Consider the following 54,696-nt stretch of genomic DNA (forward strand, 5'->3'; position numbering starts at 1 on the left):
ACGCCCAGCTTGGCCGCCAGCGCGGCCGTGGTGATCCTTTCCCCGCGCGGATGCTCCAGCATGCCGGCCAGCGTTTGCAGAATCTGGACCCGGCGCTCGCCGGGGCGTGGCCGCTTGCGCGCCGGCGCGGCTGTCTCGCCGCTGTCCTGGGCGCCGCCGGCGCCGGTGGCCGGCGCGCGGCCGTTACTGTGCATCATGACCCATTCCCCGCATATATCGTTGTAGTTGATGCATGGATTGTACTTTTACGTCCACATAGCCGGGACGGTTGACGATGCGCGCGCGCACGCGCGGCGCGCCCTCCGGCATCGCCTGGGGCGCGGGCGGGCGGTGCCCCTCCTGCGCCGCTGCCGCGGCAGGCGGCACCTGCGTCTCGGCGGCGACCAGGATCACGGCGCGCTCCTGCGCCGCGTGCGGGGCATGCCGATCGTCCTCGGCCGCCAGCGTGGTGCGCAGCACGGCATCGCCGGTGGCGCCGGGCACCGCGGCATCGGCGGCGGCGGGCAGCGCCTGCGGGCGCGATGGCGCCAGCGTGCGCAGATAGCCCGTGACCCAGGCGGTGCGGATGCCGGTGCCGGCATAGCGCTTCAGGTGGGACAGCGTGTCCTCCACCAGCACCGCGCGATGGGGCGCGATGCGGGACTGGGCCAGCAGGCGGCGCAGCATGCGGCGGTCGGGCTTGGGACGCAGGTGCCCGTGCACCCACATCTGCTCGATCGCCACCACGCGCTCGAAATACTGGGCGATGCCGGCGATGCGCAGCACCGCATGGGCATAGTCCTGCGGCGCGTTGGTGACCAGGATCTTGCGCCCGGGCAGGCGCCGCAGGTGGGCGGCCAGGCCGCGCCTGACCTTGACCATGTCCGCCAGCTCCGGGAAATCGTGCGCGGCGCGCAGGAAATCGGCGGCATCCACGCCGTGATGGCGGATCATGCCGAGCAGCGTGGCGCCATAGCGTTGCCAATAGGCGACTCTCACCTCGCTCGCGCGGGCCTCGTCGCAGCCGAGCACGCGTGCGACATAGGCCGTCATCAAGCGGTTGATGGCCGGGAAGATGGCGTGCGAGGCGTCGTGCAGCGTGTTGTCGAGATCGAACAGCCAGACGGTGGACCCGGCCGTGTTGCCGGCAGCGCGGCGCAGATGGCCGCGGCACGGTGCGCGCAATCGCGGTGTGTGTGTGTAGGGCAAGCCGTGCAGAGGAATTGGCGGCGGCGCGGACGCGCCGCCGCGTTGCGCCCGCTCAGTGCGAGCGGATCATGGTGCCGAACGCCTGTTCGGTCAGGATTTCCAGCAGCAGCGAATGCTCGATGCGGCCGTCGATGATGTGCACCGAGTTGACGCCGCTCTTGGCGGCATCCAGCGCCGACGAGATCTTGGGCAGCATGCCGCCGGAGATGGTGCCATCGGCAAACAGCTCCTCGATCTCGCGCGCGGACAGGTCGGTCAGCAGATTGCCCTTCTTGTCCATCACGCCCGGGATGTTGGTCATCATCACCAGCTTCTCGGCCTTCAGGATCTCGGCCATCTTGCCGGCGACCACGTCGGCGTTGATGTTGTAGGCCTGGCCGTCATCGGAGAAGCCGATCGGGGAGATCACCGGGATGAAGGCGTCGTCCTGCAGCGCGCGCACCACGGCCGGGTTGATCGCCTCGATGTCGCCGACGAAACCGATGTCGATGAAGGCGCCCGGGTTCTCGCGGTCCGGCATCTGCAGGCGCTTGGCACGGATCAGGCCGCCGTCCTTGCCGGTCAGGCCGACGGCCTGGCCGCCGTACTGGTTGATCAGCATCACGATGTCCTGCTGCACCTCGCCGCCGAGCACCCACTCGACCACTTCCATGGTCTCTTCGTCGGTGACGCGCATGCCCTGGATGAAGGTGCCGACCTTGCCGACCTTCTTCAGCGCCTCGTCGATCTGCGGCCCGCCGCCATGCACCACCACCGGGTTCATGCCGACCAGCTTGAGCAGGATCACGTCACGCGCGAAGCCGTGCTTGAGCTTTTCTTCCGTCATGGCGTTGCCACCGTACTTGACCACGATGGTCTTGCCGTGGAACTTGCGGATATAAGGCAGCGCCTCGGCGAGGATCTCGGCCTTCAGGGCGGGGGCGATGGCGGCTACCGTGGTGGCGGCAGGCCCAGGTGCGTCGGCGTTCATGGCAAGGGACATCCGAGTGGTTCAACAGGTATCATGATCATGTCAGAATCGCGGCGCGGCGGGTTCGCCACCCTCCGTGGAAGGCGTGGCGTCGGGCGCCGGGCGCGGCAGGCGCCGATTTTACAAGAAACCGCGCGCCGCGCACGCCCCCCGGTCGTACGGCTGCCGCCGGCCCCCTTGCAGGCGCCGCCCGCGGCGCCGGGCCGTTCGATCCGCGCAACAGCTCCATGCCCACGCCCTGACAACCCGAAACGCCCTTGCAAGGCTAGCGCCGATGAGCCTCGACCCCGATGAACTGCAGGCCCTGCGCCCCCACCTGCTGCGCTTCGCGCGGCTGCAGCTGCGCGACGAGGCGCTGGCGGAGGACACCGTCTCGGAGACCCTGCTGGCCGCGCTGGAGCACCCGGAACGCTTCGCCGGCCAATCGGCGCTGAAAACCTACCTGATCGGCATCCTCAAGCACAAGATCATCGACACGCTGCGCAGCGGCCGGCGCGAAGTGACGCTTGCGCTGAACGCCGGCGAAGATGGCGAGGCCCAGTCCGACCTCGAAGCCTTCGACGCCCTGTTCGCCCGCAACGGGCACTACCAGACGCCCCCGTCCGACTGGGGCGACCCCGACCGCACCTTCGAACGGCGCGAATTCTTCGAGATACTGCAACTCTGCGTGGACCGGCTGCCCGCCAAGATCGGACGCGTCTTCATGATGCGCGAGTGGCTGGAACTGGATTCGGAAGAAATCTGTCAGGATTTGCAGATTACCGCGACCAATCTGTGGGTCATGCTGTACCGTGCCCGCATGCGCCTGCGCGAATGCCTGGAACTGAACTGGTTCGGCCAGCGGGCCGGACAAACGAGATAAACGAGATAAATGAGATAGACGGGATAAGCGGGATAGACCGGGCTCAGCGGACAAGCCCGCCAACAAGGAAACCATGCCAGACACGCCACCGCGCCGCCGCCTGCTGCCGACCTGCCACGAGGTGCACCAGCTCACCATGCAGGGGCTGGACCGCGAACTCGGCTGGGTCCAGCGCCTGCGCGTGCGCAGCCACCTGATGATCTGCGACGCCTGCACCCAGTTCGCCGGGCAGATGCGCCTGATGCGTGCGGCGATGCGCCGGCTCGGCCGCGACGACGGGCCGCCGCGCCGGGATCACTGAAGCCGCCACCATGAGCGACCATCCGGTCCCGCCTCCCGCCCCCGCCTGTGCCGTGCTGACCGGCCAGTTGCGGCCGGTCGAGCACTGCAGCCGCTGCGGCAAGGGTTTCGTCTGCGGCCACGTGGCCGGCCTGCCCGCCTGCTGGTGTGCCAGCGAGCCGCTGCTGCCGGCGCGCACCATCGTGCCGGGCCGGTCCTGCCTCTGTCCCGACTGCCTGCGGCTGCGCCGCGCCGGGCAGGACTGAGCGGGGCGGCTCAGGCGCCGGCCGCGGCCCGCGCGCCGGCCGTGCCGCCCCACTGCATCACCGCCACGCCCAGCACCACCAGCAAGGCGCCGCCCAGGCGTGCGCCGGTCAGCTCGCGTACGGCAAACCCGGCCAGGCCGAACTGGTCGGCCGCGAGCGCCGCCAGCATCTGGCCGGCCACCACCGCGGCGATGAAGCTGCCCGCGCCCAGCCGCGGCGCCAGCACCAGTGCGGCGGTGATATAGAAGGCGCCGAGCAGGCCGCCGCTCCACATCCAGCCGCGTACGCCGTCGGCCGCCCCGGCTGCCGGCAGCGGCACGCGCAGCGCCGCCAGCACCAGCACCACCGCCACCAGGCTGACCAGCAGCGAGACGAGGGTAGCCCACAAGGGATGGCCGAGCGCGCGGCCCAGCCCGCCGTTGGCGCCGGCCTGCAAGGGAATGACTGCGCCGGCGGCGATGGCCATCAGCAGCGACGGCAGCAGGGTGGAGGGTGCAGTGAGAAGCGAAGACATGGCGCGATCCGAGGCGTATCCGAGAGCGTCCAGTGTCAAATATTCCCTATAAAAATTCCAATTCCGACTTCAAAGATTTAATATTCGCAGCATGAATAATCTACGTGCAATCGACCTGAACCTGCTGGTAGTGCTGGAAGCCCTGCTGGCGGAACGCCACATCTCGCGCGCGGCGCTGCGCCTGCATCTCAGCCAGCCCGCCGTCAGCCATGCGCTGGGCCGCCTGCGCCAGTTGCTCGACGATCCTCTGCTGGTGCGCGGACAGGGCGGCCTGGTGCTGACCGCGCGCGCCCACGAATTGTCAGGCCCGCTGGCCGAGGCGCTGGCGCAGGTGCGCATCCTGCTGGGTCCGTCCGGTTTCCAGCCGTCGACCGCGCGCCGCACCTTCCGCCTGGCCATGTCCGACTACGGCGCCATGGTGGTGCTGCCGCGCCTGCTGCGCGCCGTGCGCAAGGCCGCGCCAGGCATCGACCTGGCGGTGACGCAGGCCAGCCGCGAGGCCATGATCGCCATGGTGGCGGACGGCGAGATCGACGCCGCCCTGGGCGTGTTCGCCAATCCGCCGGAAGGCGTGCGGGCCCAGACCCTGTTCGAGGATAACTACGCCTGCGCAGTCGACGCCGCCACCGTGCGCGACAGCGGCCGGCTCGACCAGGTCGCCTACCTGGCGCGCTCCCACGTACTGGTGGCCACGCACAGCGAGCGCGTCGATGCCATCGACTCTGCCGTGGCCAAGCTCGGCGGCCGCCGCAAGATCGCCTGCGTGCTGCCGCACTGGAGCGTGGCACCCGCGCTGATCGCCGGGACCAACCTGGTGCTGACCACGGCGCGGCGCAGCCTGGCCGCCTTGGTGGAAGACCCGCGCTTCGCGGTGTTCGACCCGCCCTTCGCGCTGCCGGGACTGAGCTTCAGCATGATCTGGCACGAGCGCGCCGAGGCCGATCCGGGCCATATGTGGTTGCGCGAGCGCGTGGTGGCCGCCTCGGCGGGTCAGGAATCGGGGGAATCGATCAGCCTGCGCGGCTGATCTGGCGGCGGGGTTGCCGGCAAGGCCGACGGCTGGAGCATCGCATGTGCCGCGGCGGCGGCCACGGTTTGTGCCCCAGCAGTTGCCGCCGTCCGTGCCTGCCTTTGTGGGGGCATTTGTGCGAGCGTCTGTGCCGTCCCGTCCGGCCCTGCCGCGCCGGGAACCGGCTTGCGGCGCCCGCCGGGCGGCGGCGCGCCAGGCTCGGGCCGCCTGCCCTGTGCCGGTGGCGCGGGTGGCCTGCCCCCGCCGCGCACCGGCTGGGCGCCGGTGCCGCTGCGGTGGACCAGCTTCTGCCGGGTACCTAGCTGCTTGTTGGCCATGGCCGCAGGGTTGCAGGACGCGCCGTGCCGCCGGCACGGCGCACCGGAATCAGTGCATATGGCTGCCGTGCGATTGGCCGCCCTGGCCGCCCTGGCCGGATGCCGAGAGGTCGCGCACCTCGGCGTCCACGCGCTGCTCGGTCACCTTGCCGCCTTGCTCGATCTTCAGCGTCAGCGGCACCTTGTCACCCTTCTTGAGCTGCCCCTTCAGGCCCATCAGCATCACGTGGTAGCCGCCCGGCTTCAGTTCGACCGGCTGCATCTTGGGGAGGTCGATCGACGTCACCGGACGCATGCGCATCACGTTGCCGTCCATCTTCATCTCATGCAGCTCGGCGCTGGCCGCGGCCGGCGACGACACGCCCACCAGCTTGGCCGCCTCATGGGCATGCAGTGTCATGAAGACCCCCGAGGCGGTCTGCGCCGGGACGGTGCCGCGCGCCCATGCGTCGCTCACATCGACCTGGGCAAAGGCGGCGCCCGAAGCCAGCGCAGCAAACAGGGCGGTGCAGGAAGCGGCTACGCGGACCGCGCGGAACTTGGCTTGCATCTTGGTATTCTCCTGAGGATACTTTGTTCGATTCGACTTCTCTGATCCGACATTAGACCATGCCGCGCACCCGCGCGCGGCTGGACACGCCAGGTAACCGGCTAGTCTGTCAGCGCGGCGGCGGCGCTCCAATGCGGCAAGGTGTCGCACGCGCCGGAGCCCGGCGCGCGGCATTGTTACACTGCCGCCATGCCACCCGCACTCTTCCTGTACGACCCCCTTGCCCACGCGATCGACGGCCAGGCACGCCACAACCTGGTCAGCCTGCGCCGGCTGTTCTGGCTGCGCTGGGCACTGCTCACCGCACAGGCGACCATGCTGCTGACCTGCGAGGCGCTGGCCGGCGTGATCCTGCCGTATCAGCCGCTGCTGGTCATCTTCGCACTGCAGGCGCTGTTCAACCTGATGACCGGGCTGCGCCTGCGCCTGCACTCCGCCGACGATCCCTCACCGAGCGACGCCGAGCTGATGGGCCAGCTGATGGTCGACCTGACCGCGCTCTCGGCCATCCTGTTCTTCACGGGCGGCGCCACCAATCCCTTCGTCTCTTTCTACCTGCCGGGACTGGCGATCGCCGCGGCCATCCTGCCGTGGCGCATGGTGGTCGCGCTGGCGCTGTTCGCGCTGGCCTGCTACTCGGTGCTGCTGCTGGAGTACATCCCGCTGAACCTGACCAATCCCGAAAACGCGGTCAACTACCACCTGGCCGGTATGTGGCTGAATTTCGTCGCCAGCGCCGTGATGATCGCGGTGTTCGTCGCGCGCCTGTCCGGCGTGCTGCGCGAGCGCGATGCCCAGCTCAGCCTGGCGCAGGAACAGCTGCTGCGCGAAGCGCGGGTCGAGGCGCTGAACGCGCAGGCGGCGTCGGTGGCCCACGAGATCGGCACGCCGCTGTCCACGCTGGCGGTGATTGCCGGCGAACTACGCGCCGACGCCGAGCACCGCCAGCATGGCAGCACGCCGGTGGCCCGCTACCTTGACGACCTGCTGACGATGGAGCAGCAGATCGAGTTGTGCAAGTCGATCCTGGCCAGGCTGCGCGACGACCATGCCACGCTGGCGCCGCAGCGCATCGGGGCCTGGCTGCCCGCCTTCGTCGAGCGCTGGCAATTGCGCCATCCGCAAGCACGCCTGCAGGCGGCCGCGACGCCCGAGGCCGCGGCGCAGGAGATCGAGCCGGCCCGCGTCGGCCAGATCCTGACCATCCTGCTGGACAATGCGGCGCGCAGCCAGGATGGCGCCGGGCCACCGCTGCAACTATCGATCACGCGCGAGCCTGGCGCCCAGCAGGCCACGCTGTGGTTCCGCGTCTCCGATCATGGCGGCGGCATCGCCCCGTCGCTGCGCCTGCAGCTGGGCGAGGCGCCCGTGGCCAGCGCGCACGGCGGCCAGGGCATCGGCGCCTATCTCGCGCAGAGCGCCGCCCTGCAGATGGGCGGCCGCCTCAGCTGGCACGACCATATGGGCGGCGGCACCATCGCCGAACTGCGGCTGCCCCTGCCTTCCTCCTTTGCCGTCCAATCCTGAATCCGCAATGACCGACGTTCCCTCCTCCGCCACTGACGCCCCCGATGCATCCGGCAACCAGGCCGATGGCGTGCCCTTCCTGGTGATCGACGACGACGAGGTCTTTGCCAGCACGCTGGCACGCGCCCTGTCCCGCCGCGGCTACGCCGTGCAGGTCGCGCACACGCGCCAGGAAGCGCTGGCGCTGGCCGAGCGCACCCAGTTCGCCTATGTCACGCTGGACCTGCACCTGAGCGCGCCGGCCGAGGCCGGCGGCACCGCCACGGCGGAATCCGGCCTGCATCTGGTCGGCCCGCTGCGCACGGCGCTGCCGCATGCGCGCATCCTGGTGCTGACCGGCTATGCCAGCATCGCCACCGCAGTGGCGGCGGTCAAGCACGGCGCGGACGAATACCTGGCCAAGCCGGCCAATGTCGACTCGATCCTGACGGCGCTGATGGCGGGGGTGTCGGAAGATGCGGCGGAAGCCGCGCTGGAAGAGCCGGTGCCGCTATCGGTCGCGCGGCTCGAGTGGGAGCACATTCAACGCGTGCTCAACGAACATGGTGGCAATATCTCGGCGACGGCACGCGCGCTGAACATGCATCGGCGCACGCTGCAGCGCAAGCTGGGCAAGCGGCCGGTTTCGCGCTGAAGGAAGCCGAAGCACGCGGGCGTATCCGCGCGGTCAGGCGGCCAGGCGGCGGGCCGGCGGCATCAGAGACGCAGCTGTACAAAGTCCCATTCGAGCCCGTCGTCCGCGCCAGCGCGATCAACCAGCCGCTGCGCGTCCACCGCGTGCCGGTCGGCGCGCCATACCAGGTCGGCGGCCTGCATCGCCTGCGCCACAGGCGAGGCCAGGGAAGAAGCGTCGCGCGCTGCGGCAAGGGCGTGCGCCGGTGCAGCGGCCGCCTGCCCGGTTCGCGCCATGGGCAGCGCAACCGCATGCTCCGCGCGCGCGCACAGGAACAGCGTGGCGGCGGCCAGGCCGCACAACACGCCAGTGGAAATCATCAGCTCGCGTTTCAATTCGCTCTCCTCTGCGATGTCCGGCCGCGCTTTCCGCGCCGCATGCCTGTCGTCGCAGGCACCTGCCGGTTCCGGGAATGCCGCGCCACGCGGGCAGCGGCCGCGGCGCCTCCCTGAAAACAGGAACCGCTGCGGTCGCACAGCTTCGCACTGCACACGGCAGGCATGCCAGCGCACTTACCAATGCTTACCGACCTTACTAGCGCGTGTCACGCTCCTGGACCTTGCCGGCGGGCCGGGTACGTGGGATGCAAGGTGAGACGCAATGAAAAGGGGCGCACCGCGGTGCGCCCCTTTTCATTTGCGTCGCGCGGCTTCCGCCGCTCCGACACTCCAGCGTGTACTACAGACGTATTACAGCACGTACTTACAGCACATAGCGCGACAGGTCTTCGTTGCCGGCCAGGTCGCCCAGGCGCTCGTCCACGTAGGACGCATTGATGGTGACCGTTTCGCCCGAGGACTTGGTCGCGTGGAAGGACAGGTCTTCCAGCAGGCGCTCCATCACGGTGTAGAGCCGGCGCGCACCGATGTTCTCGACCTTCTCGTTGACCGAGTAGGCGATCTCGGCCAGGCGGCGGATACCGTCCGGCGCGAACACCAGTTCGACCTGCTCGGTCGACAGCAGCGCCTGGTACTGCTTGGTCAGGCTGGCGTCGGTCTGCGTCAGGATGGCCTCGAAGTCGGACACCGACAGCGATTCCAGTTCGACGCGGATCGGGAAGCGGCCCTGCAGCTCGGGGATCAGGTCGCTCGGCTTGGACAGGTGGAAGGCGCCCGAGGCAATGAACAGGATATGGTCGGTCCGGATCATGCCGTACTTGGTGCTGACAGTGGTGCCCTCGACCAGCGGCAGCAGGTCGCGCTGCACGCCCTGGCGCGACACCTCGCCGCCGCCGACCTCGCTGCGGCTGGCGATCTTGTCGATCTCGTCCAGGAACACGATGCCGTTCTGCTCCACATTGGCCACGGCCTTGTGCTTGAGCTCCTCGTCGTTGACGAGCTTGGCGGCCTCTTCCTCGATCAGCAGCTTGAAGGCTTCCTTGACCTTCATCTTGCGGCGCGCCTTCTTGCCCTGGCCCATGCCGGCGAACATCGAGCGGATCTGCTCGGTCATCTCTTCCATGCCCGGCGGGCCCATGATGTCCATGCTGGGCATGCCGGCCGACAGCTCGAGCTCGATCTCCTTGTCGTCGAGCTGGCCCTCGCGCAGCTTCTTGCGGAAGGTCTGGCGCGTGTTGGAGTCCTTCTCTTCGGGCTGGGCGAAGCCGATGTCGCGCGGCGGGGGCAGCAGCACGTCGAGCAGGCGGTCCTCGGCCGCATCCTCGGCCTTGACGCGCACCTTCTTCATTTCCGATTCGCGCGTCTGCTTGACCGCCATCTCGGCCAGGTCGCGCACGATGGTGTCGACGTCGCGGCCCACATAGCCCACCTCGGTGAACTTGGTGGCCTCGATCTTGATGAAGGGCGCGTCGGCCAGCTTGGCCAGGCGGCGCGCGATCTCGGTCTTGCCGACGCCGGTCGGCCCGATCATCAGGATGTTCTTGGGCGTGATTTCCTGGCGCAGCGGCTCGGCCACCTGCTGGCGGCGCCAGCGGTTGCGCAGGGCAACGGCCACGGCCTTCTTGGCCTTGTCCTGGCCGATGATGTGCTTGTCGAGTTCGGAAACGATTTCCGACGGGGTCATGGTTTGCGACATGGTATCCGTTCAGTGATGGCGGCCGGGGCGGGCCGCGCTCATTCCAGCGTCTCGATGACGAAATTGGTGTTGGTGTAGATGCAGAGTTCGCCGGCGATGGTCAGCGACTTCTCCACGATGTCCTTGGGCGCGAGCTCGGTGTTCTCGATCAGGGCCTTGGCCGCGGACTGGGCGTAGGAGCCGCCCGAGCCGATCGCGGCCACGCCGCCTTCGGGGTCGAGCACGTCGCCGTTGCCGGTCAGCACCAGCGTGGTGTCGCGGTCGGCGACGATCAGCATGGCCTCCAGGCGGCGCAGTGCGCGGTCGGAGCGCCAGTCCTTGGCGAGGTCGACGGCGGCGCGAGTCAGGTGGCCCTGGTGCTTCTCCAGCTTGGCCTCGAAGCGATCGAGCAGCGAGAAGGCATCGGCCGTGCTGCCGGCGAAACCGACCAGCACCTTGCCGTTGTAGATACGGCGCACCTTACGCGCCGTGCCCTTCATGACGACATTGCCGAGCGTGACTTGTCCGTCGCCGCCGAGCGCAACCTGATTGCCGCGCCGAACGCTGACGATGGTGGTGCCGTGATACTGTTCCATGATGGCTTCTGAGGTGGGATCTGCACAGCAGGTGGCGGCGACCCGCGCGAATTCAAGGGCCACAGCCAGGGGCCGCAGCGCGCGGCCCCGCGGAGTCGGTTTCACCACTATAGACGGCGCCACCGGCCCCCGCCGCGGCAGCAAGCGTGGCGCCAGGGGCGGCGCCGGCGCCACAAAGAAAAAGGCCACGCCGCCAGGCATGGCCTTTTTGTCGCTTGCAGCACCCCGCTGCCGCCGGCAACGGGGCAGTCGCACTGGAGATCAGTCGGCGTACACGCCGGCCTTGCGGATCACCGGGGTCCACTTGTTGATCTCGCCGGCAAGGAAGGTGCGCAGCGAGTCAGGCGTGGCGCGTTGCGCCGGCACCGCCTCGGCACCCAGCTCGGCCATCTTGGCGCGGAAGTTCGGGTCGGTCACCGCCTTCTGCAGCGCCGCCGACAGCTTGTCGATCACAGGCTTGGGCGTGCCCTTGGGCGCGTACATGGCATGCCAGATCTTGACTTCCACGCCCGGCAGGCCCTGCTCGGCCGCGGTCGGGATGTCCTTGAAGGCCTCCACGCGGCGCGCCTGCATGGCGGCATAGGGCTTGAGCGAGCCCGCCTTGAGCTGGCCGGCGATATTGGTGGTCTGGTCGCACATCAGGTTGACCTGCCCGCCCAGGATGTCGGTCAGCGCCGGCGCCGTGCCCTTGTAGGGGACGGTGGTCAGTTCGGTCTGCATGGCGCTCTGGAACAGCAGGCCGCACAGGTGCGAGGCCGAGCCGATGCCGGCGTTGGCCAGCGACAGCTTGTTGGCGTTGGCCTTGATGTAGGGCAGCAGGTCCTTGAAATTGTTCGGCGGCAGGCTCTTGTTGCCGACCATCACCATCGGCACGTCGGCGATCTCGCCGACCATCTCGAAGTCCTTCAGCGGGTCGAAGCCGAGGTTGCGGTACAGCGCCGGCGCGGTCGACATGCCGATGTGGTGGATCAGGATCGTGTAGCCATCGTTGCGGGCCTGTGCGACCTTCTTGGCACCGATGGTGCCGCCGGCGCCACCCAGGTTCTCGATCACGATCTGGGTACCCAGGTGCTTGGACATGATCATGGTCAGCTCGCGCGCGACCTTGTCGGTCGGTCCGCCCGCGGAGAACGGCACCACAGCCGAAACCGGCTTGCTGCCCGGATATTCGTCGGCATGGGCGCTCGGCAGCATCCCGACCAGTCCGACCGCCAGCGCGGCCGCCACCCTCAGTGCAACTCGTTTCATCTCTTCTTCTCCTGAATACCCTTTTAATACCCGTCCAAGGTGAGGCGCCCGGCACGATCCGCCGGACGCGAATCCGCCGCCTTTCGCGGCAGACTGGCCCTCTCGCGGGGCGCGGCACATGCGATGTCCGCCCGGCGTCAGCCGCCGGCAATGCCCCGGATCCGGGGCGGCCCGGAGCGCAATGCTATCAATTGCAGACATCCAGAGGCATTGGTGCTAACCCGGCCGCAGGACGCGTGCCAGGGAGCCGCTCATGGGCGGCGTAGGCCGGCGCCCGCAAGGGTGGGAAGATGGGCGAGAAGATCAGCGGAAGAAGGCCAGCATGTCCTCGAGCAGTGCTTCAGGTGCTTCCTCTGGCACATAGTGGCCACAGGGCAGCCCCTTGCCGCTGGCCTGCTCCGCCAGTTCCTGCCATAGATCGAGCGGCTCGAAGCAGCGCGCCACCACGCCGTGCTCCCCCCACAGGACGCGCAGCGGCATGGCCAGCCTGCGCCCGGCCTCCCGGTCGGCCCGGTCATGCTCCAGGTCGACCGTGGCCGATGCCCGGTAGTCCTCACACATCGCGTGCACGCGCGCGGGCTCGCGCATGGCGGCTGCATAGGCGGCCATCGCGTCGGGCGCGAATGGCGACGGGCCGGCCTGGCGCAGGCTCAGCAGGCGCGACAGGAAGAAGTCGGGTTCCCCATTGATCAGGGTTTCGGGGAAGGGCTCGGCCTGGATCAGGAAGAACCAGTGCCAGTAGGCCACGGCAAAGGCCATGCTGGTGCGTTCGTACATGGCCAGCGTGGGCGCGATATCCAGCAGCATCAGCCGGCTGACGCTGGCGGAGTGGTCCATGCAGAGCCGGTGCGCCACGCGCGCGCCGCGGTCGTGGGCGCACAGCGCGAACTGCTCGTAGCCGAGCGCGGCCATCAGACCGACCTGGTCCTGCGCCATCGCGCGCTTGCTGTAGAGCGCGTGACCCGGCCCGCCCGGCGGCGCCGAACTGCTGCCGTAGCCACGCAGGTCGGTGGCGATCACGGTGAAATGATCGGCCAGCGCCGGCGCCACCTTGTGCCAGATCAGGTGGCTTTGCGGATAGCCGTGCAGCAGCAGCAGCGGCGGGCCCGAGCCGCCGCGCACGCCGGCAATCTCCACGCCGCCAACCTTCAGGCGCAAGGATTCGAAGTTGGGATACAGCAGCGCGCTGGTATCGTTCTGCATCTCGGGTCTCCTGCGGGCCGGGTCTTGCGGCGCGGGCTCCGCGCCGGGCGTCTCCTGTGCCGATGATAGGCGCAATCGCCGCATCGGCGGGCGGCGGCGTGGCCCCCAGGAATTGCAACTAAATTGCAACACCCATGGGCCTATGGTTAAATCGGGTCATGACCCAACCCACCCAGACACGGGCGGCCGGCGCGCCGGCCCCGGCCACACTGGAAGCTGCCCGCGAACGGCTGCGCCGGCTGGGCGCGCGCGTGACGCAGCCGCGGCTGGCCATCCTGGCCTGCCTGATCGGCAGCGACGAGGCGCTGACCCACCAGGCGGTGCTCGACCTGATTCCCGCCAGCGGCGAGGCGATCGACAGAGTCACCGTCTATCGCGTGCTCGACTGGCTGGTCGAGCAGGGCCTGGCGCAGAAGCGGGCCGGCAACGACCGCGTGTTCCGCTTCAGCCTGCTCGAGCATGAGGCGGCGCGCGCCCAGGTGCATCGGCAGCACAGCCACTTCCACTGCACCCGCTGCGACCGCACCTTCTGCCTCGACGATGGCGGCGCACCGGCACACCTGGACGCCCCCCGGGTGCCGAGCGGCTTTGCGATCGAACATATCGAGCTGACCGTCAATGGCGTGTGCGCCGAATGCGGCGCACAGCCGGCGCTCCCGCAGCAGCCCGCCTCGAGATGAGCCGAGGTGGCGCCGGCTGGCGCAAGCGCCATAGCGCATTCCCCTTCCACGGAGAACAACAATGTCCAAACTGATCCCGGTCACCATCCTGACGGGCTTCCTCGGCAGCGGCAAGACGACGCTGCTCAAGCGCATCCTCGGCGAGAACCACGGCATGAAGATCGCCGTGATCGAAAATGAGTTCGGCGAGGAGAACATCGACAACGAGATCCTGGTGCAGGACGGCCGCGAGCAGATCGTGCAGATGAGCAATGGCTGCATCTGCTGCACCATCCGCGGCGACCTGGTGGCCGCGCTGTCGCAGCTGATCAGCCGCCGCGACGCCGGGGAGATCGACTTCGACCGCGTGGTGATCGAAACCACCGGCGTGGCCAATCCGGGCCCGGTCGCGCAGACCTTCTTCATGGACGAGGAAATCGCCCAGCGCTATCTGCTCGATGCCGTGGTCACGCTGGTCGACGCCAAGCACGCCAACCTGCAGCTCGACAAGCAGGAAGAAGCGCAGCGCCAGGTCGGTTTCGCCGACGCCATCTTCATCACCAAGGCGGACCTGGTGGACGAGGAAGCGGTAGCGGACCTGCGCCACCGCCTGCTGCACATGAACCCGCGCGCGCCGATCCGCAGCGCACATTTCGGCGAAGCCCCGCTCGACACCATTTTCGACCTGCGCGGCTTCAACCTGAACGCCAAGCTGGAGATCGACCCCGAATTCCTGCGCGCCGGCGAGGAACACGACCACGCGCACGACCATGAGCACGGCGAGCATTGCGGCGCCGACTGCGGGCACGACCACCACGACCATCACGATCACGGCCATCACGGCCATCACGGTCACGCGCACAACCACCACCATCACCACCACCACGCCGACCACATCGCCTCTTTCGTCTTCCGCAGCGACCAGCCGTTCCACTACGGCAAGCTGGAAGAATTCCTCTCGGGCATCCTCTCCGTCTATGGCGAGAAACTGCTGCGCTACAAGGGCGTGCTGTATATGCAGAATGTCGACCGCAAGGTGGTGTTCCAGGGCGTGCACCAGCTGATGGGAAGCGACGTGGGGGCAAAATGGGGCGACGAGACGCCCGGCACCAAGATGGTATTCATCGGCGTCGACCTGCCCAAGGATGCCATCCTGAAAGGCCTGGCCAACTGCCTGGCCTGAGGCCCGACCCGGCAGGCGCCAGCCGCAATGCCCTACTTTCGGGTGGGTTTTCGGCTGCGCCGCAGAAAAGCCCGCCAAAATCGACCGGTTTTTCCCCGTATCTCGGAAAAATTTGTTCAAGTACAATAGATCGGATTTAGTGCGGGCGGCGTAGTTATATTTTCGCCACCCGAGTTTGGCAGGGCGGCGGCCGTCGTCAGCATGAGGCAGTCCGCCTGGCGCGGTCGCAGTGCTTCGTGCGGAGGCCGCCTATTCCGCCTGGGGCACCCGGCAAGCGCCGTCTCAGACCGACGCTAGAGAGAGGTGTCCCCATGGCAGCCGCAACGAAAACGAAGGAAAGCCGCAGCAGGACAACTAGTGCCGCGGCCGAGACGCTAGAGGCGCCGCCCGTCAAGGCGGCATCGAGCCCCCGCGGCAGCACGGCGCGCGCCGCCGCAAGCGGGGCCAAGGGAGGCACGCGAAGCAGCAAGACTGCAGCCAGCCAGAGTGAACCGTCCATGCCGCGCAAGCAGCCGGACACTGCACCCGAGCGGAGCCCTGCCCCGCCGGTCGCATCAACAAGAGAATCAGCAGCAACCATGAGCAGCAATAAACTTCTGACTGAAGCTGAAATCCTGAAGATGGGCGACAAGGATTACATGAATGAGGCGCAGCTTGCCTTCTTCAAGAATCGCCTCGAGCAGCTGCGTGACGATATCCTCAAGAACGCCGACCAGACCACGGAGCACTTGCGCGAAACGGTCATCGTGCCGGACCCGGCTGACCGTGCCACCATCGAGGAAGAACATGCCCTCGAGCTGCGCACCCGTGACCGCGAGCGCAAGCTGCTGAAGAAGGTCGAGCAGGCGCTCACCCGCATCGAGTCCGGCGAATACGGCTGGTGCGAGGAAACCGGCGAGCCGATCGGCGTGCCGCGCCTGCTGGCCCGCCCGACCGCCACGCTGTCGCTGGAAGCCCAGCAGCGCCGCGAACTGCGCCAGAAGCTGTTCGGCGACTGAGTCCCGGCGGGCTGCGCGCCCCCGCCAGACAACGGCCCGGCTTGCCGGGCCGTTTTGTTTTTTTTGCTGCAGCGCGACACCGACCGGGCAGACAAGCTGACTTTGTGGTGTCATCGACACCGCCTAAGATGAAGGATTGGGGCCCGGCTGTGCGCCGGGCCTGCTTTCTGCTACAGTCGCAACTTTGTTGCAATAACTGGCGCCGCGAGGCGCCCCGCTTGTCATGGCCGATCGCCTGCCTGTCACCGTGCTGTCCGGATTCCTCGGCGCCGGCAAGACCACCCTGCTCAACCACGTGCTTGCAAACCGCGAGGGCAAGCGGGTGGCAGTGATCGTCAACGATCTGGCCGACGTCAATATCGATGCCCGCCTGCTGGGCGACGGGCGGGTGGCCCACGCCGGCGAACGGCTGATCGAGCTGTCCAACGGCTGCATCTGCTGCACGCTGCGCGAAGACCTGCTGACCGAAATCGGCAAGCTGGCGCGCGAAGGCCGCTTCGACTACCTGCTGGTGGAATCCACCGGCGTGGCCGAGCCGCTGCCCATCGCCGAGACCTTCACCTTCGAGGACGAGCACGGCACCGCGCTGGATGCGGTGGCCCGCCTCGACACCATGGTCACCGTGGTGGACGCGGCCCACTTCCTGCGCGACTTCAGCGAAGCCGACTACCTGCGCGACCGTGGCCAGGCGCGCGACGAGGACGACGACCGCACCGTGGTCGACCTGCTGATCGAGCAGGTTGAATTCTGCGACGTGATCGTGCTCAACAAGATTGACCTGGTCAGCGAGGCCGATCGCGAGCGGCTGGCCGGCATCCTGCACACGCTCAATCCGCGCGCCGACATCGTGCCCGCCTCCTTCGGCGAGGTGCCGCTGGCGCGCCTGCTCGATACCGGCCGCTTCGACTTCGAGGCCGCGGCCGCGGCGCCCGGCTGGCTGGCCGAGTTGCGCGGCGAACACGTACCCGAGACCGCGGCCTATGGCATCGGCAGCTTCGTCTACCGGCGCCGCCGCCCCTTCCACCCGCAGCGCTTCGGCGCGCTGATCCACAGCGACTGGCTGCGCGAGCACGGCAACGTGCTGCGTTCCAAGGGCTTCTTCTGGCTGGCTGGCCGCATGGACGTGGCGGGCAGCTGGAGCCAGGCCGGCGGCGTGTGCCGCCACGGCGGCGCCGGCGCCTGGTGGGCCGCCCTGGATCCGGCCGAATGGCCGGCCGAGGACGAGGCGCGCGCCGCCGTCGAGGCCGACATGCTGGACGAGGACGGCCAGCCCGCCCGCTTCGGCGACCGCCGCCAGGAACTGGTGTTCATCGGCCAGGACATGGACCGCGCCGCGCTCGAGGCCCTGCTGGACGCCTGCCTGCTGGACGATGCCGAGATGGCCGCCGGCCCGGCGGCATGGGCGGCGTGGGAAGACCCCTTCCCGGCCTGGGACGACGCCTTCGACGATGACGACGACTGTGGCCACGACCCGGGTGACTGCGACTGCGGGCATGCGCACTGATCGATCGGCACCGCGGCGGCTGAGCCTGGCGCAAGCGCTGTGGCTGGCCCTGTGCCTGCTGCTCGCGCAGCACGCAGGCCTGAACCACCGCGTCCTGCACGGCGGCCTGCAGAACCGGCCGCTGCTGGCGGCCGAGGTCGATCCGCTGGCGGATCCGCTGGCCGAGGCCACGCTCGAGGAAGGTCCGCGCGACCCGCTCTCCCTCAAGGGCGGCGGCCATTCCTGCGTGCTGTTCGACGCGTCGGCGCTGGCCGACAGCCATTGCAGCCTGGCGCAGCCTGTCGCGCTGGCGCACGTCCATGCCTTGGCGCCCGCCGGCGCCGTTCCCACGTGGCCTGACCTGGCCGCGCCCACCCCCTTCCATCCGCGCGCCCCACCGGCTGCGCTCGCTCTCGCCTGACCCCCGGGGCCCGCGCGGCCCCACCCTGACCTGACCGCCCGCGGACACTTCGCCCGCAGGCGCGCGCACGCGCGCGGCCTGCGGCACATGCACGCGCGCCCGGTCGCGTCGGGGCATGCCAGACAAACCAAAAGCCACAGGCCACACAGGCCACACAAGCTATTGCGAGCATTGCGAGCCATGCCAACCCTGCATTCCAACAAGAAGACCAAGACGACCCCGCGACGCCCGTCGCTGACCGCCCTCTCCACGCTGACCGCGCTGATCGCCACCGGCGGTGCCTACGCACAGACCGCGCCCGCCAGGGTGGCCGAGACGGCCGAGGCCGCGGAGAGCGCCGATCGCGCCACCCTGAAAACCGTCGTGGTCACCGCCAACCCGCTCGGCAGCGAGCTCAACGAGATGGTCGCGCCGGCCAGCGCGCTGCAGGGCGATGCCCTGACGCTGCGCCAGAGCAGCACCCTGGGCCAGACCCTGGACGGCCTGCCCGGCGTGGCCTCGACCAACTTCGGCCCGAACGCCAGCCGCCCGGTGATCCGCGGCCTGGACGCGGACCGCATCCGGATCCTGCAGAACGGCGGCAGCACCATCGACGCGTCCTCGCTTTCCTATGACCACGCCGTGCCCATCGACCCCCTGGTCGCCGAGCGTATCGAAGTGGTGCGCGGACCCGCGGCGCTGATGTACGGCGGCAACGCGATCGGCGGCGTGGTCAATGTGATCGACAACCGCATTCCCAAGGCGCCGATCGAAGGCGTCAGTGGCGCGCTGGATGCCAGCGCCACCGCCGGCGGCGACGTCGCGCGCGGCGCCAGCGGCCTGATCGAGGCCGGCAATGGCAGCTTCGCCATCCACGCCGATGCCTTCGCCCGCAAGACCAGCGACCTGCACATCCCAGGCTTCGCGCGCAGCGCCGCGCTGCGTGCCAGCCAGCCGCTGCCGGAAGGCGAAAGCGAAGCCAACGGCCGCCTGCCCAACACCAGCGCCCAGCAGGATGGCGGCTCGCTGGGCGGCTCCTATACCTGGGCGAACGGCTTCGTCGGCGCCAACTACAGCGCCTACCGCAATGAGTACGGCACCCCGGCCGAGACCGATGTGCGCCTGAAGATGCGGCAGGACCGCTTCGCGCTGGCCGGCGAGGCACGCGAGCTGGCCGGCGCCACCGGCGGATGGATCGAATCCGTCAAGGCCAATTTCAGCCATACCGACTACGAACACAAGGAAATCGCCAGCGGCGAGACCGGCACCATCTTCCGCAACCGCGGCTGGGACGCACGCGTGGAAGCGCAGCACGCCAGCATCGGCCAGATGCGCGGCATGGTCGGCGCGCAGTTCAGCCAGAGCCGCTTCTCTGCGCTGGGCGAGGAAGCCTTCGTGCCGAGCACCGACACCGACAACGCGGCGCTGTTCGTCTTCGAGGAACTGCCCCTGACCTCCGGCGGCGACCTGAAGCTGGACCTGGGCGGGCGGCTGGACCACAGCCGCGTCAAGTCCAGCGCCAACGGCAATGAACGCTTCTCCGACGCCAGCCGCAGCTTCAATGCCATCAGCACCTCCGCCGGCCTGCTCTACAAGCTGGCGCCAGCGTGGTCGCTCTCCAGCAGCCTCGCCTATACCGAGCGCGCGCCCACCTTCTACGAGCTCTATGCCAACGGCCCGCACGTGGCCACCGGTACCTTTGAAGTCGGCGACCCGAATGCCGCCAAGGAGCGCGCCACCTCGCTGGACCTGGGCGTGCGCTTCAAGAACGGCCCGCACAGCGCCGGCGTGTCCGGCTACTACAACCGCTTCGCCAACTATCTGGCGCTGCAGGCCACCGGCAACACGCGCGATGCGGAAGGCGATTTCGTCGCGCCCGGCACGCCCGGCGGGCTGCCGGAATTCCGCTATGGCGGCGTACCCGCAACGCTGTATGGCTTCGAGGCCGAGGGGCGTACCCGGCTGGCGCAACGCCTGGCCACCGCGGGCGATACGCTGGACCTGGAAGGCCGCGTCGACTATGTGCGCGGCAAGAACCGCGATACCGGCGAGCCGCTGCCGCGCCTGGCGCCGCTGCGCCTGGCCGGCGCGCTGATCTACGGCGCGGGACCTTGGGGCGCGCGCGTGGACGTCACCTACGCGGCACGCCAGACCCGTGTGCCGACCAACGACACGCCGACCGATGCCTATACGCTGCTCGGCATCGCGCTGACCTACAAGTTCAAGGCGGCGGGCACCCAGACCGTGCTCTACCTGCGCGGCGACAACCTGACCAACCAGGACGCGCGCAACGCCACCTCGATCTTGCGCGACATCGCGCCGCTGGCGGGCCGCAGTGTCAAGGTCGGGCTGCGCACGACGTTCTGAAGCTGAGGCAGCGTGCCGGCGCCGCGGGGGCGCCGGCACGCTGTCAACGGACGGTACCGCGCGTGCCGCGCGGGCAAGCGGCCGTCACCTGTCACCCGCAAGGCTGGCCGGGCCGAATGACTCCGGCACCAGCGAATACACCGCAGCGGCACACGGCAGCCCGTGCATGATCAGCCGGTTGCGCGCAATGCATTCGAACTGGGCGCCGAGCTTCTCCGCCACGCCCCGGCTGGGAAGGTTGTGCTCGGCCGCCACGATCTCCAGCCGCGTCAGCCGCAAGCGATGGAAGGCGTAGCAGGCCATCATCGCCGCCGCGTGCGAGGCCAGGCCCTGCCGCTGCCGGCTGGCGCGGATCCAATAGCCGAGATTGCCCATGTTGTAGGCACTGTGGATGTCACTGACGGCAACGCCGCCATACAGTTCGCGGCCGTCCGGCGAATACACGCCCAGGTCGTAGCTGGTGCCGGCCGCAAGATTCTCGGCGCAGATGGCGAACCAGGTCTGCGCGTCGAGGGCGTCATAGCCTTCGTGCGCCCATGGCATCCAGACACCGACCGTGGCCGTCGACTCGCGCACCGCGGCCACGAACTGCTGCACATCGGCATGCCGGAACGGCCGCAACATGAACCCCTGTCCATGCAGCGTCTGCATCATGCGATTTCGAGCCTCCTGCTCATGCGATGCGGCCGCTCAGCTTCACTCGGCCGCGCTCAGCCGCGATCGACCACCAGGCCGTCTTCCAGCGCCAGCGCACCGATGCCCGCCAGCGATCGGACCACTTCGTCGAGGATAGCACCGAGCGACTGCTCCGGCATGAAGCGCGCGCAGATGCGCTGCATCAGTGGTGCCGCCTCCATCCAGGCATGCAGCGCGTCGAGCGGCATGCTGCCCTGCTCCAGCAGCTTGAACTTGACCAGCACCTTGAACGCGTGCGCGGCGTTGCGCCGCGGATCGGCGCCCAGGTAGGCAAGACGGCCGTTCGCACGAGCGAGCGCGCCGTCCACATCGGTGAACATGCTGCCGTGACCGGGAATCACCAGCCGCGGCGCCAGCGCGGCGATGCACTCCAGCACCGCTGCCTGCTCGGCGAAGCCGCTTTCGCCGTCCAGCTCGGGGAAGATCACGCCGAAGCCGTTCTCCCACAGCGCATCGCCGGATATCAAGATGCGCTCGCCTGGCGCGAACAGCATCACCGCATGCGGATCGTGTCCGGGCGCCGCGACCACGCGCCAGGCGATGCCGCCCAGCACCAGTTCGTCACCGTCGTGCAGCAGCGCGTCGAAGGCGAAGGGATCGCACTGCTGGCCGGTGTCGCAGTAGCTGAGCGCTTCGCGATCCCAGCGGCGCACCGCCTCGGCTTCGGCCGCGGGAATTGCGGTGTGCGGCTGCCAGCGCGCCTGCAGCAAAGCATTGCCGCCGCAGTGGTCCGAGTGCAGGTGGGTGTTGATCAGCCGCCGCAGCGGCCGGCCGCCCAGGCCGGCCTCGACCAGCGCCAGCGTCTGCGTGGCATGCGTGACATAGCCGGAATCGACCAGGGCAGTGTCGTCGCCGTCGACGAACAGGATGTTGTTGGCCGACAGCCAGCCGCGCTCGAACACGCGCATGGTGGCAGGCAAGGCGATCGGCGGGGCGAGAGGCGTGGCGGGAGAGTTCATGCTTCTATTGTGGCGGCATCGTGCTGGTGCCGGCAAGCTGCCGCGCCCGCTCGGGCAGCTGGGTCCAGACTCTCCGCTTGGCGGCATCGTCGGCCGTCGACCAGGCTGCGATCTCTTCGATCGTGCGCAGGCAGCCTTCGCACCAGCCGCTGGTGGCGTCCATGCGGCAGATGTTGCGGCAGGGTGAAGGCACGGGTGAGGTGCTCTGCGCGGCGGCGGCCTGGCGTGACAGGTCGGCGAGCTGCGCGGGGGTCAGGGGCACGGGTTCTCCTTCGAGGGGGCATCGGGAATTGGGTTCAGGCATGGCGAGAGCAAGAGGCAAGTTGGTCGTTCCCTTTCTGTGCATTCCCGTTCTGCGCAGGTTTTCTCCCCTCTCCCGCTTGCGGGAGAGGGGCCGGGGGAGAGGGCAGGCGCTGGCAGCCACGATTTGCTGCCTCTTGCCGATCTCGCATGACGTGGCGCGTCGCGTTCTTGTCCTGCGCGGCGTCAGCCTTTGCACCCAACAACCATACGACATCCCCCTTCGGGGGCTGCCGGTCACTTTTCTTTGCGTTCTGCAAAGAAAACTAATGAAAAGAAAGCAGACCCTGCCGGGGGCAGAGCAATAAGGTTCTCCGGCGTTGTTGCCAGCCGTCGTGGGCGTGTCGCCGCTGCTGGTCGCTGCCGCGTCCGGTGCGGACGTGGTCGACATCGCCAATGCCAAGAGCATCGACTGCTACGCCCCTGATCGCTGACTGCCGTGGTGGTTCCAACATCCTGCCGTTACCGAGGCTGGCCACCACTTCCTACTCATCGTGGCTGGTTTCGTGGTGGGCGTGCTGGCACCGGCTTTTGGCACCTTCGCCAAGGCTGGCTTGCTCGTGAAACGACCGGCTTGTCCCTTCCGTCTTCTTGTTTCGTGGTCAATCCGCCGCGCTCACGGCCGCGCCTCCTGGGCGACGTCAGCCACCTCGGCGCCAGTCATCGCCTGCAGTTGCAGCGGCGTCAGGTTGAACACCGCATGCGGATGCCCCGCCGCCGCCCACAGGCTGTCGTACTGGAACAGGTCGCGGTCGATCAGCATCACCGGCGCCACCGCATGCCCGATCGGGCAGACGCCGCCGATGGCGTAACCCGTCTTCTCGCGCACGAAGCGTGCATCGGCCTTGCCGAGCGCGCCGACGCGGGCCGCCACCTTGGCTTCGTCCACGCGGTTGCTGCCGCTGGCGATCACCAGCACCGGCACGTCGTCGGCGACGCGCCGGAAGATGATGGACTTGGCGATCTCCGCCACGCTGCAGCCCAGGCCGGCCGCGGCCTCGGCCGAGGTCTTGCCGGTGGCCGGCAGCATCACGACGGGCTTGTCATGGCCCAGCCCGGCCAGCAGGCCGGCCACGCGCTGCGCTGCCTCGGGCAGCGCAGCCTCAGACACAAGTGGCGGGCGCATCGGCGCCCCACTTGGTCAGCAGCGCCCGGCCCACGCGCGAGCTGTTGGCCCGGCCGATCGCGCGCGAGATGAAGTCGCCTGCGCGCACCACCTGCTCCAGGTCGATGCCGGTATGGATGCCCATGCCCTGCAGCATATACAGCACGTCCTCGGTGGCCACGTTGCCGGTAGCGCCCTTGGCATAGGGGCAGCCGCCCAGGCCCGCGACTGAGGCGTGGAAGATGGCGATGCCCACTTCGAGGCTGGCCAGGATGTTGGACAGCGCCTGGCCGTACGTGTCATGGAAGTGGCCGGACAGCCGGTCGATGGGGAACTCGGCGGCGGCGGCGCGCATCACTTCCTGCACGCGGCCGGGCGTGCCCACGCCGATGGTGTCGGCGATGTCGATCTCATCGCAGCCCAGCTCGCGCATGCGGCGCACCACGTCGACCACCGCGGAAACAGGCACGTCGCCCTGGTAGGGGCAGCCCAGCGCGCACGAGACGCTGGCGCGCAGCCGCAGGCCCTGCTCCTTGGCCGCCGCCGCCACCGGGGCGAAGCGCGCGATCGACTCGGCGATCGAGCAGTTGATGTTCTTCTGCGAGAAGGCCTCGCTGGCGGCGCCGAAGATCACCACTTCGTCCGCACCGGCGGCCACCGCGGCCTCGAAGCCCTTCATGTTCGGCGTCAGCGCAGAATACAGCGTGCCGGGACGGCGCTGGATGCGCGCCATCACGTCGGCGCTGTCCGCCATCTGCGGCACCCACTTGGGCGAGACGAAGGAGGCCGACTCGATATTGACGAAGCCGGCGTCGCTAAGCCGGTCGACCAGCGCCACCTTGACCTCGGTGGGCACGATTTCCTTCTCGTTCTGCAGGCCGTCGCGCGGGCCCACTTCGACGATCTTCACATAGCTAGGCAAGTTCATTTTCCGTCTCCTCTGTTCACTTGATTCACGCGCGTCGCGCCCTTCGTCCGGTTCGTCCGGATCGCCAGGTTCGTGCGACTCGCACGGTTCATTCGATTCGATCTCGGGCCGTTCATCCCGGGCCGCTCAATAGCCGCGCTGCAGGTCCACCACGCCGGCGATGGGCTGGCCCGCGCCCAGCGCGCGGATCTTGGCGGCGATCTGCGCGATGCTGTCTTCGCGCAGCGTCAGCGCCGAGATATGCGGCGTGATAGTGATGCGGGATTCGGTCCAGAAAGCATGATCGGGGGGCAGCGGCTCGGTGCGGAACACGTCGAGCGTGGCCCCGGCAAGCTGCTCCTGCTGCACGGCAGCCAGCAGGTCTTCCTCGACCACGTGCTGTCCGCGCGCCACGTTGATGAAGTAGGCGCCCTTGGCCAGCCGCGACAGCAGGGCGGCATCCACGATGTTTTCTGTCTCGGGCGTCAGCGGCAGCACATTGACCAGCACGCGCAGGCCATCGAGGAAGGCAGCGCGGCCGGCCTCGCCATGAAAGCCCTGCACGCCTTCGACCTCCTTGGGGCTGCGGCTCCAGCCCCGCACCGGGAAGCCGAAGCCGGCCAGCGCGCGCGCGATATGCGCGCCCAGGGTGCCGATGCCCATCACGCCCACGGTGAAGTCGGCACGCCGGTGCGGCTTGAGGAACTTCCACGCGCCGGCGCGCTGCTGGGCGGCGTAGTCTTCGAGACGGCGGAAGTAGCGCAGCACCGCATGGGTCACGTACTCCGCCATCTGCGCGGCCATGCCGGCATCGTCCAACCGCACGATGGGCACGCCGGCAGGCAGCGCCGCGGGGTCTTCGTCACGCAGGCGCAGGATGCCGTCGACCCCGGCGCCGAGGTTGAACACGGCCTTCAGGTCGGTGCGCCCGCGCAGCATCTCCAGCGGCGGGCGCCACACCACGGCGTAGTCCACCTGTTCGCCCCGGCTGCCTTCCCAAGTCAGGCATCGCGCTTCCGGCAAGGCCTGGGCAAAGCCCTCGATCCACGGTTCATAGCGGCCGTCGGGCACGTACAACTGCAACTTCATCTGGCGCTCTCCACGTCTTGTGCGGGCGGCTGCTGCGGCCCCCTTTGTCTTCTGTCCGGCACGGCGCGAGGCTGAGCCGCCTTGCGGCCCGCGCCGGGGCGGGCCGGCGTGCCGTTGCGCCTCCTATTGTCGCAGAGGCTGGCCTGCTGCGCCGCAGCGCGCTTCAGTCCGTGCCGGCGAAGGTCAGCAGTTGCGCGCCCTCGTCCACCTGGTCGCCGACGGCATACAGCAGCTCGCCCACCGTGCCGTCCACCGGCGCGCTGATGGTGTGCTCCATCTTCATCGCCTCCATCACCAGCAGGGGCGTGCCGCGTGTCACGCTGGCGCCGGCCTCGACCAGCACGGCGATCACCTTGCCCGGCATCGGCGCGGTCAGCTTGCCGCCCTCGCCTTCGCCCTCGCCGGCGTGGGCCAAGGGGTCGAGCAGGGTCAGCACGTCGTGGCGGCCGGCATGGAAGATGTGGAATACGTCGCCTTCCGTATGGACCTGGCCGTGCACGTGGCGCGTGCCCAGGTCCACCGTGATGTCGCTCGCCGCGCAACTGGCCGAGAACGGCGCGGCCTGGTCGGCGAAGAACAGGGTGGCGCCGAGGGCTTGCTCGGCCAGCGTGACATCCAGTGTGGCGCCGCCCGCGGTCAGCAGGCGCAGGCTGCGCTGTGCCTGCCCGTTGAGGCGCCAGGCGCCGGCGCTCACCCAGGGCGAGTGCGCGTCGGCCTCATCGACGCGGCGCTCGGCCGCTTCGCGCGCGCGCAGCGCCGCCACCGCCAGCGCGATGCCCTCCATGCCCACCGGTGCGGGCGGCGGGAACAGCGTCTCGGCATTGCGCTCGATCAGCCCCGTGTCCAGCTCCGCCTGCGTGAAGGCCTGGCAGGCCACCAGCCGCTGCAGGAAGGCCACATTGGTCGACAGGCCCACCACCTGGTAGCTCGCCAGTGCCTGGCGCATGCGCGACAGCGCCTCTTCGCGGTCGCGTCCCCATACGATCAGCTTGGCGATCATCGGGTCGTAGTAGGGGCTGATGGTGTCGCCCTCGCGCACGCCGGCGTCGATGCGCACGCCGGAGGGACCGTGCGCGTCACCGCCGCGCATGAACTGCACCGCGGCCGGCGTGCGCAGGTAGCGCAGCGTGCCGGTCGAGGGCAGGAACTGCTTGTCCGGGTTCTCGGCGTAGATGCGCGCCTCCAGCGCATGGCCGTCGATGCGCAGTTGCTCCTGCATCAGCGGCAACGGCTCGCCCGCGGCCACGCGCAGCTGCCACTCGACCAGGTCCTGGCCGGTGATCATCTCGGTCACCGGGTGCTCGACCTGCAGCCGGGTGTTCATCTCCATGAAGTAGAAGGAGCCATCCTGGTTGGCGATGAACTCCACCGTGCCCGCGCCCACGTAGCCCACCGCGCGCGCTGCGGCCACCGCGGCCTCGCCCATGGCGGCCCGGCGTTCCTCGCTCATGCCCGGTGCCGGCGCCTCTTCCAGCACCTTCTGGTGGCGCCGCTGCACCGAGCAGTCGCGCTCGAACAGGTAGACGCAGTTGCCGTGGGTGTCGGCGAAAACCTGGATCTCGATATGGCGCGGGCGCGTCAGGTATTTCTCGACCAGCACGCGCTCGTCGCCGAAGCTGGCCAGCGCCTCGCGCTTGACCGAGGCCAGCGCGGCCTCGAAGGCCTCGGGCGCCTCGACCACGCGCATGCCCTTGCCGCCGCCGCCCGCGCTGGCCTTGAGCAGCACCGGGTAGCCGATACGGTCGGCCTCGCGGCGCAGCAGCGCCGGGTCCTGGTCCTCGCCGTGGTAGCCGGGCACCAGCGGCACCGCGGCGGTCTCCATCAGCTGCTTGGCCGCGCTCTTGCTGCCCATGGCGCGGATGGCCGAGGCCGGCGGGCCGATAAAGACCAGGCCGGCGGCCGCGCAGGCCTCGGCGAAGCCCTCGTTCTCGGAGAGGAAGCCGTAGCCGGGGTGGATGGCCTGGGCGCCGGTCTCGCGCGCCACCTCGATGAGGTGCTCGGCGCGCAGGTAGCTGTCGCGCGCGGCGGCCCCGCCGATGTGCACGGCCTCGTCGCAGAAGGCCACGTGGCGCGCATCGGCGTCGGCGTCCGAGTACACCGCCACGGTGCGGATGCCCAGCCGGCGGCAGGTGGCTGCCACGCGGCAGGCGATTTCTCCTCGGTTGGCGATCAGGATCTTGTGGAACATATCTCCTCCGTCCTCCGGTCTCCCGGCGCCACCGCCATGCTGCGGGGACGCCGGCCCTGGCCGCCCGCCGCTTGGATCAGCGCATCATCCGGCCCAGCCTTCGGTGCGGATGTCCAGCCGAGCCAGCAGCGCGCGGTCGCGCTCGGCCTGCGGATTGGCCGTGGTCAGCAGCCGGTCGCCGTAGAAGATGGAGTTGGCGCCGGCCATGAAGCACAGGGCCTGCAAGGCTTCGTCCATTGTCTCGCGTCCGGCCGAAAGACGCACCATCGATTTGGGCATGGTAATGCGCGCCACGGCGATGGTGCGCACGAACTCGAAGGGGTCGATCGGATCGGTGCCGGCCAGCGGCGTGCCTTCGATGGGCATCAGGTTGTTGATGGGCACCGACTCCGGATAGGGCTCGAGGTTGGCCAGCTGGGCGATCATGCCGGCGCGCGCCTCGCGCGTCTCGCCCATGCCGACGATGCCGCCGCTGCACACGTGGATGCCGGCATCGCGTACGTGGCCGATGGTGTCGAGCCGGTCCTGGTAGGTGCGGGTGCTGACGATCTTGCCGTAGAACTCGGGCGAGGTGTCGAGGTTGTGGTTGTAATAGTCCAGCCCCGCTTCCTTGAGCTGCTGGGCCTGCTCGGGCTCCAGCATGCCCAGCGTGACGCAGGTCTCCAGGCCCATCGCCTTGACCTCGCGCACCATGTCCATCACCGGCTCCAGGTGGCGCTCCTTGGGGCTGCGCCAGGCCGCGCCCATGCAGAAACGGGTGGCGCCGCCGGCCTTGGCCGCGCGCGCGGCCTCCAGCACCTCGTCCAGCGCCATCAACTTGCTGGCCTTCAGGCCCGTGTCGTGGTGGGAACTCTGCGAGCAGTAGCCGCAGTCTTCCTCGCAGCCGCCGGTCTTGATCGACAGCAGGGTGGAAAGCTGCACTGCGTTGGCATCGAAGTGCTCGCGGTGCACCTGCTGGGCGCGGAAGAGCAGGTCGTTGAAGGGCAGCGCGAACAGCGCGGCGACGTCGGCCACGCTCCAGCGCGCGTTGGCGGGGAGCTGCGCCGATGCGGCGCGCGCGCTCTGGCGCAGCGCGTCGGCGGAAATGGTGGCGACGGTGGTGTCGGTCTGGTTCATGGGGTGTCTCGCTTCGAAGATGGTTGTTCAGTTGAAATGGGGTGCGGCAGCGCCCGCGCCGGCCTGCGCGCAGGCCGCCAGCAGCGGCGCCAGGTCCAGCCTGGCCGCGGCCTCGGCAGGCGCCAGCTGCCAGGGCAGCTCGCCCAGGCAAGGCGCGCCCAGCGCCGCGCGCAGGGTGTCGATGTTTTCGTCGGCCAGCGCCATGTCCGGGTCAACCCGGTTGGCGATCCAGCCGGCCAGGGTCAGCCCGCGCGCGCGCACGGCAGCGGCGGTCAGCATGGCGTGGTTCAGGCAGCCCAGGCGCACGCCGACCACCAGCACCACCGGCAGGCCAAGCATGGCGGCCAGGTCGGCGGTGTCCCAGCCGGCGCCGGCGCCATCGCCATCGCCGCCCTCGGGCAGGTGCAGTGGCACCTGGAAGCCGCCTACGCCCTCCACCACCACGGCTTCTGCCTGGCGGCGCAGCGCGGCGAACGCGGCACGGATGGGACCGGGCGTGATGCGGGCCCCCTCGGCGGCGGCGGCCAGGTGGGGCGAGCACGGCGTGCGCAGCAGGAAGGGGCAGGTCTCGTGGAGCGCCACCTCAACCGAGCCGGCCGCGCGCAGTTGCGCCACATCGTCGTTGTGCCACTGGCCATCGCGCCATTCGGTTCCGCTTGCCACCGGCTTCATGCCGGCGGCGCGGTAGCCCGCGGCGCGCAGCGCGTGCAGCAGCGTGGCGCTGGAATGCGTCTTGCCGACCCCGGTATCGGTGCCGGTGACGAAGCAGGCCAGCGAGGCCGGGCGCAGCGTGGCGGGCAGTGCGGCCGTCATGCGGCCTCCCACGCCTGCGCGGCGCCGTCGGTGCGCGCATGCCGGCCGAGCGCGGCCAGCAAGGCGCGCACATCGTCGGCGCTGTGGGCGGCCGACAGCGTGATGCGCAGGCGTGCCGTGCCGGCAGCCACCGTGGGCGGCCGGATGGCGCCGACGCGGATGCCATCGGCCTCCAGCGCGGCCGACAGCGCCAGCGCGGCGTCGTTGTCGCCGATGATCAGCGGCTGGATGGCGGTATCGCTGGCCGGCAGCTGCCAGCCGGCGGCGGCGGCGAGCGGCGCCAGCCCAGCGCGCAGTTCGGCGATGCGCTGCGCCAGTGCCGCGCGGCGGCGCTCGCCCTCCTGGCCCGCGATCAGCGCCACGCTGGCCAGCAGCGCGTGCGCCACGGCCGGCGGCGCGGCGGTGGTGTAGATATAGGGCCGGGCGGCGTTGACGAGATGCTCGATCACCAGCGGATGTGCCGCTACGAAGGCGCCGGCCACGCCGGCGGCCTTGCCCAGCGTGCCGATGTAGATGAAGCGCTCGGAGGCCAGGCCCAGGTGCGCGAGCACCCCGCGGCCCTGCTCGCCCAGCGCGCCGAAGCCGTGCGCGTCGTCGACGATCAGCCAGGCGTCGTGCTGCTCGGCCAGCGCCAGCAGTCCGGCCAGCGGGGCGATGTCGCCGTCCATGCTGAACACGCTGTCGGTGACGATCAGCTTGAGCGGGCTGGTGCACTCTCGCAGCTGGGCGTCGAGCGCTGCCAGGTCGCCGTGCGGGTAGCGCTGCACGGCCGCCCGCGCCAGGCGCGTGCCGTCGATCAGCGAGGCATGGTTGAGCGCCTCGCTGAACAGCGTGGCCTCGGCCGTGCCCAGCGCGGTCAGCACGGCGAGGTTCGCCATGTAGCCGGTGCAGAAATAGAGCGCGCCCGCCTGTGGAATGTGCGGCGCCAGCATGCGTGCCAGCTCCGCCTCCAGTTGCGCGTGCGCCAGCGAATGGCCGCTGACCAGGTGCGAGGCGCCGCTGCCGGCGCCATAGCGGCGCACGCCGTCGATCAAGGCTTCGGCCACCTCGGGATGGCTGGCCAGGCCGAGATAGTCGTTGCTGCAGAAGGTCAGCAGGCGCCGCGCCTGGCCGGCTTCGGGTGCGCCATCCGTGGCGATGTCCTGCCAGGGCGCGCAGACGGTATGGGCGGTACGGCGCCGGCGCGTCAGCGCGCTGGCGGCGCGCGCGTCGGCGGCGCGCTTCAGGTGATCAAGCAGCATCGAGACTCTCCTCGCGATGGGATGCGCCGGCCGCGGCGGGCGCCAGCACGGCGTCCAGCGTGGCCTGCAGCTGGCCAGCCAGCCAGCGTGCCTGGCCGGCATCGAACACATAGGGCGGCAGCACGTAGAGCGTGTTGCCCAGCGGCCGGATCAGCAGCTCGCGCGACAGCGCCGCCTGGTGGAAGCGCGCGGCGAAATCGGGGCCGGCCAGTTCCGGACGCACGTCGGCGGCCCAGATCAGGCCGCGCTGGCGCACGTGCGCCAGGCGCGGATCGGCGGCCAGGCCGGCCATGGCCTCGGCCAGCCAGTGCGCGCGCTCGCGGTTGCGCACGAGCACGTCCTCCTGCACGAACAGGTCGAGCGTGGCCAGCGCGGCGCGGCAGGCCAGCGGGTTGCCCGTGTAGGAATGCGAATGCAGGAAGCTGCGCGCCACGTCGTCGGCAACGAAGGCCTGCTGGATGGCATCGCGCGACAGCACCAGCGATAGCGGCAGATAACCGCCGCTGATGCCCTTGGACAGGCACAGGAAATCCGGCCACAGGTGCGCGGGGAGCGGCGCCGCGCCGGACTCGCCCTGGCCCCGCGCCTGCTCCCAGGCGAAGAAGGTGCCGGTGCGCCCGCACCCGACGGCGATTTCGTCGGCGATCAGGTGCACGCGGTAGCGGTCGCACAGCGCGCGCGCGCCGTCGAGATAGGCGGGATCGTACATGGCCATGCCGGTGGCGCATTGCACCAGGGGCTCGACGATCAGCGCGGCAATCTGGCCGCCGCGCTCGCTCAACAGCGCCTTGAGCTCGGCCAGTGCGCGCGCGGCCACATCGGCTGCGCTTTCGCCCGGCCCGGCCTGGCGCGCATCGGGCGACATCACCACGTGCGACTGCATCAGCAGCGGCGCATAGGCGTCGCGGAAGACGGCCACGTCGGTCACACCGAGTGCGCCCACGGTCTCGCCGTGATAGCTGTTACGCAGGCAGACGAACTCGCGCTTGGCGGGCAGTCCGGTATTGCGCCAGAAGTGGAAGCTCATCTTCAGCGCGATCTCCACCGCCGAGGCGCCGTCGGACGCATAGAAGGCATTGCCGAGCGCGCCGCCGGTCAGTGCGCGCAGCCGCTCGGCCAGCTCCACTGCGGGCGCGTGGGTGCAGCCGGCCAGCATCACGTGCTCGATGGTGTCGAGCTGGGCGCGCAGCGCGGCATTGATGGCGGGGTTGGCGTGGCCGAACAGGTTCACCCACCAGGAGCTGGTGGCATCGAAGTAGCGGTGCCCTTCCGTGTCGAACAGCCAGGGGCCTTCGCCACGCGCGATGGCCAGCGGCGGCATGCCGGCCGAAGGCGGCGGGCGCAGGCGGGTGCAGGGATGCCAGACAGCCTGCTGGCTGCGCTGGCCCAGCGTCGGCTGGGAGTAGGCCCCGGGCTGGTCGGGGTGCTGGATTGTCGGGTGTGCCGTCGGGTGTGCCAAGAGGACCCTCCTTCGTTGACCGTGCGCACGGATGCCAGGTCGGCACCCCCGTGCGGTTTGCGGAGGCCCATCTTAGGAAGGTCGGCGAGCGCTTGGCAAACCCACGCAGTCTCGCGAGTTAACGGCAACTTACTCACTGATGCACGAAAAAACCAGAGACTTAATACCCGCTTCGCGCGACACGCCGCCTACTGCATGCAACGTGCGCCGTGACTTTTTTCAAGGAAGCGGATCGAAAGGCAGTCCGAGCTCGCGGAAGAAGCTCGCCACCTCCGGCAACCAGACCGGAATGCCGGCGCGGCTGCCGAACAGGCGGTGCGCGTCGTCCTCGAAGCTGCCGTAATCCACCAGGCGCGTGTCGGCCGCGGCGCCCTGCGCTTCGCTGCGGTAGGCCTCGAACATCCGGTCCGGCAGCGGTGGCGGCCAGTAACTGTCGTTGTCGCCGTAGAGCCAGAGTGAGGGGTAACGGGCCAGGCGGCCGTAGCCGGCGAAGGTCTCGACCAGGTCCGACTGCCAGCCGGCGCAGGCATCGTCGCGCAGGCCGCCGGAGAAGTTGATCACGCCGCGTACGCCGGGATAGTTCAGCGTGGCGAAGGCCATGGTGGTCAGGCCGCCGTGCGACTGCCCGATGACGATGATGCGGCTCATGTCGACATAGGGCTGGGTGCGCATATACTCGAGCGCGGCCACCACATCCTCGGCCTGCGCCAGCCCGTTGCGGGTCGCGTTGCAGCCGCCGCCGATATACGGGCCGCCGGACTTGGCGAAGCCCTGGCGCATGGGCACGATCACCGCGTAGCCGCGCCGGACGAATTCCGCGCTTTGCGCCGCGTAGCGTGCGCGCGCCTGGAAGGCGGGCCTGCCGCGCGCCTTGCCGTGGTTGATCACCACCAGCGGGAACGGCCCCTCTCCCGGCGGCTTGAAGACGGTGGCCTCGAGTTCGACGATAAAGGGCCCGGCCGGCTTGGGCACCTGGACCACCTCCTCCTCCACGGGCAGCGACTGGCCGCGGGCAGGCGCAGGCCCGCCCACGCCGGCGCAGAGCAGGACGGCGGTGGCGACAAGCGCGAGGGAGGATCGGCGCCTGGCTGACACGGGCAATGCCTTAGGCGTGGTGAGGGAATGAGGGCGCGTCCATCAGTCCTCTCCGAGCATGTCGCCGTCGACGTAGAGCCAGCGTGCGGGCTCACCGGCCGCACGCGGTTCGTGCACGAAGCGGCTGCGCTCATGCAGCCGCCAGGCGCGTCCGCCGATCTTGTAACGCGCGACGAACTCCACTTCGGCGTGGTCTGCATCGCGCTGCAGGTGGGACTTGACCTCCAGGCCGAGCCAGCGCGTGGCCGGGTCGGGCGCCAGGTCCGCAGGGCAGGTGGACGGATGCCAGCTCTGCCGCAGCCACTCGGTCTCGCCCAGCACGTAGGCGCTGTAGCGCGAGCGCATCAGTGTCTGCGCGTCCGCGGGCAGCGCCTCGCCGCGATGGAAACGCCCGCAGCAGCTTGCGTAGTCATTGCCACCGCAGGGACAGGCCTGCTGTGCGGCGGCCGCCTTGCCAGCCTTGCCCGCCATCGCCGCGCTCACAGCACCAGGGCCGGCAGTTCGCGCATATCGGTGAAGATCGCGCTGGCGCCCGCCTCGCGTAGCAGGATGGCATCGTTGCGCGCGGCGTAGCCGAACACCGTCATGCCCGCCGCCTTGCCGGCGGTGGCGCCGGTGGGGCTGTCCTCGACCACGGCGCAGCGCGCCGGCGCCACACCCATGGTCTCGGCCGCCAGCAGGTAGACATCCGGCGCCGGCTTGCTGCGCTCCACCTCGGTGGCGGAGAAGACATGTTCACGCGCATCCTGCTGGAACAGTTCGAGCAGGCCGGTGCGGCCCAGCTGCAGCTTGACCTTGATGCGGTCCGCCCCCGAGGCCACGCACACGGGCATGCCGGTGGCGGCGATGGCCGCCACCGCGTCACGCACGTGCTCGACGGCTGCCACTTCGGCCTCGAGCACGGCATTGCGCCGCGCCAGCCAGGTCGACAACCAGTTTTCCGGCAGCGGCGCGCCGCGCATGCGCGCGATGTTGTCGAGCTCCTCGCGCACGGCGCGGCCGAGGAACATCCGCGTGGAGTCCTCCAGCGTGATGTCGATGCCGAGTTCATTGAGCATCTGGTTGAGCACGCGGTTGACGATGGGCTCGCTATCGACGAGCACGCCGTCGCAATCGAAGATCACGCAATCGAACTTGCGCGCGTCCTGCGGGGTTACTGCCTTCATGCGGGTTTCTTTTCCTTGCCGGTATCGGGCGGCTCCACGGCGCGCAGCACGGTGGGTCGCCCGCTCTTGAGGTGGGCTTCGATCTGGTCGAAGCGGTCGAAGCCCCAGAAGGGCTCGCCATCGATGATGACGAAGGGCGAGCCGAACACGCCCTTGGCCATCGCCACGTCGATCTCGGCCTTGAGCTGCTCCTTGATCTGGGGGCTGCTGGTGCCGGCATCCATCGCGCGGCCGTCGATGCCGATCGCATCGGCGATCTTCACCAGTTCGGCCGGCTCGGCGATATTGATGTCCTCGACGAAGAACGCATGATAGACCGCCTTGGCAAAGGCCGCTGCCAGATCGTCGCCATGGTGATTCTGCAGCCACAGCATGGCGCGTGCGGCCTGGGTGGTCGGCAGCGGGAAGTGCTTCGGCCGCTTGTATTCGATGCCGTGGAAGCGCGCGGTGCGCTCGAAGTCACGCCAGGCGTAGTCGCCCTTGAGCGGCACCTGCGGCAGCGGCGAGCTGCCGGTGGTCTTGAACACCACGCCGAGCAGGATCGGGTGCCAGGCCACATTGCGCCCGTACTTCTGCGCGAGTTCATCGATGCGGGTGCTGGCGAAGTAACCGTACGGCGAGGAGAAATCGAAATAGAAGTCGATGGCGGCTGTCATGTCGGGTGGTTCCGCTGGTGGGATCTGCCTGGATGGTTGCGCCGCTGGCCTCAGGCCAGCGCGCGCGCGATCAGGATCTTCTGGATGTCGCTGGTGCCTTCGTAGATCTGGCAGACGCGCACGTCCCGGTAGATGCGCTCGACCGGGAAATCGCTGACGTAGCCGTAGCCGCCGAACACCTGGATGGCATCCGAGCAGACCCGCTCGGCCATCTCGCTGGCGAACAGCTTGGCCATGGCGGCTTCCTTCAGGCAGGGCCGGCCGGCGTCCTTGAGCGAGGCGGCGTGCCAGACCATCTGGCGGGCCACCTCCACGCGCGTCGCCATCTCGGCCAGGCGGAACTGCACCGCCTGGTGCTGGAACAGCGCCTGGCCGAAGCTCTCGCGCTCCTTGGCATAGGCCAGCGCCGCCTCCAGCGCCGCGCGCGCCATGCCGATGCTCTGCGAGGCGATGCCGATGCGGCCGCCCTCCAGGCCGGACAGGGCCATCTTATAGCCGCCGCCCTCCTCGCCCAGCAGGTTGGCCGCGGGGACGCGGCAGTTCTCGAAGACGATCTGCGCGGTATCGGACGAATGCTGGCCCAGCTTGTCTTCCAGCCGCGCCACGATGTAGCCGGGCGTGTCCGTGGGCACAAGGAAGGCGCTGATGCCGCGCTTGCCGGCCGCCTTGTCGGTCACCGCCAGCACGATTGCCACGTCGGCGTTCTTGCCGCTGGTGATGAATTGCTTGACGCCGTCGAGCACATAGAAATCGCCGTCGCGGCGCGCCGTGGTGCGCAGCGCCGATGCGTCGGACCCCACATGTGGCTCGGTCAGGCAAAAGGCGCCCAGCATCTCGCCGCGCGCCAGCGGCACCAGCCATTGCTGCTTCTGCTGCTCGCTGGCGAATGCCATCAGCATGCTGCACACGGGGCAGTTGTTGACGCTGATCACGGTAGAAGTGCCACCATCGCCGGCGGCGATCTCTTCCAGGATCAGCGCCAGCGACAGGTAGTCCATGCCGGCGCCGCCGTACTGCTCGGGGACCGCCACGCCATAGGCGCCCAGCGCCGCGAGCTGGCGGTGCACATCTTCGGGAAACACGCCGTCGCGGTCCCATTGCGCGGCGTGGGGTGCGATCTCCTGCTGCGCGAATTGGCGCACGGCATCGCGGATCATTTCCTGTTCGGGGGTCAGCAGCATATCTTTCTTACTCGTTGGATCGGCCCTCGGCCAGGGCCAGCACCGCGCCGATGGCCGCGCGCGCCTGCGGGCTGTTGCGCCAGCAGGTGGAACCGCTCAGCGCCGCGGCGCCGCGCACGACTTCTTCCACGGTGGCGCCGCGCAGGCCGGCCAGGCTATGGTAGCCAAGTTGCTCGAGCCGGCCGATCACGGCAGGCCCGACACCCTTGAGCGCGAGCAGCGCGCCGCGTTCGTGCGCCGGAAACCGCATGGCCGCGCTCACCAGGGCAGCACGGCGCCGTCGTAGGCGCGGAAGCTGCCGTTGTCATCGCGCGTCACGCCGGCCAGCACGCGCCGCATGCCGCCCACGCTTTCCTCCACCGACAGGTCGGCGCCGGCGCCGCCCATATCGGTGCGGACCCAGCCCGGGTGCAACGCCACGCAGGTCGCCAGGCGCGCATCGAGCGAGACGCCCTTGAGCACCGCGTTCGCCGCCGCCTTGCTGGTGCGGTAGAGCCAGCTGCGGTTGTTGTCCATCGCGCCCATGCTGCCCATGCGCGACGACAGCACGGCGAGCACGCCGCCCTGGCCGCCACGGCCGGCCTCGACGAAGGGCAGCAGCAGCGGCAGCGCCATCATCGGGCCCAGCACATTGACGTGCATTACCTGGTCGAAGTCCTGCTGCAGCACCGGCTGCGCGCCCTCGTTGTGCGTGCCGATCACGCCGGCGTTGTAGATCGCGACATCGAGCGACTCGCCGTCGAGCTTCCAGCCCAGGCCGGCCACGGCCGAAGAGTCGGTCAGGTCGACCCGGTGCGCTTCGGCGCCGAGCGCGCGCAGCGCATCGATGCCGGCCTCGCTGCGCGCGGTGGCGATCACGCGGTGGCCTTCGGCGCGGTACTGGCGCACGAATTCCAGGCCGATGCCCCGCGAGGCACCGAGAATCAGGACAGTGGACACGGCTTGGCTCCTCTCTCAGGATGGGTTGGCGAGCGGGCCTGGCACGCTGCGGCACCAGGCCCGCGATGCGGCATCAGACGATCTCGATGCCCACGGCGGTAGCCTCGCCGCCGCCGATGCACAGGCTGGCCACGCCGCGCTTGCCGCCGGTCTTGCGCAGCGCGCCGATCAACGTGGTCATGATACGCGCGCCCGAGGCACCGATGGGGTGGCCCAGTGCACAGGCGCCGCCATGGATGTTGACCTTCTCACGCGAGATCTTCAGGTCGTGCATGGCGGCCATCGGCACCACGGCAAAGGCCTCGTTGATCTCGAACAGGTCGACGCTGTCGGTGTTCCAGTCCAGCTTGCGGTACAGCTTGGCGATCGCCTCCACCGGCGCGGTGGTGAACCAGCCCGGTGCCTGCGCATGGGTGGTGTGCCCCAGCATGCGCGCCAGCGGTGTCAGGCCGAGCTGGCGGGCGGTGGATTCGCGCATCATCACCAGCGCCGAGGCGCCGTCGTTGATCGACGACGACGAGGCTGCGGTGATGGTGCCGTCCTTGGCGAAGGCGGGCTTGAGCGCCGGGATCTTGTCGAGCTTGATGCGGCGCGGGCCTTCGTCCGTGTCGACCACGGTGTCGCCGCCCCTGCCGGACACCGTCACCGGCGTGATCTCCCAGCGGAAGTCGCCGTTCTCAGTGGCCTGCTGGGCGCGGCGCACGCTCTCGATGGCGAAGGCGTCCTGCTGCTCGCGCGTGAAGCCGTACTTGGCGGCGCAGTCCTCGCCGAAGGTGCCCATGGCGCGGCCCTTGTCGTAGGCGTCCTCGAGGCCGTCCATCATCATGTGGTCATAGATCATGCCGTGACCGATGCGGTAGCCGCCGCGTGCCTTCGGCACCAGGTAGGGCGCATTGGTCATGCTTTCCATGCCACCCGCCACGGCGATCTCGTAGGAGCCGGCGATCAGGCTGTCGTACACGGTCATGGCCGCGCGCATGCCGGAGCCGCACATCTTGTTGACCGTGGTGCAGCCCACCGACAGCGGCAGACCGGCGCCGAGCGCAGCCTGGCGCGCCGGCGCCTGGCCCTGGCCGGCAGGCAGCACGCAGCCGAACACCACTTCCTCGATCTGCTCCGGCTTCAGTCCGGCGCGCTCCACCGCGGCGCGGATGGCGGTGGCGCCGAGCTGAGGCGCCGTAACCGAGGCGAACTCACCCTGGAAGGCCGCCATGGGCGTGCGGACGGCCGATACGATGACGATAGGGTCTTGCATTTGTGTCTCCTTGCGATGATCGGGTGGGGGGGATGGCGCCGCGTTCAGCGGATCGACGCCTGCGGCGGCTCGCCGAACTGCCGGTAAGCCGCCTGCTGTTGCTCAATCAATTCCTCGCTGCTGCTGACGGCCATGCCAAGGTCGCGCAGCAGGCCGTCGGACACGCCGTAGATCCAGCCGTGCACGGTCACGTCCTGCCCGCGCGCCCAGGCGTCCTGCAGCACGGTGGTGTGGCAGATGTTGCTGACCTGCTCGATCACGTTCAGCTCGCACAGGCGGGTGTAGGCATCTTCTTCGCGCAGGATGGTGCCGAGATAGGCCTCATGCTTGTCGGCCACGTCGCGCACGTGGCGCAGCCAGTTGTCGGCCAGGCCGATGCGCTCACGCTTGAGCGCCACCTTGACGCCGCTGCAGCCATAGTGGCCGACCACGGTGATATGGCGCACCTTGAGCACATCGACGGCGAACTGGATCACCGACAGCGCGTTCAGGTCGCTGTGGGCGATCACATTGGCGATATTGCGGTGGACGAAGACCTCGCCCGGCGCCAGGCCGAGGATCTGGTTGGCGGGCACGCGCGAATCGGAGCACCCGATCCACAGGTATTCCGGCGCCTGCTGGTTGGCCAGGCGCGTGAAAAAGGTCGGGTCTTCGGCGTTGACGCTGTCGACCCACTCGCGGTTGTTGTGGAACAACTGGGCGATCGCGTCATTCATGCTGCCCTCCTTGCATGCGCACCGCCGTCTCCATGAGGGGCGGCGTTTCCATAGCGGTTGATGAAGCGTTGCGAAGGGTGATAAGCATAGAAGTCGTGTATTTGGCCGGCCAGCAGCCGGTCCTTGTGGCTCTGCCACATGGCAGGGTCGAAGAAATCCTCGTGGTGCCGCAGGAAGGCGGCGCGCACTCTCGGGTCGCCAAGCAGGAAGGTGCGGTAGGTCTCCGGAAAGATATCGTGCGGATGCACGGTGTACCAGATTTCGTCGGACATTTCCTCTTCCTCGTTGTGCGGCTGCGGCACGCGGCGGACGTTGCAGTCGGTCAGGTATTCGATCTCGTCGTAGTCGTAGAACACCACCCGCCCGTGCCGCGTGACGCCGAAATTCTTGTACAGCATGTCGCCCGGGAAGATATTGGCCGCGATCAGTTCCTTGACGGCATTGCCGTACTCGATGATGCCGTGCTCGACCTGTTCGTCGGTGCCCTCACGCAGCCAGATGTTCAGCGGGGTCATGCGGCGCTCGATGTACAGGTGGCGCACCACGATCTCCTCGCCGCCGTCCTTGGCGCGCTGGTACTCGATCATCGACGGCGCGTGCTGCTCCAGTTCGCGCACCAGCGCATCGTCGAAGCGCGACAGCGGGAAGGCCACGTTGGAGTACTCCAGCGTATCGGCCATGCGCCCGACTCTGTCATGCTGCTTGACGAGCTGGTACTTCGACTCGACCTGCTCGCGCGTGGTTTCCTTGGGCGCTGGATAAAAGTCCTTGATCACCTTGAAGACATAGGGATACGAAGGCAGCGTGAACACCAGCATCACCAGGCCCTTGATGCCCGGCGCGATGATGAACTTGTCCGACGAATGCTGCAGATGGTGCAGGAAATCGCGGTAGAAAAGATTCTTGCCCTGCTTCTGCAGCCCCAGCGAGGTATAGATCTCCGCGCGCGGCTTGCGCGGCATCAGGTCGCGCAGGAAGGTGACGTAGGCCGACGGGATCTCCATGTCGACCATGAAATAGGAATGGGTGAAGGAGAACAGGACCTGGACCTGCTCCTTCCTCAGCAGCACGGTGTCCAGCACCAGCTTGCCCGAGGGCCCGTGCACGATCGGGATGACCAGCGGGTAGCCGCGGTCGCCGTTGAGCATGCGGCCGACGATAAAGGCCGTCTTGTTGCGGAAGAACAGCGAGGACAGCACGTGCACCTGGCAATTCGGCGCGATGCGGAATTCGCCGAAATGCTCGCTGATCGCGCGCAACACGTAGCCGATGTCGCGGCGCAGGTCCTCGAAAGGTCGCTCGAGCTGGAAGTTGTAAACGATGCGCTCGAAGCAGGCGGCCATGCCCTCGTGGCTGCCCGGATAGTAGGCGCGGAAGGTGGGCCTGGTCGTCGACTCCTCGTTCTCGATGTACTCGGTCGAAATGGCCGGGCGCACGAAGATGAAGTCGTTGTTGAAATACGAGCGGTGCAGGATGCGCGTGCACACCGAGTTGAAGAAGGTCTCGGCCAGCTCGGGCTGGTGATGCCTGGTCAACAGGCCGATGTAGTGCAGCTTGATCTGCTGCCAGATCTCGTCCTCGATGTTCTCGGCGTCGTACTCGTCCTCCAGGATCACGCTGGTCTCGCGCACGCGCTCATTGTAGAAGTCGATGCGGTCGCGCTGGATCCGGTGCACGCCCAGCCAGTCGCCCGCCTCGAACTTCACCTTCGCCCGATGGCTGGCCTCGCGGAACAGGCGGTAGTGCTTGTCGAAGCCGTCCAGCATGGTCCGCGCCACGTCGTAGGCGATCTGCGAGGACAGCAGCTTGGGGAAGTGGGACATGACGGACGGGCGCACGAGGGGGGTTACAAGAATTGTAATTGGGTTCGCTCGCGGCTTCGCAGCGGATGGCCCGCCGTGCCGACGGCCGCGCCGGCGACGGCCCGCCCGCGCGCCGCATGCGCCTGCTGCAGCACCTCCTGTCGCAGCCTCGGTTCAGACATGATCCAGCGTGCGCACGACGCACAGGGTCATCAGCATGGTGGCCACGGCCTTGCGCTGCCCGGCGGTCTCGGTAAAGACGTCGCCCTGAGCGACGATCAGCGTCCGGCCCGGCTTGATCACCCGGCCCACCGCCACCAGCCGCTCGCCCCGCGCCGGGGACAGCAGGTTGATCTTGTACTCGGCGGTCAGCCCCGCCTCGCCCTCGGCCGCCACCGACAGCGCCGCATAGCCGCAGGCGCTGTCGGCCAGCGCGCCGACCGTGCCGCCGTGGAAGAAGCCGTGCTGCTGGGTGACGCCTTCCGACCACGGCATGGCGATCTCGACCTCGCCATAAGTGACCCGCGCCAAGGTGGCGCCGAAGGTGGTCATCAAGCCCTGGCGCGCAAAGCTGGCCGCGATGGCTTCGACGCGCTGCGCGCTCAGCGGGTCGGATTCGGACTGCGTGGCATAGTGGGGCAAGGTAGTCATCGGGCAGATTCCTGGTTGGTCCGGCATCCAACAGACCAGTGTATTTTATTTACGTTTACGTAAACGTCAATCAAAGCTGGGAAACCTCGCTGGACGTCCCGGCATCGGGCACGGCTCAGTGCCGTTCGGCTCCGTTCCGGTCCGCACCCTCCTCCCCGCGTGCAGGCTTTGCCGGCTGCCGCGCCTCCAGCTGAGCCTGCAGCAGCCCTCGGCAATGCTGTTCGTGCTGGTCGATCTCCGCCAACTGGGCCTGCAGGTCCTCGAGCTGGCGCTCCAGCGCGCTGCGGTGGCCCGCCAGCGCATGGAGGAAGCGTTCGAGTTGCGGCACGGTGTCACCCGGGGACTCATAAAGATCAAGGATTTCGTGGATCTCATTGAGAGTAAGCCCCAACCTTTTTCCCCGCAGCGTCAACTTCAGGCGGGTACGCTCGCGCGCGTTGTACACGCGCGTGCGGCCGCCGGCACCGGTCCGCTCGGGCGACAGCAGGCCCTGGTCCTCGTAGAAGCGGATGGCACGCGGCGTCACCTCGAACTCGCGGGCGAGGTCGGTGATGGTGTAGGTTGTGGTCTGGCTGGATGGCATGGCGCCTCGAAAAAAATGAACGGTCGTTCGATGCGGAATGAAGTTTTCGCTTAAGATTGACGACAGGCCGTCCGGATTGACGTTAACGTTAGCGTCAAGTACTACGACTGGCAACCGCGGGCGCCCGCCCCCGACTGCCTGCCCGGTGCCAAAGACAAGAAGCCCGCCTGCGCACGCCCGCCTGGGCACCAGCGCACAGGGCTCAGAACCGTGAGACTCCCATGAACGCACTCGAACACCAACTCCAATACCCGTTTGGCGAGACCATGCCCGAGCCGGGCTCGCGCCAGGAAGTCGCGCCCGGCATCTACTGGCTGCGCATGCCGCTGCCGTTCGCGCTCGACCACATCAATCTGTGGCTGCTGCGCGACCGCATCGACGGGCGCGACGGCTGGACCATCGTCGACTGTGGCATCACCAACGACACCATCAAGGCCAATTGGGAGAAGGTGTTCGAGAACGAACTGGAAGGCTTGCCGGTGCTGCGCGTGCTGGTCACGCACTGCCATCCGGACCACGTCGGCCTGGCCCACTGGCTGTGCAAGCGCTGGGACGCGCGGCTGTGGATGAGCCTGGGCGACTACATGAGCGCGCGCGCGATGGGCGGCGGCAACGGCGTGGGCTCCAACGCCGGCGGTGACTTCGCTGCCAGCCACTTCGCCCGCCACGGCCTGAACGACCCCGACAGCCTGGAGAAGCTGCGCGCGCGCCGCAGCTACTACCCGTCGCTGGTGCCGGACCTGCCCACCCAGTACCGCCGCCTGATGGACGGTGACACGGTGGCCATCGGCGCCGAGCCGGACAGCGCCGCCTGGCGCGTGATTACGGGCTACGGCCACGCGCCCGAGCACGTGGCGCTGTTCAACGCTGCCACCAAGGTACTGATCTCCGGCGACATGGTGCTGCCGCGCATCTCCACCAATGTCAGCGTGTTCGACATGGAACCCGAGGCCAACCCGCTGCAGCTCTACCTGGATTCGCTCGGCAAGTACGAGGACCTGCCCGAGGACGTGCTGATCCTGCCCTCGCACGGCCGCCCCTTCCGCAACCTGCATACACGCATCCAGCAGTTGCGCGAGCACCACGTCGAACGGCTGGCGGAAACGCGCGAGGCCTGCGCCGAGAAGCCCTGCTGCGCGCATGACATCGTGGGCGTGATCTTCCGCCGCCAGTTCGACATCCACCAGATGACCTTCGCCATGGGCGAGGCGCTGGCCCACCTGCATGCGCTGTGGCATGACGGCCAGCTGACCCGCCGGCTCGACGACGACGGCGTCTACCGCTTCAGCGCGGTGCAGTGAGCGCGGGCGGCGCCACCTGCGCCACCCGCGCCGGCCGGCTCAGGCCTGCCGCGCGAATGCCGCCAGGTAATCCACCCCGGCGATCGCGCGGCTGCCGTACCACGACACCATGTCCCCGTCGATCAGCAGCACCGGCTTGCCGAGCTGGCGCTCCAGCGCGTCGGCGTGGTCCTCGGTGAAGCGGTAGGGCTCGGTCGACAGCAGCACCAGATCGAGCTCGCGCACCAGCGCCTCGCTCCAGCGGAAGCTGGGATAGCGCGCCCCCGGCGCGTTCGGACGGGCGCAGTCGCCGCCGGCGCAGGCGGCCAGCGCGGCATCGGCGGGCGGCCAGGTCTGCCATCCCACCAGGGCCAGCATGCGGCTGATATAGGTGTCGCGCGATACCGTCATCCACGGGTCCTGCCAGATCGCATAGAGCACGCGGCGCTGCGGCCAGGCTTGCGCCCGCACCGCCGCGAGCGCGCCCTCGAGCGTGCCGCACAGCGCCTGCGCCTCGCGCTCGCGCCCGAAGATGCCGCCCAGCAGCCGGTACAGCGCCAGGTTGTCCTCGACCGCGCACGGATGGGTGACGATCACATGCGGCACGAAGGCCCGGATTGCCTCGACCGTCTCGCGCCGGTTCTCGTCCACATTGACCACCACGTGGGTCGGCGCCAGTTCCCGCAGCCGCTCGAGCTTGACGTCCTTGGTGCCGCCCACCTTGGGCACCGCGCGCACCTGCGGCTCGGGATGGATGCAGAAGCCCGTGCGTGCCACCATCTGCGGCCCCAGGCCCAGCGCGAACAGCAGCTCGGTGATCGAGGGCACCAGCGAGGCGATGCGCGCACCCGCGCCGGCGCGTGCATGGTCCTGGCCGACGGCGTCGCGCCACATCAGGTCGGCTCGCCCGGCTCGTCCGGCTGTGTGGACCGGCGCGGCTTGCGCGGCGCACGCGCCGCCAGCGCGTCATACAGCCAGCGCGGCAGCAGGTGCAGGATGCCCGCCACCACCCGCATCGGCCACGGGATCACGGCAAAGCGCCGGCCCGCCGCGATGGCCCGCACGGCCTTGCGGGCGAACACGTCGGCATCCGTCAGGAAGGGCATGCGGTAGGGATTGCGGGCCGTCATCGGCGTGCGGATATAGCCGGGCGCGATGGTGACCACGCGGATGTCGTGCGCGCGCTCCTCCAGCCGCAGGCTCTCCAGCAGCTTGATCACGGCCGACTTGGAGGCGCTGTAGGCGCCGGCGCCCGGCAGCCCGCGCACGCCGGCCACGCTGGCAATGCCCACCAGCGTGCCGCGCCAGCCGCCGTTACCGCGTTCGCGCGAGCGCATCGGCTTCAGGAAGGGCTGGAAGGTGGTGAGCACCCCGAACCAGTTGGTGTCCATCACCATGCGGAAGGCGGCCAGGTCTTCGCGTTCGCTGGCGACGGTGCCGACCGAGATGCCGGCGTTGGCGATGACGATGTCGGGACAGCCGAAATGGGTAAGGAAATCCTGCGCGGCGGCGGCCATGGCATCGGCGTCGCACACATCGGCGGCGTAGATGCGCACCGCGTTGGGATTGGGCAGGGTGGCGGCGAACTCCCGCAGCGCGGCCTCGCGCCGCGCGACCAGCCCGAGGATCGCGCCGCGGGCGGCATATTCCCTGGCCAATGCTTGGCCCAGGCCGCTGGAGGCACCGGTGAGAAAGACTTTCTGGGCTCGCATCGGGCTGGAGGGCTGCAGGGCTGGGGGACGGACAGACGGGCCGCGCGCACGCGGCCCGTCCGGCATCACATCTTCTTGTCGCGGATGCCGGTCACGATGTAGTCCATGGCCTGGATCGCCCCGGCCTTGCTGTTGGCGATGGACGGCGAGGTCTCGTACTTGCCCTGGATCACCACGGTCGGCACGCCGTCGACCTTGTAGGCGTCGGCGATCTTGTTGGCACGCTGCGAATTGGTGTTCACCGAGAACGAGTTATAGGCATCGAGGAAGGCCTTGCGGTCGATGCCGTTCTTGGCCATCAGGTCGGCGATCTCGTTCGGGTCGACCAGGCGCTTGCGATCCACGTGGATGGCGGTGAAGACCTTGGCCTGCATGGCGTCGACCTTGCCCAGCGCCTCGAGCGCGTAGTAGATCTTGGTGTGCGGCAGCAGGTCGTCACGGAAGGCGACGGGCACGCGCTTGAACACCACATCCTTGCCCTGGCGCTTGACCCAGGCCTCCAGGTCCGGCTCGAAATCGAAGCAGTGCGGGCAGCCATACCAGAAGAACTCGATCACCTCGACCTTACCGGCAGGCACGGGCTGCGGAGCCTTCAGCACCTGGTAGTCCTTGCCTTCGGCGGGCGCGGCCTGGGTGGGTGCGGTCATCAACAGGCCGCTGACGGCGGCGAGCGTGGCAAACAGGGCGGCGAGTTTCTTCATTTCGGGCGGATCTCGAGTTGGGACGATGAGCCTGGGACAACGGCGGCGGGGCGCAGTTCAGCGCCATGCCGCCTTAACGCTATTGCCGGGTGAAGCGGATGACAGAGGACTCGAAACCGGCGGCCTGGAGACGGTCGCGCGTGCGGTTCATGTCCTCGATCTTGTTGAACGGCCCGAGCCGGACACGGTACATCTTGACGCCGTTGACATCGCGGTCGGTCACCTTGGCCTCGAAGCCCTGCATGGCCAGGTTGGCCTTCTGGCGGTCGGCGTCGTCGGCCGAACGGAAGGCGCCCACCTGGAGCAGGTAGCCGGCCGAGCGGTTGGCCTCGGCCATGGCGATCTCGGCGATCGGGTCGGCGACCGGCTTCTCGGCAGGCTTGGCGGCCTGCTTGTCGTTCGCCGGCTTTTCAGCGGGCTTTTCAGCCGGCTTCTCGGCCGGTTTCTCGGCGAGCCTCTCCACCGGCTTCTCAGCCGGACGGGCGACCGCCACCGGGGGAGTCCGCTCGGTCGCCGGCGCCGGCGCCACGGCCGTTGCCGAAGGCGGCGCGGCCTCGGCGGGCTGCTGGGGCTCCGCGGCGGGGCCGACCGGCTTGGGCGGCGTCTTGCTCCACAGCGGCTTGTTGGGATCCGCGGGCGCTTCCTGGCGGGATTCCGCCGGGCTGGGCAGTGTGCTGACGACGTTGCCCGGCTCGCTGGGCTTGGGCGCAGCCTTCTGCTGGAACGGCGCGGGAGACTTGGTGATATACAGGGCCACCACCACGGCGATGGCCAGGCCGATGATCAGGCCGAGCACCAGGCCCAGGAACGTACCGCCGCGCTGCGTATCGCGGCGGCCATTGCGCATGGCGCGCTTGCGTTGCTGTTGCATGAAGTCCTCTTGCATATTGCCGGGATTATAGAGCCAGTCCGGCTGCCGGCATCATGACAGGTTGTTACCGGCCACGGTGCCCGCCGGCCGCGCCGGCCGGCGCGGCGGCCCCGGCTTACATGCGCCGGGGGGCGGAAACACCGATCACGGCCAGGCCGTTGCGCAGCACCTGGCGCGTGGCGGCCAGCAGGGCCAGGCGGGCGCGCTTGACCGTCTCGTCGTCGACCAGCACGCGGTCGGCGTTGTAGAAGGCGTGGAAGTCCCCGGCGAGGTCGCGCAGGTAGAAGGCCACGGCGTGCGGCGCCAGCTCGCCGGCGGCGGCGGCCAGCATGTCGGGGAACTCGGCCAGGCGCCGGCCCAGGGCCAGCGCCTGCGGGCTCACGTCGGCCGCGGTCACGGCTGCCAGCTCGTCGTCGGACAGCCGCGCCAGCTCGACCAGGCGCGCTTCCCAGTCGGCGCCCGCCCAGGATTCGAAGATCGAGCAGATGCGCGCGTGGGCGTACTGCACGTAGTACACCGGGTTCTCGTCATTCTGCTTGAGCGCGAGGTCGACGTCGAAGACGAACTCGGTGTCGGCCTTGCGCGACAGCAGGAAGAAGCGCACGGCGTCACGCCCGCGCGCGAAGTGCGCCGGCCATTCGGTCGTGCCCGCATCGAGGCAGCCGCGGATGGTCTCGTCGCCGCCATTGCTCCACTCGATCAGGTCGCGCACGGTGACGTAGGAACCGGCGCGCTTGGAGATCTTGACCTCCTGGCCGTCCTTCATCACGGTGACCATCTTGTGCAGGACGTAGTCGGGGTAGCCCTTGGGAATGCCGATGTCCAGGCCCTGCAGGCCGGCGCGCACGCGCGCGATGGTGCCGTGGTGGTCGCTGCCCTGCACGTTGATGACCTTGGTGAAGCCGCGCTCCCACTTGGTGGTGTGGTAGGCCACGTCCGGCACGAAGTAGGTATAGGTACCGTCGCTCTTTTTCATCACGCGGTCCTTGTCGTCGCCGTCGTCGGTGGTGCGCAGCCACAGCGCACCCTCGCTCTCATAGGTCTTGCCCTTGGCCACCAGCGACTGCACCGCGGCCTCGACCCGGCCGTCGCTGTACAGGGACGACTCCAGGTAGTAGCGGTCGAAGCGCACGCCGAAGGCCTGCAGGTCGATGTCCTGCTCATTGCGCAGGTAGGTGACCGCGAAGCGGCGGATGGAGTCGATATCCTCCGCATCGCCCGAGGCGGTCACCGGCTCGCCGTCCGAGGCCCGCACGGTCTTGCCCGCCAGGAAGTCGGCGGCGATGTCGGCGATGTAGTCACCGTTGTAGGCCGCTTCGGGCCAGCCGTCGCCACCGGGCTTCAGGCCGCGCGCGCGCGCCTGCACCGATACCGCCAGGTTCTGGATCTGCACGCCGGCGTCGTTGTAGTAGAACTCGCGGTGCACCGCGTAGCCCTGCCAGGCAAGCAGGTTGGCCAGCGCGTCGCCCAGCGCCGCCTGGCGGCCGTGGCCCACGTGCAGCGGACCGGTCGGGTTGGCCGAGACGAACTCGACCAGCACCTGGCCGTTCACGCCATGCATCTGCGCACCGTAGTGGTCGCCCTCGTCCAGCACGGCACGCAGCACGGCGGACTTGGCCGCCGGGGTCAGGCGCAGGTTGATGAAGCCGGGGCCGGCGATCTCCATGGACGCCACCAGGCTGGCGGCGCGGGGGTCGGCCTGGACGGCGTCGACCAGGCGCTGGGCCAGTTCGCGGGGATTCGTCTTGAGGCTGCGCGCCACCTGCATGGCGAGGTTGCAGGCCAGGTCGCCGTGCGCGGCCGCCTTGGGGCGTTCGAAGGCGACGGCGGGCAGGACGGCGTCGGCCGGCGCGAGCGCGCGCACGGCATCAGTGAACGCGGCGGCTAGGTTGGAGGTCTGAACAGGCAGCATGGATGTCTTGGCCCTGGGGCGGCGCCACTCGGCAAGTGGATGCCGCGTCGCGTGGCAGGTGTTGAATTGCGGAACGCGGAATTTTATCAGGTGCTATGCTGAGACCATGCTGCCCTGCCCCCGCGGCCATCTCGGCCGCCCCACGGGCGCCCTCCTTGGAAAGGAACCACCATGCTGATCACCTTCAAATCCCGCGCGGCGCAGGACCTGATCATGATGAACGATCTGGCCATCACTCTGCTGGGGATCATCGGCAAGCAGCTTGGGCAGCGCGGGGTGATCACCACCGAAGAGATGCCGCGTGCCATCCAGAAGCTGGAGGCCGCCGTCAGCGAAGCCAAGCGTACGCACCCGGCGGAATCTGCCGTCCAATCCGGCCAGCGCCCGGAGAAGGAAGACGAGGACGAGCCCCTGCACCTGGGCCAGCGCGCCTACCCCTTCCTTGACATGCTGCGCGCCTCCCTGCGCGAGGGCACCAACGTCATGTGGGGCGTCTAGCCACCACCTCCGGACGGCCCGCCAGAATACCCCTGCCCCCCTGCGGCCCGTCCGCCGCACCTTGCGGCCCCGACCGCCCGGGCGGGCCGGGCCATTCCCCGGCGCGCCAGGCCGGGCACGAAGGTGACGCTCGCCACCGCCGGCAAAAACCAGGAAGAGGATCTTCGCGATAACGGCTGCGGCACCGGTTCCGCAGCCAATGACGCCCAGTGTGGGGGGCCGGCAGCGTTGACCGCACCTCAATAATGTGCTTCTATAGACACAATTAAGACGCAACATCGGCCGGGCCACGTTGCGGCGCAAGCCCAGGGGAACCCATCATGCTCAAGCCCTCCTCGCTGCGCTCCACCCTGCTGCTGGTCGGCGGCATCCTGCTGACGGTCATCGTGCTGATCGCCTCGGAGACGGGGAACCAGCGGTTGCGCGAAGGCTATACGCAAGTGATCCGCTCGCAGCAGGTGCAGAGCGACATCGGCGCGCTGCTCGGCGAACTGGTCAATGCGGAGGCCGGCCAGCGCGGCTACCTGCTCACCGGCAAGGAAAGCTACCTCGACCCGTACTACCGGGCCCTGCCGCGCATCACCCAGCTGATGGCGCAGATCCGCGCCCATTATGCGAACGATCCCGACGCGCTCAAGCAATTCGGCGAGACCTCGCAACTGATCAGCCGCAAGCTCAATGAGATGGACCTGACGATGGTCTACGGCAAGCGCGACGTGACGGTCGCGCTGGACCTGATCCGCACCGACTTCGGCAAGCAGACCATGGACAATGCGCGCCGCGGCCTGGAAAAGCTGCTGGCACGCGAGGCGGCTTCAGTCTCGCAAAGCCTGGAGGGCGCCGAGCGGGACCTGGGCATGGCGCGCCTGGGCGTGGGCCTGCTCACCGCCACCAATATCGTGCTGCTGGTGGTGCTGGGCCTGCGCCATGCGCGCCGCCTGGCGGCGGCGGAGGCCGAGCGCAGCGAGCTCGAAGAGGAGAGCGCACGGCTGGAGCATATGGTGCGCGCGCGCACGCGCCAGCTCTCGGCGCTGGCCTCCCACCTGCAGCGCGTGACCGAGGACGAGAAGACGCGCCTGGCGCACGAACTGCACGATGAACTGGGCGCGCTCCTGACGGCCATCAAACTGGACCTGCATTGGGTGCGGCAGCGCGCCAGGCAGGCGTCGCCCGAAGTGCTCGACAAGATCAGCCGCGTGATGCTGCACGTGGACCAGGGCATCCAGATCAAGCGCCGCCTGATCGAAGACCTGCGGCCGACCATCCTGCTCAATCTGGGTCTGAAGGAGGCGATCTGCCAACTGGTGGAGGAAGTCGGCGCGCGCAACCAGTGGCAGACAGGCGTGCAGATCGCAGACGACCTACCGGCGCTGCGCGAGGATGCCGCCATCGCCCTGTTCCGCATCGTGCAGGAGTCGCTGACCAACGCCAGCAAGTACGCGAAGGCGCACCGCGTGGATGTCACAGTGGGGCAGGACGGTGCGCTGCTGACGCTGGAGGTACGCGACGATGGGCGCGGCCTGCCCGAGGATTTCGAAGCCCGCCGCACGGCCGGCCATCACGGCCTGCTCGGTATGGAACAGCGCGTGGCCGCGCTGGGCGGCACCCTGCATGTGGCGTCGCCAGCGGGTGCGGGCGTCTGCGTGCGCGTGGAGGTGCCGCTGACGGATGCCATCCTGGCACCGGCCCTGGCCGAGGAAGGCGAGGAAGCCGGGGAAAGCGGACAGGCCGCGCATGCCCCGCCCCGCGCCAGCGGCGCGGCCGGCAAGTCCTAGCCTTGCCCGCCTACCCCCACATCTTCTGCCCAAGGTGTTCGGCGGCGCACCGGCCCGCTCAGGGCTGGCTGCCCGCGTACTCCTCGATCACGCGGAACACCTGCTCCAGCTCGAGTGACTTGTCGAAGAAATAGTCCGCGCCGGCCTCGGCGCACTGGCGCCGGTACGCCGGCACCTGCGCATGGTTGGTGAAGACGATGCGGATGCCTGGCGCCTGCGCGCGCTGCATGGCCCGCAGTACGTTGACGCCGTTGCCCTGCCGCAGCTGCAGGTCGACGATGGCCACCTGGTACTGGCACGCGGCGAACATGCTGATGCCCAGGTGCTCGGTATCGGCCCAATCCACGCGATCGACGAACGGCAGGGCCTCCAGGTATTCAAGCAGCATGTCCCTGAGCATGACCGAGTCCTCGATCAACAGGACGCGCAGCGATGCTTTGGCGGGGACGGAGGCTTGATCCGGCATGACTCGATGATAGGAAGGGATGCGGCACGCAACTATCGGCGCGTGTCCTACACGGCGATAGGCCACAGCACGCGGGCCGCGACCGGCCCTGGCGATTACTCCACCAGACCGTTCTTGATCGCGTAGTAGGTCAGGTCCGCGTTGGTCTTCATGCCCATCTTTTCCAGGATGCGGGACCGGTAGGTGCTGACCGTCTTCACGCTCAGGAACAGTTCGTCGGCGATGACGGAGACCGTCTGGCCACGCGACAGCTTGCAGAAGATCTGGAACTCGCGCTCGGAAAGCGACTGGTGCACCGGCCGCTCCGTGGGCTTGCCCAGGCCGCCGGCCAGCAGTTCGGCCACGGCGGCACTGACGTAGCGCCGGCCCTGCGCGACCGTGCGGATGGCCTTGACCAGTTCCTCAGGGGCGCTCTCCTTGCTCAGGTAGCCGGAAGCGCCGACGCGGATCAGGTTGATGGCGTACTGGTCTTCCGGGAAGGTCGACAGGATCAGCACCGGCAGGTCGGGAAAGCGCTGGCGCAGCAGCTTGAGTACGTCGATGCCGTTGCGATCCGGCATGGAGATGTCCAGTACGACCACGTCGAATTCGCAGTCGCGCAGTCGGGCCATCACTTCGGCGCCGCTGCCGGCCTCGCCGGTCACCTGGATGTCAGGCTCGTCGGAAATGAACTGGCGCAGCCCTGCGCGCACGATCTCGTGATCGTCTGCGATCAGGACGCGGATCATGAGTGTCTCCGTGTAATGGTTGCGCCCCCTCTCCCTTTCGCCGGTGCGCCGGTGCGACGTGCACGCCCCCGGCCCGGAAGGGGCCACTGGCATTGTAGTCCTGTCGACGCGCGCCCACTGTCGGCGTCAGGCTGACACGCCGGTGGCAACGTGCGCGGCGGGAAAAACAAAAAAGGGGACGGTACAACCGTCCCCTTCTTTTACCCATGGATGCCATGGATGCCCTCACGTGCCTGGAGCGGCCGCGCCGCGCGGGCACGCGGGCTTACTGCAGCTTGGCGCCGGCATCGACCTTGGCATCGCCCAGCGGCTCGGACTTGGTGTCACCCTTGGCGCCGGCCTTCGCTTCGTGCGACTTGTGCGCCTTCGCATGCTTGGCCTTGCTGGCGGCCTTCGGCTGCGCGGCGTCCGGGGTCTCGGCGGCCTGGCCCTGCTGATCGGGCGCGGCGGTCGCTGCTGCCGGCTTGGCCGGGGCATTCAGGCCGGCATCGGCCTGTGCACCGGCCTGTACACCGACACCTTGTGCCATGGCCAGCGAGCTGGCGGCGGCGATGGAGAGTGCGGTCAGGGAGAGCAGCAGTTTTTTCATCGGAAGACTCCTTTCGGTCTGCACCGCGGGAAAGATTCGCCGCGGCTTGGCTTGGAAACGAGCCCTCAGTCTAGGGACGCACCGGGTGGCGGTCTGTGAGCAGTTGTAATGCAGTGTAAGGAGTGGTGAGAGTGGCGCGAAGATGGCGCGGCCGCCGCTTCGCGCAATTTCCCCGTCCATTCAAGGGGCTGCGTGCGGTGCGCGCGCACCGCAGCCCCTTGCATGCAGTTACAGGTTGGGCGCGAGCGCGCGCTCCAGCGCGGCGCGGTCCTCGCCGCGGCGCGCCACCATGTCGTCGAGCTGGTCCTGGCCGATCTTGCCCACCGAGAAATAAGTGCACTCGGGATGCGCCAGGTAGAAGCCGCTGACAGAAGCGGCCGGCGTCATCGCCAGCGCCTCGGTCACGCCCATGCCGATGTCGGCGCCATCGAGCAGGGTGAACATCGGGCCCTTGACGGTATGCTCCGGGCAGGCCGGATAGCCGGGCGCCGGGCGGATGCCGCGGTAGGACTCGGCGATCAGTTGCTCGTTGCTCAGGGTTTCCTGCGCGGCGTAGCCCCACAAGTCCTTGCGAACGCGCTCGTGCAGGCATTCGGCAAAGGCCTCGGCGAAGCGGTCGGCCAGCGCCTTGAGCATGATGGCGCTGTAGTCGTCGTGGTCGGCCTCGAACTGGGCCTCCTTCTTGTCCACGCCGATGCCGGCGGTGACGGCGAACAGGCCCACGTAGTCGGCGATGCCGCTGGACTTGGGCGCGACGAAATCGGCCAGGCAGCGGTTGGCCCGGCGCACGCCGTCCACCACCGGGCGCTCGCTCTGCTGGCGCAGGTTGTGCCAGGTCAGCGCGACCTGGCTGCGGCTTTCGTCGGTGTAGATCTCGATGTCGTCATCGTTGACGGTGTTGGCCGGCAGCAGCGCGATCACGCCATTGGCGGTCAGCCAGCGGCCCTGGATCAGCCGCGCCAGCATGGCCTTGCCGTCCGAGAACACGCGCCGCGCCGATTCGCCGACGATCTCGTCGTTGAGGATGTCGGGGAATCTGCCGGCCAGGTCCCAGGTCTGGAAGAAGGGGCCCCAGTCGATGTAGTTGGCCAGCTCGGCCAGGTCGTAGTTGCGGAACACGCGCCGGCCGATGAATTTGGGCTTGGGCGGCACGTAGGCGCTCCAGTCGATCGGCGTCTTGTTGGCGCGGGCCTCGGCCAGCGTCACCATCGGCGTGGCCTTCTTGTTGGCGTGCTGCACGCGGATGCGGTCGTAGTCGCTCTTCAGCTCATCCAGGTACTTGGCCGCGCCCTCGTCGGACAGCAGGCTGGAGGCCACGCTGACCGAGCGCGAGGCATCGGGCACGTAGACCACCGGGCCTTCGTAGTTGGGCGCAATCTTGACCGCCGTGTGCACGCGCGAGGTGGTGGCGCCGCCGATCAAGAGCGGAATCTTCTTGATGCGGAAGTAGTCGTCGCGCTGCATCTCCGAGGCAACGTAGGCCATCTCCTCCAGCGAGGGCGTGATCAGCCCCGACAGGCCGACCATGTCCGCGCCCTCGACCTTGGCCTTGGCCAGGATCTCATTGCACGGGACCATCACGCCCATATTGACCACTTCGAAGTTATTGCACTGGAGCACCACCGAAACGATGTTCTTGCCGATGTCGTGCACGTCGCCCTTGACGGTGGCGATGACGATCTTGCCGCGCGCCTTGACGTCTCCGCCGGCCTCGGCCAACAGGCGCTTCTCTTCCTCGATGAAGGGCAGCAGGTGGGCCACCGCCTGCTTCATCACGCGCGCGCTCTTGACCACCTGTGGCAGGAACATCTTGCCGGCACCGAACAGGTCGCCGACGACGTTCATGCCATCCATCAGCGGGCCTTCGATGACCTCGATCGGGCGGCCGCCGCGCGCGGCGATCTGCTGGCGCGCCTCCTCG

57 protein-coding genes (2 of these 57 only partly in view) are annotated in these 54,696 nt (G+C 68.7%); 15 read left to right on the forward strand and 42 right to left on the reverse strand.

Annotated features, from left to right (window positions below):
* From slmA to argB, 3 genes are all read right to left on the reverse strand, one after another.
* Nucleotides 1-197, reverse strand: partial view of a nucleoid occlusion factor SlmA gene (gene slmA, locus AC1Z3O_RS17030; RefSeq protein WP_483516878.1) — the 5' end (the start) only. It extends 460 nt beyond the left edge of the window; only the first 197 of its 657 coding nucleotides appear in the window; it begins with the start codon at nt 195-197; its stop codon lies beyond the left edge, outside the window.
* Entirely contained in the window at nt 184-1,164 is a 981-nt protein-coding gene (locus AC1Z3O_RS17035) for a pyrimidine 5'-nucleotidase (RefSeq protein WP_483516879.1), read from the reverse strand. Before AC1Z3O_RS17035 ends, slmA begins: the two co-directional genes overlap by 14 nt.
* 76 nt (nt 1,165-1,240) lie before the next feature.
* Nucleotides 1,241-2,170, reverse strand: coding sequence for an acetylglutamate kinase (gene argB, locus AC1Z3O_RS17040; protein WP_483516880.1), 930 nt, complete (start codon nt 2,168-2,170; stop codon nt 1,241-1,243).
* Nucleotides 2,171-2,432: 262 nt separating this feature from the next.
* On the opposite strand from argB, the gene AC1Z3O_RS17045 reads away from it, so the two are divergent.
* From AC1Z3O_RS17045 to AC1Z3O_RS17055, 3 genes are all read left to right on the forward strand, one after another.
* On the forward strand, nt 2,433-3,020 hold the full coding sequence (locus AC1Z3O_RS17045; RefSeq protein WP_483516881.1) for a sigma-70 family RNA polymerase sigma factor: 588 nt from the start codon (nt 2,433-2,435) through the stop codon (nt 3,018-3,020).
* Between the two features lie 73 nt (nt 3,021-3,093).
* Entirely contained in the window at nt 3,094-3,321 is a 228-nt protein-coding gene (locus AC1Z3O_RS17050) for a zf-HC2 domain-containing protein (RefSeq protein WP_483516882.1), read from the forward strand.
* 10 nt (nt 3,322-3,331) lie between these two features.
* The gene (locus AC1Z3O_RS17055; RefSeq protein WP_483516883.1) at nt 3,332-3,565 is read left to right on the forward strand and encodes a cysteine-rich CWC family protein; all 234 of its coding nucleotides are present in this window, start codon (nt 3,332-3,334) and stop codon (nt 3,563-3,565) included.
* A gap of 10 nt (nt 3,566-3,575) precedes the next feature.
* Here the strand turns inward: AC1Z3O_RS17055 and AC1Z3O_RS17060 are convergent, their stop codons facing one another.
* Entirely contained in the window at nt 3,576-4,079 is a 504-nt protein-coding gene (locus AC1Z3O_RS17060; RefSeq protein WP_483516884.1) for a DMT family transporter, read from the reverse strand.
* 91 nt (nt 4,080-4,170) lie between these two features.
* Between AC1Z3O_RS17060 and AC1Z3O_RS17065 the strand changes: the two genes are divergently transcribed.
* Nucleotides 4,171-5,106, forward strand: a complete 936-nt coding sequence (locus tag AC1Z3O_RS17065) for a LysR family transcriptional regulator (protein WP_483516885.1) — start codon at nt 4,171-4,173, stop codon at nt 5,104-5,106.
* Between the two features lie 369 nt (nt 5,107-5,475).
* On the opposite strand, the gene AC1Z3O_RS17070 is transcribed toward AC1Z3O_RS17065, so the two are convergent.
* On the reverse strand, nt 5,476-5,976 hold the full coding sequence (locus AC1Z3O_RS17070) for a copper chaperone PCu(A)C (protein WP_483516886.1): 501 nt from the start codon (nt 5,974-5,976) through the stop codon (nt 5,476-5,478).
* A 189-nt stretch (nt 5,977-6,165) separates the two neighbouring features.
* Between AC1Z3O_RS17070 and AC1Z3O_RS17075 the strand changes: the two genes are divergently transcribed.
* A complete protein-coding gene (locus tag AC1Z3O_RS17075; RefSeq protein WP_483516887.1) occupies nt 6,166-7,503 on the forward strand; it encodes an ATP-binding protein in 1,338 nt (445 codons plus the stop codon).
* A 7-nt stretch (nt 7,504-7,510) separates the two neighbouring features.
* Nucleotides 7,511-8,137 (forward strand): response regulator transcription factor, encoded by a 627-nt coding sequence (locus AC1Z3O_RS17080; protein ID WP_483516888.1) that lies wholly within the window; start codon nt 7,511-7,513, stop codon nt 8,135-8,137.
* A 62-nt stretch (nt 8,138-8,199) separates the two neighbouring features.
* On the opposite strand, the gene AC1Z3O_RS17085 is transcribed toward AC1Z3O_RS17080, so the two are convergent.
* The 5 genes from AC1Z3O_RS17085 to AC1Z3O_RS17105 form a co-directional block, all read right to left on the reverse strand.
* Nucleotides 8,200-8,511, reverse strand: a complete 312-nt coding sequence (locus tag AC1Z3O_RS17085) for a hypothetical protein (protein WP_483516889.1) — start codon at nt 8,509-8,511, stop codon at nt 8,200-8,202.
* A 367-nt stretch (nt 8,512-8,878) separates the two neighbouring features.
* Nucleotides 8,879-10,210, reverse strand: a complete 1,332-nt coding sequence (gene hslU, locus AC1Z3O_RS17090) for an ATP-dependent protease ATPase subunit HslU (RefSeq protein ID WP_483516890.1) — start codon at nt 10,208-10,210, stop codon at nt 8,879-8,881.
* A 38-nt stretch (nt 10,211-10,248) separates the two neighbouring features.
* Entirely contained in the window at nt 10,249-10,785 is a 537-nt protein-coding gene (gene hslV, locus AC1Z3O_RS17095) for an ATP-dependent protease subunit HslV (protein WP_483516891.1), read from the reverse strand.
* 261 nt (nt 10,786-11,046) lie between these two features.
* Nucleotides 11,047-12,033, reverse strand: coding sequence for a tripartite tricarboxylate transporter substrate-binding protein (locus tag AC1Z3O_RS17100; protein ID WP_483516892.1), 987 nt, complete (start codon nt 12,031-12,033; stop codon nt 11,047-11,049).
* Nucleotides 12,034-12,336: 303 nt separating this feature from the next.
* Nucleotides 12,337-13,236 carry an alpha/beta fold hydrolase gene (locus AC1Z3O_RS17105; RefSeq protein WP_483516893.1) on the reverse strand — a complete coding sequence of 300 codons (900 nt, stop codon included), beginning with the start codon at nt 13,234-13,236 and terminating at the stop codon, nt 12,337-12,339.
* Nucleotides 13,237-13,394: 158 nt separating this feature from the next.
* Here AC1Z3O_RS17105 and AC1Z3O_RS17110 point away from each other — a divergent pair, with 158 nt between their 5' ends.
* From AC1Z3O_RS17110 to AC1Z3O_RS17135, 6 genes are all read left to right on the forward strand, one after another.
* On the forward strand, nt 13,395-13,916 hold the full coding sequence (locus AC1Z3O_RS17110) for a Fur family transcriptional regulator (protein WP_483516894.1): 522 nt from the start codon (nt 13,395-13,397) through the stop codon (nt 13,914-13,916).
* Between the two features lie 61 nt (nt 13,917-13,977).
* Nucleotides 13,978-15,078, forward strand: a complete 1,101-nt coding sequence (locus tag AC1Z3O_RS17115; protein WP_483516895.1) for a CobW family GTP-binding protein — start codon at nt 13,978-13,980, stop codon at nt 15,076-15,078.
* A 311-nt stretch (nt 15,079-15,389) separates the two neighbouring features.
* A complete protein-coding gene (dksA, locus tag AC1Z3O_RS17120; protein WP_483516896.1) occupies nt 15,390-16,076 on the forward strand; it encodes an RNA polymerase-binding protein DksA in 687 nt (228 codons plus the stop codon).
* 223 nt (nt 16,077-16,299) lie between these two features.
* A complete protein-coding gene (gene zigA / locus AC1Z3O_RS17125) occupies nt 16,300-17,580 on the forward strand; it encodes a zinc metallochaperone GTPase ZigA (RefSeq protein ID WP_483516897.1) in 1,281 nt (426 codons plus the stop codon).
* Nucleotides 17,570-17,980 (forward strand): hypothetical protein, encoded by a 411-nt coding sequence (locus tag AC1Z3O_RS17130; RefSeq protein ID WP_483516898.1) that lies wholly within the window; start codon nt 17,570-17,572, stop codon nt 17,978-17,980. Before zigA ends, AC1Z3O_RS17130 begins: the two co-directional genes overlap by 11 nt.
* Before the next feature lie 180 nt (nt 17,981-18,160).
* A complete protein-coding gene (locus AC1Z3O_RS17135; RefSeq protein WP_483516899.1) occupies nt 18,161-20,326 on the forward strand; it encodes a TonB-dependent receptor in 2,166 nt (721 codons plus the stop codon).
* A gap of 84 nt (nt 20,327-20,410) precedes the next feature.
* Here AC1Z3O_RS17135 and AC1Z3O_RS17140 read toward each other — a convergent pair whose 3' ends face one another.
* The 23 genes from AC1Z3O_RS17140 to AC1Z3O_RS17250 all read right to left on the reverse strand — a co-directional run bounded on the left by AC1Z3O_RS17140 (nt 20,411) and on the right by AC1Z3O_RS17250 (nt 42,243).
* Nucleotides 20,411-20,980: a GNAT family N-acetyltransferase gene (locus AC1Z3O_RS17140; RefSeq protein ID WP_483516901.1), complete on the reverse strand. Its 570-nt coding sequence runs from the start codon at nt 20,978-20,980 to the stop codon at nt 20,411-20,413.
* 56 nt (nt 20,981-21,036) lie between these two features.
* Complete coding sequence (locus tag AC1Z3O_RS17145; RefSeq protein ID WP_483516902.1) at nt 21,037-21,981, reverse strand: MBL fold metallo-hydrolase; 945 nt, start codon at nt 21,979-21,981, stop codon at nt 21,037-21,039.
* A 4-nt stretch (nt 21,982-21,985) separates the two neighbouring features.
* Nucleotides 21,986-22,237, reverse strand: coding sequence for a DUF1289 domain-containing protein (locus AC1Z3O_RS17150; protein ID WP_483517641.1), 252 nt, complete (start codon nt 22,235-22,237; stop codon nt 21,986-21,988).
* A 660-nt stretch (nt 22,238-22,897) separates the two neighbouring features.
* On the reverse strand, nt 22,898-23,407 hold the full coding sequence (locus AC1Z3O_RS17155; protein WP_483516903.1) for a YbaK/EbsC family protein: 510 nt from the start codon (nt 23,405-23,407) through the stop codon (nt 22,898-22,900).
* Nucleotides 23,385-24,314 carry a hydroxymethylglutaryl-CoA lyase gene (locus AC1Z3O_RS17160; RefSeq protein WP_483516904.1) on the reverse strand — a complete coding sequence of 310 codons (930 nt, stop codon included), beginning with the start codon at nt 24,312-24,314 and terminating at the stop codon, nt 23,385-23,387. The genes AC1Z3O_RS17155 and AC1Z3O_RS17160 overlap by 23 nt, the downstream gene beginning before the upstream one ends.
* A 126-nt stretch (nt 24,315-24,440) precedes the next feature.
* Complete coding sequence (locus AC1Z3O_RS17165) at nt 24,441-25,382, reverse strand: 2-hydroxyacid dehydrogenase (RefSeq protein WP_483516905.1); 942 nt, start codon at nt 25,380-25,382, stop codon at nt 24,441-24,443.
* 163 nt (nt 25,383-25,545) lie between these two features.
* Complete coding sequence (locus AC1Z3O_RS17170; protein WP_483516906.1) at nt 25,546-27,570, reverse strand: acetyl/propionyl/methylcrotonyl-CoA carboxylase subunit alpha; 2,025 nt, start codon at nt 27,568-27,570, stop codon at nt 25,546-25,548.
* An 84-nt stretch (nt 27,571-27,654) separates the two neighbouring features.
* Nucleotides 27,655-28,686: a biotin synthase BioB gene (bioB, locus tag AC1Z3O_RS17175; RefSeq protein WP_483516907.1), complete on the reverse strand. Its 1,032-nt coding sequence runs from the start codon at nt 28,684-28,686 to the stop codon at nt 27,655-27,657.
* A gap of 27 nt (nt 28,687-28,713) precedes the next feature.
* A complete protein-coding gene (gene bioD, locus AC1Z3O_RS17180; RefSeq protein ID WP_483516909.1) occupies nt 28,714-29,499 on the reverse strand; it encodes a dethiobiotin synthase in 786 nt (261 codons plus the stop codon).
* Nucleotides 29,496-30,740, reverse strand: coding sequence for an 8-amino-7-oxononanoate synthase (bioF, locus tag AC1Z3O_RS17185; protein WP_483516910.1), 1,245 nt, complete (start codon nt 30,738-30,740; stop codon nt 29,496-29,498). Before bioF ends, bioD begins: the two co-directional genes overlap by 4 nt.
* Entirely contained in the window at nt 30,730-32,172 is a 1,443-nt protein-coding gene (gene bioA, locus AC1Z3O_RS17190) for an adenosylmethionine--8-amino-7-oxononanoate transaminase (RefSeq protein ID WP_483517642.1), read from the reverse strand. The genes bioF and bioA overlap by 11 nt, the downstream gene beginning before the upstream one ends.
* Nucleotides 32,173-32,418: 246 nt before the next feature.
* Nucleotides 32,419-33,294 (reverse strand): dienelactone hydrolase family protein, encoded by an 876-nt coding sequence (locus AC1Z3O_RS17195; RefSeq protein ID WP_483516911.1) that lies wholly within the window; start codon nt 33,292-33,294, stop codon nt 32,419-32,421.
* A gap of 42 nt (nt 33,295-33,336) precedes the next feature.
* Entirely contained in the window at nt 33,337-33,765 is a 429-nt protein-coding gene (locus AC1Z3O_RS17200) for a YchJ family metal-binding protein (protein ID WP_483516912.1), read from the reverse strand.
* An 8-nt stretch (nt 33,766-33,773) separates the two neighbouring features.
* Nucleotides 33,774-34,460 (reverse strand): HAD family hydrolase, encoded by a 687-nt coding sequence (locus AC1Z3O_RS17205; RefSeq protein ID WP_483516913.1) that lies wholly within the window; start codon nt 34,458-34,460, stop codon nt 33,774-33,776.
* Nucleotides 34,457-35,116, reverse strand: a complete 660-nt coding sequence (locus tag AC1Z3O_RS17210) for a DsbA family protein (RefSeq protein WP_483516914.1) — start codon at nt 35,114-35,116, stop codon at nt 34,457-34,459. The genes AC1Z3O_RS17205 and AC1Z3O_RS17210 overlap by 4 nt, the downstream gene beginning before the upstream one ends.
* A gap of 50 nt (nt 35,117-35,166) precedes the next feature.
* The gene (locus AC1Z3O_RS17215) at nt 35,167-36,297 is read right to left on the reverse strand and encodes an acyl-CoA dehydrogenase family protein (RefSeq protein WP_483516915.1); all 1,131 of its coding nucleotides are present in this window, start codon (nt 36,295-36,297) and stop codon (nt 35,167-35,169) included.
* 7 nt (nt 36,298-36,304) lie between these two features.
* A complete protein-coding gene (locus tag AC1Z3O_RS17220; RefSeq protein ID WP_483516916.1) occupies nt 36,305-36,547 on the reverse strand; it encodes a helix-hairpin-helix domain-containing protein in 243 nt (80 codons plus the stop codon).
* An 8-nt stretch (nt 36,548-36,555) separates the two neighbouring features.
* Nucleotides 36,556-37,236, reverse strand: a complete 681-nt coding sequence (locus AC1Z3O_RS17225; RefSeq protein WP_483516917.1) for an SDR family oxidoreductase — start codon at nt 37,234-37,236, stop codon at nt 36,556-36,558.
* Between the two features lie 73 nt (nt 37,237-37,309).
* Nucleotides 37,310-38,491: an acetyl-CoA C-acetyltransferase gene (locus tag AC1Z3O_RS17230; protein ID WP_483516918.1), complete on the reverse strand. Its 1,182-nt coding sequence runs from the start codon at nt 38,489-38,491 to the stop codon at nt 37,310-37,312.
* A gap of 44 nt (nt 38,492-38,535) precedes the next feature.
* On the reverse strand, nt 38,536-39,207 hold the full coding sequence (gene can / locus AC1Z3O_RS17235) for a carbonate dehydratase (RefSeq protein ID WP_483516919.1): 672 nt from the start codon (nt 39,205-39,207) through the stop codon (nt 38,536-38,538).
* On the reverse strand, nt 39,204-41,030 hold the full coding sequence (gene aceK, locus AC1Z3O_RS17240) for a bifunctional isocitrate dehydrogenase kinase/phosphatase (RefSeq protein ID WP_483516920.1): 1,827 nt from the start codon (nt 41,028-41,030) through the stop codon (nt 39,204-39,206). Before aceK ends, can begins: the two co-directional genes overlap by 4 nt.
* A 153-nt stretch (nt 41,031-41,183) precedes the next feature.
* On the reverse strand, nt 41,184-41,660 hold the full coding sequence (locus AC1Z3O_RS17245; RefSeq protein WP_483516921.1) for a PaaI family thioesterase: 477 nt from the start codon (nt 41,658-41,660) through the stop codon (nt 41,184-41,186).
* A gap of 115 nt (nt 41,661-41,775) precedes the next feature.
* A complete protein-coding gene (locus AC1Z3O_RS17250) occupies nt 41,776-42,243 on the reverse strand; it encodes a MerR family transcriptional regulator (RefSeq protein WP_483516922.1) in 468 nt (155 codons plus the stop codon).
* A 221-nt stretch (nt 42,244-42,464) separates the two neighbouring features.
* Here AC1Z3O_RS17250 and AC1Z3O_RS17255 point away from each other — a divergent pair, with 221 nt between their 5' ends.
* Nucleotides 42,465-43,544 (forward strand): MBL fold metallo-hydrolase, encoded by a 1,080-nt coding sequence (locus AC1Z3O_RS17255; protein ID WP_483516923.1) that lies wholly within the window; start codon nt 42,465-42,467, stop codon nt 43,542-43,544.
* Nucleotides 43,545-43,583: 39 nt separating this feature from the next.
* Here AC1Z3O_RS17255 and AC1Z3O_RS17260 read toward each other — a convergent pair whose 3' ends face one another.
* The 5 genes from AC1Z3O_RS17260 to argS form a co-directional block, all read right to left on the reverse strand.
* Nucleotides 43,584-44,417 (reverse strand): helical backbone metal receptor, encoded by an 834-nt coding sequence (locus tag AC1Z3O_RS17260; RefSeq protein WP_483516924.1) that lies wholly within the window; start codon nt 44,415-44,417, stop codon nt 43,584-43,586.
* Nucleotides 44,417-45,235 carry an SDR family oxidoreductase gene (locus AC1Z3O_RS17265; protein ID WP_483516925.1) on the reverse strand — a complete coding sequence of 273 codons (819 nt, stop codon included), beginning with the start codon at nt 45,233-45,235 and terminating at the stop codon, nt 44,417-44,419. Before AC1Z3O_RS17265 ends, AC1Z3O_RS17260 begins: the two co-directional genes overlap by 1 nt.
* A gap of 65 nt (nt 45,236-45,300) precedes the next feature.
* Complete coding sequence (locus AC1Z3O_RS17270; protein WP_483516926.1) at nt 45,301-45,936, reverse strand: thiol:disulfide interchange protein DsbA/DsbL; 636 nt, start codon at nt 45,934-45,936, stop codon at nt 45,301-45,303.
* Nucleotides 45,937-46,015: 79 nt separating this feature from the next.
* Nucleotides 46,016-46,807: an SPOR domain-containing protein gene (locus AC1Z3O_RS17275; protein ID WP_483516927.1), complete on the reverse strand. Its 792-nt coding sequence runs from the start codon at nt 46,805-46,807 to the stop codon at nt 46,016-46,018.
* Nucleotides 46,808-46,922: 115 nt separating this feature from the next.
* On the reverse strand, nt 46,923-48,719 hold the full coding sequence (gene argS / locus AC1Z3O_RS17280) for an arginine--tRNA ligase (protein WP_483516928.1): 1,797 nt from the start codon (nt 48,717-48,719) through the stop codon (nt 46,923-46,925).
* A 171-nt stretch (nt 48,720-48,890) separates the two neighbouring features.
* Here argS and AC1Z3O_RS17285 point away from each other — a divergent pair, with 171 nt between their 5' ends.
* Together AC1Z3O_RS17285 and AC1Z3O_RS17290 are read left to right on the forward strand one after the other, a co-directional pair.
* Nucleotides 48,891-49,217 carry a DUF1840 domain-containing protein gene (locus AC1Z3O_RS17285; RefSeq protein WP_483516929.1) on the forward strand — a complete coding sequence of 109 codons (327 nt, stop codon included), beginning with the start codon at nt 48,891-48,893 and terminating at the stop codon, nt 49,215-49,217.
* A 320-nt stretch (nt 49,218-49,537) separates the two neighbouring features.
* The gene (locus AC1Z3O_RS17290; RefSeq protein ID WP_483516930.1) at nt 49,538-50,992 is read left to right on the forward strand and encodes a CHASE3 domain-containing protein; all 1,455 of its coding nucleotides are present in this window, start codon (nt 49,538-49,540) and stop codon (nt 50,990-50,992) included.
* Between the two features lie 58 nt (nt 50,993-51,050).
* Here AC1Z3O_RS17290 and AC1Z3O_RS17295 read toward each other — a convergent pair whose 3' ends face one another.
* The 4 genes from AC1Z3O_RS17295 to metH all read right to left on the reverse strand — a co-directional run.
* Nucleotides 51,051-51,458 carry a response regulator gene (locus AC1Z3O_RS17295; RefSeq protein WP_483516931.1) on the reverse strand — a complete coding sequence of 136 codons (408 nt, stop codon included), beginning with the start codon at nt 51,456-51,458 and terminating at the stop codon, nt 51,051-51,053.
* 95 nt (nt 51,459-51,553) lie between these two features.
* A complete protein-coding gene (locus tag AC1Z3O_RS17300) occupies nt 51,554-52,186 on the reverse strand; it encodes a response regulator (protein WP_483516932.1) in 633 nt (210 codons plus the stop codon).
* Nucleotides 52,187-52,451: 265 nt separating this feature from the next.
* Complete coding sequence (locus tag AC1Z3O_RS17305; protein WP_483516933.1) at nt 52,452-52,775, reverse strand: hypothetical protein; 324 nt, start codon at nt 52,773-52,775, stop codon at nt 52,452-52,454.
* Between the two features lie 228 nt (nt 52,776-53,003).
* Nucleotides 53,004-54,696, reverse strand: the 3' portion of a protein-coding gene (gene metH, locus AC1Z3O_RS17310; protein ID WP_483516934.1) for a methionine synthase. Its footprint extends 1,055 nt past the window's final position; only the last 1,693 of its 2,748 coding nucleotides appear in the window; the start codon falls outside the window, past its right edge — the gene reads right to left on this strand; it ends in the stop codon at nt 53,004-53,006.

The sequence above is a fragment of the Cupriavidus sp. 09_S30 genome (assembly GCF_056930435.1).

What these genes read in the sequence shown, in the direction of transcription:
- argB (WP_483516880.1), bottom strand. Translation starts at nt 2,170, where the DNA reads ATGTCCCTTGCCATGAACGCCGACGCACCTGGGCCTGCCGCCACCACG.
- AC1Z3O_RS17045 (WP_483516881.1), top strand. Translation starts at nt 2,433, where the DNA reads ATGAGCCTCGACCCCGATGAACTGCAGGCCCTGCGCCCCCACCTGCTG.
- AC1Z3O_RS17050 (WP_483516882.1), top strand. Translation starts at nt 3,094, where the DNA reads ATGCCAGACACGCCACCGCGCCGCCGCCTGCTGCCGACCTGCCACGAG.
- AC1Z3O_RS17055 (WP_483516883.1), top strand. Translation starts at nt 3,332, where the DNA reads ATGAGCGACCATCCGGTCCCGCCTCCCGCCCCCGCCTGTGCCGTGCTG.
- AC1Z3O_RS17060 (WP_483516884.1), bottom strand. Translation starts at nt 4,079, where the DNA reads ATGTCTTCGCTTCTCACTGCACCCTCCACCCTGCTGCCGTCGCTGCTG.
- AC1Z3O_RS17065 (WP_483516885.1), top strand. Translation starts at nt 4,171, where the DNA reads ATGAATAATCTACGTGCAATCGACCTGAACCTGCTGGTAGTGCTGGAA.
- AC1Z3O_RS17070 (WP_483516886.1), bottom strand. Translation starts at nt 5,976, where the DNA reads ATGCAAGCCAAGTTCCGCGCGGTCCGCGTAGCCGCTTCCTGCACCGCC.
- AC1Z3O_RS17075 (WP_483516887.1), top strand. Translation starts at nt 6,166, where the DNA reads ATGCCACCCGCACTCTTCCTGTACGACCCCCTTGCCCACGCGATCGAC.
- AC1Z3O_RS17080 (WP_483516888.1), top strand. Translation starts at nt 7,511, where the DNA reads ATGACCGACGTTCCCTCCTCCGCCACTGACGCCCCCGATGCATCCGGC.
- hslU (WP_483516890.1), bottom strand. Translation starts at nt 10,210, where the DNA reads ATGTCGCAAACCATGACCCCGTCGGAAATCGTTTCCGAACTCGACAAG.
- hslV (WP_483516891.1), bottom strand. Translation starts at nt 10,785, where the DNA reads ATGGAACAGTATCACGGCACCACCATCGTCAGCGTTCGGCGCGGCAAT.
- AC1Z3O_RS17100 (WP_483516892.1), bottom strand. Translation starts at nt 12,033, where the DNA reads ATGAAACGAGTTGCACTGAGGGTGGCGGCCGCGCTGGCGGTCGGACTG.
- AC1Z3O_RS17105 (WP_483516893.1), bottom strand. Translation starts at nt 13,236, where the DNA reads ATGCAGAACGATACCAGCGCGCTGCTGTATCCCAACTTCGAATCCTTG.
- AC1Z3O_RS17110 (WP_483516894.1), top strand. Translation starts at nt 13,395, where the DNA reads ATGACCCAACCCACCCAGACACGGGCGGCCGGCGCGCCGGCCCCGGCC.
- AC1Z3O_RS17115 (WP_483516895.1), top strand. Translation starts at nt 13,978, where the DNA reads ATGTCCAAACTGATCCCGGTCACCATCCTGACGGGCTTCCTCGGCAGC.
- dksA (WP_483516896.1), top strand. Translation starts at nt 15,390, where the DNA reads ATGGCAGCCGCAACGAAAACGAAGGAAAGCCGCAGCAGGACAACTAGT.
- zigA (WP_483516897.1), top strand. Translation starts at nt 16,300, where the DNA reads ATGGCCGATCGCCTGCCTGTCACCGTGCTGTCCGGATTCCTCGGCGCC.
- AC1Z3O_RS17130 (WP_483516898.1), top strand. Translation starts at nt 17,570, where the DNA reads ATGCGCACTGATCGATCGGCACCGCGGCGGCTGAGCCTGGCGCAAGCG.
- AC1Z3O_RS17135 (WP_483516899.1), top strand. Translation starts at nt 18,161, where the DNA reads ATGCCAACCCTGCATTCCAACAAGAAGACCAAGACGACCCCGCGACGC.
- AC1Z3O_RS17140 (WP_483516901.1), bottom strand. Translation starts at nt 20,980, where the DNA reads ATGATGCAGACGCTGCATGGACAGGGGTTCATGTTGCGGCCGTTCCGG.
- AC1Z3O_RS17145 (WP_483516902.1), bottom strand. Translation starts at nt 21,981, where the DNA reads ATGAACTCTCCCGCCACGCCTCTCGCCCCGCCGATCGCCTTGCCTGCC.
- AC1Z3O_RS17155 (WP_483516903.1), bottom strand. Translation starts at nt 23,407, where the DNA reads ATGCGCCCGCCACTTGTGTCTGAGGCTGCGCTGCCCGAGGCAGCGCAG.
- AC1Z3O_RS17160 (WP_483516904.1), bottom strand. Translation starts at nt 24,314, where the DNA reads ATGAACTTGCCTAGCTATGTGAAGATCGTCGAAGTGGGCCCGCGCGAC.
- AC1Z3O_RS17165 (WP_483516905.1), bottom strand. Translation starts at nt 25,382, where the DNA reads ATGAAGTTGCAGTTGTACGTGCCCGACGGCCGCTATGAACCGTGGATC.
- AC1Z3O_RS17170 (WP_483516906.1), bottom strand. Translation starts at nt 27,570, where the DNA reads ATGTTCCACAAGATCCTGATCGCCAACCGAGGAGAAATCGCCTGCCGC.
- bioB (WP_483516907.1), bottom strand. Translation starts at nt 28,686, where the DNA reads ATGAACCAGACCGACACCACCGTCGCCACCATTTCCGCCGACGCGCTG.
- bioD (WP_483516909.1), bottom strand. Translation starts at nt 29,499, where the DNA reads ATGACGGCCGCACTGCCCGCCACGCTGCGCCCGGCCTCGCTGGCCTGC.
- bioF (WP_483516910.1), bottom strand. Translation starts at nt 30,740, where the DNA reads ATGCTGCTTGATCACCTGAAGCGCGCCGCCGACGCGCGCGCCGCCAGC.
- AC1Z3O_RS17200 (WP_483516912.1), bottom strand. Translation starts at nt 33,765, where the DNA reads ATGGCGGGCAAGGCTGGCAAGGCGGCCGCCGCACAGCAGGCCTGTCCC.
- AC1Z3O_RS17205 (WP_483516913.1), bottom strand. Translation starts at nt 34,460, where the DNA reads ATGAAGGCAGTAACCCCGCAGGACGCGCGCAAGTTCGATTGCGTGATC.
- AC1Z3O_RS17210 (WP_483516914.1), bottom strand. Translation starts at nt 35,116, where the DNA reads ATGACAGCCGCCATCGACTTCTATTTCGATTTCTCCTCGCCGTACGGT.
- AC1Z3O_RS17215 (WP_483516915.1), bottom strand. Translation starts at nt 36,297, where the DNA reads ATGCTGCTGACCCCCGAACAGGAAATGATCCGCGATGCCGTGCGCCAA.
- AC1Z3O_RS17220 (WP_483516916.1), bottom strand. Translation starts at nt 36,547, where the DNA reads ATGCGGTTTCCGGCGCACGAACGCGGCGCGCTGCTCGCGCTCAAGGGT.
- AC1Z3O_RS17230 (WP_483516918.1), bottom strand. Translation starts at nt 38,491, where the DNA reads ATGCAAGACCCTATCGTCATCGTATCGGCCGTCCGCACGCCCATGGCG.
- can (WP_483516919.1), bottom strand. Translation starts at nt 39,207, where the DNA reads ATGAATGACGCGATCGCCCAGTTGTTCCACAACAACCGCGAGTGGGTC.
- aceK (WP_483516920.1), bottom strand. Translation starts at nt 41,030, where the DNA reads ATGTCCCACTTCCCCAAGCTGCTGTCCTCGCAGATCGCCTACGACGTG.
- AC1Z3O_RS17245 (WP_483516921.1), bottom strand. Translation starts at nt 41,660, where the DNA reads ATGACTACCTTGCCCCACTATGCCACGCAGTCCGAATCCGACCCGCTG.
- AC1Z3O_RS17250 (WP_483516922.1), bottom strand. Translation starts at nt 42,243, where the DNA reads ATGCCATCCAGCCAGACCACAACCTACACCATCACCGACCTCGCCCGC.
- AC1Z3O_RS17255 (WP_483516923.1), top strand. Translation starts at nt 42,465, where the DNA reads ATGAACGCACTCGAACACCAACTCCAATACCCGTTTGGCGAGACCATG.
- AC1Z3O_RS17260 (WP_483516924.1), bottom strand. Translation starts at nt 44,417, where the DNA reads ATGTGGCGCGACGCCGTCGGCCAGGACCATGCACGCGCCGGCGCGGGT.
- AC1Z3O_RS17265 (WP_483516925.1), bottom strand. Translation starts at nt 45,235, where the DNA reads ATGCGAGCCCAGAAAGTCTTTCTCACCGGTGCCTCCAGCGGCCTGGGC.
- AC1Z3O_RS17270 (WP_483516926.1), bottom strand. Translation starts at nt 45,936, where the DNA reads ATGAAGAAACTCGCCGCCCTGTTTGCCACGCTCGCCGCCGTCAGCGGC.
- AC1Z3O_RS17275 (WP_483516927.1), bottom strand. Translation starts at nt 46,807, where the DNA reads ATGCAACAGCAACGCAAGCGCGCCATGCGCAATGGCCGCCGCGATACG.
- argS (WP_483516928.1), bottom strand. Translation starts at nt 48,719, where the DNA reads ATGCTGCCTGTTCAGACCTCCAACCTAGCCGCCGCGTTCACTGATGCC.
- AC1Z3O_RS17285 (WP_483516929.1), top strand. Translation starts at nt 48,891, where the DNA reads ATGCTGATCACCTTCAAATCCCGCGCGGCGCAGGACCTGATCATGATG.
- AC1Z3O_RS17290 (WP_483516930.1), top strand. Translation starts at nt 49,538, where the DNA reads ATGCTCAAGCCCTCCTCGCTGCGCTCCACCCTGCTGCTGGTCGGCGGC.
- AC1Z3O_RS17295 (WP_483516931.1), bottom strand. Translation starts at nt 51,458, where the DNA reads ATGCCGGATCAAGCCTCCGTCCCCGCCAAAGCATCGCTGCGCGTCCTG.
- AC1Z3O_RS17300 (WP_483516932.1), bottom strand. Translation starts at nt 52,186, where the DNA reads ATGATCCGCGTCCTGATCGCAGACGATCACGAGATCGTGCGCGCAGGG.
- AC1Z3O_RS17305 (WP_483516933.1), bottom strand. Translation starts at nt 52,775, where the DNA reads ATGAAAAAACTGCTGCTCTCCCTGACCGCACTCTCCATCGCCGCCGCC.